Origin of the sequence: Maricaulis sp. (assembly GCF_034670125.1) — a bacterium.
Lineage (GTDB): Bacteria > Pseudomonadota > Alphaproteobacteria > Caulobacterales > Maricaulaceae > Maricaulis.
The window spans coordinates 1-55,050 of the sequence record NZ_JAXMOC010000011.1 but is presented as its reverse complement, the minus strand read 5'-3'; the positions used below and the strand labels follow the sequence as shown (position 1 = coordinate 55,050).

At 64.2% G+C, this 55,050-nt stretch carries 59 protein-coding genes and 1 pseudogene; 35 read left to right on the top strand and 25 right to left on the bottom strand.

What is annotated here, in order from left to right:
• Positions 1-3 precede the first annotated feature (3 nt).
• Positions 4-213 carry a SlyX family protein gene (locus VOI18_RS14730; protein ID WP_011643130.1) on the top strand — a complete coding sequence of 70 codons (210 nt, stop codon included), beginning with the start codon at positions 4-6 and terminating at the stop codon, positions 211-213.
• Here VOI18_RS14730 and VOI18_RS14725 read toward each other — a convergent pair.
• Positions 207-1,763 carry a LytTR family DNA-binding domain-containing protein gene (locus VOI18_RS14725; protein WP_323763177.1) on the bottom strand — a complete coding sequence of 519 codons (1,557 nt, stop codon included), beginning with the start codon at positions 1,761-1,763 and terminating at the stop codon, positions 207-209. The genes VOI18_RS14730 and VOI18_RS14725 overlap by 7 nt on opposite strands.
• Positions 1,764-1,908: 145 nt before the next feature.
• Between VOI18_RS14725 and VOI18_RS14720 the strand changes: the two genes are divergently transcribed.
• The 12 genes from VOI18_RS14720 (at position 1,909) to der (ending at position 11,486) form a co-directional block, all read left to right on the top strand.
• Positions 1,909-3,381: an alpha/beta fold hydrolase gene (locus VOI18_RS14720; protein WP_323763176.1), complete on the top strand. Its 1,473-nt coding sequence runs from the start codon at positions 1,909-1,911 to the stop codon at positions 3,379-3,381.
• 194 nt (positions 3,382-3,575) lie between these two features.
• A complete protein-coding gene (locus VOI18_RS14715) occupies positions 3,576-3,995 on the top strand; it encodes a hypothetical protein (protein ID WP_323763175.1) in 420 nt (139 codons plus the stop codon).
• Between the two features lie 8 nt (positions 3,996-4,003).
• Positions 4,004-4,543, top strand: coding sequence for an RNA polymerase sigma factor (locus tag VOI18_RS14710; protein WP_323763174.1), 540 nt, complete (start codon positions 4,004-4,006; stop codon positions 4,541-4,543).
• Positions 4,530-4,847 (top strand): hypothetical protein, encoded by a 318-nt coding sequence (locus tag VOI18_RS14705; protein ID WP_323763173.1) that lies wholly within the window; start codon positions 4,530-4,532, stop codon positions 4,845-4,847. The genes VOI18_RS14710 and VOI18_RS14705 overlap by 14 nt, the downstream gene beginning before the upstream one ends.
• Positions 4,848-4,934: 87 nt before the next feature.
• Positions 4,935-5,492 (top strand): NnrU family protein, encoded by a 558-nt coding sequence (locus tag VOI18_RS14700; protein ID WP_323763172.1) that lies wholly within the window; start codon positions 4,935-4,937, stop codon positions 5,490-5,492.
• A gap of 85 nt (positions 5,493-5,577) precedes the next feature.
• Positions 5,578-5,964, top strand: coding sequence for a DUF6249 domain-containing protein (locus VOI18_RS14695; RefSeq protein ID WP_323763171.1), 387 nt, complete (start codon positions 5,578-5,580; stop codon positions 5,962-5,964).
• Between the two features lie 13 nt (positions 5,965-5,977).
• Positions 5,978-6,520, top strand: a complete 543-nt coding sequence (locus tag VOI18_RS14690; protein ID WP_323763170.1) for an RNA polymerase sigma factor — start codon at positions 5,978-5,980, stop codon at positions 6,518-6,520.
• Complete coding sequence (locus VOI18_RS14685) at positions 6,517-6,858, top strand: hypothetical protein (protein ID WP_323763169.1); 342 nt, start codon at positions 6,517-6,519, stop codon at positions 6,856-6,858. Before VOI18_RS14690 ends, VOI18_RS14685 begins: the two co-directional genes overlap by 4 nt.
• 77 nt (positions 6,859-6,935) lie before the next feature.
• On the top strand, positions 6,936-7,775 hold the full coding sequence (gene panB / locus VOI18_RS14680) for a 3-methyl-2-oxobutanoate hydroxymethyltransferase (protein WP_323763168.1): 840 nt from the start codon (positions 6,936-6,938) through the stop codon (positions 7,773-7,775).
• A 73-nt stretch (positions 7,776-7,848) separates the two neighbouring features.
• On the top strand, positions 7,849-8,634 hold the full coding sequence (locus tag VOI18_RS14675) for a tetratricopeptide repeat protein (RefSeq protein ID WP_323763167.1): 786 nt from the start codon (positions 7,849-7,851) through the stop codon (positions 8,632-8,634).
• Positions 8,627-10,003: a PQQ-binding-like beta-propeller repeat protein gene (locus VOI18_RS14670; RefSeq protein ID WP_323763166.1), complete on the top strand. Its 1,377-nt coding sequence runs from the start codon at positions 8,627-8,629 to the stop codon at positions 10,001-10,003. The genes VOI18_RS14675 and VOI18_RS14670 overlap by 8 nt, the downstream gene beginning before the upstream one ends.
• 10 nt (positions 10,004-10,013) lie before the next feature.
• Positions 10,014-11,486, top strand: a complete 1,473-nt coding sequence (gene der / locus VOI18_RS14665) for a ribosome biogenesis GTPase Der (RefSeq protein ID WP_011643143.1) — start codon at positions 10,014-10,016, stop codon at positions 11,484-11,486.
• 6 nt (positions 11,487-11,492) lie between these two features.
• On the opposite strand, the gene VOI18_RS14660 is transcribed toward der, so the two are convergent.
• The 9 genes from VOI18_RS14660 to rpsF form a co-directional block, all read right to left on the bottom strand.
• Positions 11,493-12,209: an SDR family NAD(P)-dependent oxidoreductase gene (locus VOI18_RS14660; RefSeq protein WP_323763165.1), complete on the bottom strand. Its 717-nt coding sequence runs from the start codon at positions 12,207-12,209 to the stop codon at positions 11,493-11,495.
• Entirely contained in the window at positions 12,206-13,687 is a 1,482-nt protein-coding gene (gene purF / locus VOI18_RS14655) for an amidophosphoribosyltransferase (protein ID WP_323763164.1), read from the bottom strand. The genes VOI18_RS14660 and purF overlap by 4 nt, the downstream gene beginning before the upstream one ends.
• On the bottom strand, positions 13,684-14,328 hold the full coding sequence (locus VOI18_RS14650) for a CvpA family protein (RefSeq protein WP_323763163.1): 645 nt from the start codon (positions 14,326-14,328) through the stop codon (positions 13,684-13,686). The genes purF and VOI18_RS14650 overlap by 4 nt, the downstream gene beginning before the upstream one ends.
• Positions 14,329-14,345: 17 nt before the next feature.
• Positions 14,346-15,722: a DNA repair protein RadA gene (gene radA / locus VOI18_RS14645; RefSeq protein ID WP_323763162.1), complete on the bottom strand. Its 1,377-nt coding sequence runs from the start codon at positions 15,720-15,722 to the stop codon at positions 14,346-14,348.
• An 87-nt stretch (positions 15,723-15,809) separates the two neighbouring features.
• Positions 15,810-16,910, bottom strand: a complete 1,101-nt coding sequence (gene alr / locus VOI18_RS14640; protein WP_323763161.1) for an alanine racemase — start codon at positions 16,908-16,910, stop codon at positions 15,810-15,812.
• Entirely contained in the window at positions 16,903-18,387 is a 1,485-nt protein-coding gene (locus VOI18_RS14635; RefSeq protein WP_323763160.1) for a replicative DNA helicase, read from the bottom strand. The genes alr and VOI18_RS14635 overlap by 8 nt, the downstream gene beginning before the upstream one ends.
• Positions 18,388-18,570: 183 nt before the next feature.
• On the bottom strand, positions 18,571-19,200 hold the full coding sequence (gene rplI / locus VOI18_RS14630; RefSeq protein WP_323763159.1) for a 50S ribosomal protein L9: 630 nt from the start codon (positions 19,198-19,200) through the stop codon (positions 18,571-18,573).
• A 12-nt stretch (positions 19,201-19,212) separates the two neighbouring features.
• Positions 19,213-19,467, bottom strand: coding sequence for a 30S ribosomal protein S18 (gene rpsR, locus VOI18_RS14625; protein WP_011643151.1), 255 nt, complete (start codon positions 19,465-19,467; stop codon positions 19,213-19,215).
• Between the two features lie 11 nt (positions 19,468-19,478).
• On the bottom strand, positions 19,479-19,832 hold the full coding sequence (rpsF, locus tag VOI18_RS14620) for a 30S ribosomal protein S6 (protein ID WP_011643152.1): 354 nt from the start codon (positions 19,830-19,832) through the stop codon (positions 19,479-19,481).
• Between the two features lie 241 nt (positions 19,833-20,073).
• Here rpsF and fabD point away from each other — a divergent pair, with 241 nt between their 5' ends.
• The 8 genes from fabD to gmk all read left to right on the top strand — a co-directional run bounded on the left by fabD (position 20,074) and on the right by gmk (position 26,353).
• Positions 20,074-21,027, top strand: a complete 954-nt coding sequence (gene fabD, locus VOI18_RS14615) for an ACP S-malonyltransferase (RefSeq protein WP_323763158.1) — start codon at positions 20,074-20,076, stop codon at positions 21,025-21,027.
• Between the two features lie 3 nt (positions 21,028-21,030).
• Positions 21,031-21,315: a hypothetical protein gene (locus VOI18_RS14610; RefSeq protein WP_323763157.1), complete on the top strand. Its 285-nt coding sequence runs from the start codon at positions 21,031-21,033 to the stop codon at positions 21,313-21,315.
• A 15-nt stretch (positions 21,316-21,330) separates the two neighbouring features.
• Positions 21,331-22,068, top strand: a complete 738-nt coding sequence (gene fabG, locus VOI18_RS14605) for a 3-oxoacyl-[acyl-carrier-protein] reductase (protein ID WP_323763156.1) — start codon at positions 21,331-21,333, stop codon at positions 22,066-22,068.
• 158 nt (positions 22,069-22,226) lie between these two features.
• Positions 22,227-22,463 (top strand): acyl carrier protein, encoded by a 237-nt coding sequence (locus VOI18_RS14600; RefSeq protein ID WP_011643156.1) that lies wholly within the window; start codon positions 22,227-22,229, stop codon positions 22,461-22,463.
• A 9-nt stretch (positions 22,464-22,472) separates the two neighbouring features.
• Positions 22,473-23,756, top strand: coding sequence for a beta-ketoacyl-ACP synthase II (gene fabF, locus VOI18_RS14595; RefSeq protein ID WP_323763155.1), 1,284 nt, complete (start codon positions 22,473-22,475; stop codon positions 23,754-23,756).
• Between the two features lie 21 nt (positions 23,757-23,777).
• Positions 23,778-24,824, top strand: coding sequence for an endolytic transglycosylase MltG (gene mltG / locus VOI18_RS14590; protein WP_323763154.1), 1,047 nt, complete (start codon positions 23,778-23,780; stop codon positions 24,822-24,824).
• A 1-nt stretch (position 24,825) separates the two neighbouring features.
• Positions 24,826-25,707 carry a YicC/YloC family endoribonuclease gene (locus tag VOI18_RS14585; RefSeq protein WP_323763153.1) on the top strand — a complete coding sequence of 294 codons (882 nt, stop codon included), beginning with the start codon at positions 24,826-24,828 and terminating at the stop codon, positions 25,705-25,707.
• Positions 25,697-26,353 (top strand): guanylate kinase, encoded by a 657-nt coding sequence (gene gmk / locus VOI18_RS14580; protein WP_323763152.1) that lies wholly within the window; start codon positions 25,697-25,699, stop codon positions 26,351-26,353. The genes VOI18_RS14585 and gmk overlap by 11 nt, the downstream gene beginning before the upstream one ends.
• Positions 26,354-26,356: 3 nt before the next feature.
• Here the strand turns inward: gmk and rsmA are convergent, their stop codons facing one another.
• The 6 genes from rsmA to VOI18_RS14550 all read right to left on the bottom strand — a co-directional run bounded on the left by rsmA (position 26,357) and on the right by VOI18_RS14550 (position 34,095).
• On the bottom strand, positions 26,357-27,226 hold the full coding sequence (rsmA, locus tag VOI18_RS14575; RefSeq protein ID WP_323763151.1) for a 16S rRNA (adenine(1518)-N(6)/adenine(1519)-N(6))-dimethyltransferase RsmA: 870 nt from the start codon (positions 27,224-27,226) through the stop codon (positions 26,357-26,359).
• Positions 27,223-28,245 (bottom strand): 4-hydroxythreonine-4-phosphate dehydrogenase PdxA, encoded by a 1,023-nt coding sequence (pdxA, locus tag VOI18_RS14570; protein WP_323763150.1) that lies wholly within the window; start codon positions 28,243-28,245, stop codon positions 27,223-27,225. Before pdxA ends, rsmA begins: the two co-directional genes overlap by 4 nt.
• Positions 28,245-29,513 (bottom strand): peptidylprolyl isomerase, encoded by a 1,269-nt coding sequence (locus VOI18_RS14565; RefSeq protein ID WP_323763149.1) that lies wholly within the window; start codon positions 29,511-29,513, stop codon positions 28,245-28,247. The genes pdxA and VOI18_RS14565 overlap by 1 nt, the downstream gene beginning before the upstream one ends.
• 87 nt (positions 29,514-29,600) lie before the next feature.
• Entirely contained in the window at positions 29,601-31,796 is a 2,196-nt protein-coding gene (locus tag VOI18_RS14560) for an LPS-assembly protein LptD (RefSeq protein ID WP_323763148.1), read from the bottom strand.
• An 83-nt stretch (positions 31,797-31,879) separates the two neighbouring features.
• The gene (locus VOI18_RS14555) at positions 31,880-32,977 is read right to left on the bottom strand and encodes an LptF/LptG family permease (protein ID WP_323763147.1); all 1,098 of its coding nucleotides are present in this window, start codon (positions 32,975-32,977) and stop codon (positions 31,880-31,882) included.
• Complete coding sequence (locus VOI18_RS14550) at positions 32,974-34,095, bottom strand: LptF/LptG family permease (protein WP_323763146.1); 1,122 nt, start codon at positions 34,093-34,095, stop codon at positions 32,974-32,976. The genes VOI18_RS14555 and VOI18_RS14550 overlap by 4 nt, the downstream gene beginning before the upstream one ends.
• 142 nt (positions 34,096-34,237) lie before the next feature.
• On the opposite strand from VOI18_RS14550, the gene VOI18_RS14545 reads away from it, so the two are divergent.
• The 4 genes from VOI18_RS14545 (at position 34,238) to VOI18_RS14530 (ending at position 36,940) form a co-directional block, all read left to right on the top strand.
• Positions 34,238-35,722 (top strand): leucyl aminopeptidase, encoded by a 1,485-nt coding sequence (locus VOI18_RS14545; protein WP_323763145.1) that lies wholly within the window; start codon positions 34,238-34,240, stop codon positions 35,720-35,722.
• 63 nt (positions 35,723-35,785) lie between these two features.
• Positions 35,786-36,238 carry a DNA polymerase III subunit chi gene (locus VOI18_RS14540; RefSeq protein WP_323763144.1) on the top strand — a complete coding sequence of 151 codons (453 nt, stop codon included), beginning with the start codon at positions 35,786-35,788 and terminating at the stop codon, positions 36,236-36,238.
• Positions 36,235-36,570, top strand: coding sequence for an I78 family peptidase inhibitor (locus VOI18_RS14535; RefSeq protein WP_323763143.1), 336 nt, complete (start codon positions 36,235-36,237; stop codon positions 36,568-36,570). Before VOI18_RS14540 ends, VOI18_RS14535 begins: the two co-directional genes overlap by 4 nt.
• 13 nt (positions 36,571-36,583) lie before the next feature.
• Positions 36,584-36,940: an I78 family peptidase inhibitor gene (locus VOI18_RS14530; RefSeq protein ID WP_323763142.1), complete on the top strand. Its 357-nt coding sequence runs from the start codon at positions 36,584-36,586 to the stop codon at positions 36,938-36,940.
• Positions 36,941-36,948: 8 nt separating this feature from the next.
• On the opposite strand, the gene VOI18_RS14525 is transcribed toward VOI18_RS14530, so the two are convergent.
• From VOI18_RS14525 to VOI18_RS14515, 3 genes are all read right to left on the bottom strand, one after another.
• A complete protein-coding gene (locus VOI18_RS14525; RefSeq protein WP_323763141.1) occupies positions 36,949-37,263 on the bottom strand; it encodes a hypothetical protein in 315 nt (104 codons plus the stop codon).
• A 250-nt stretch (positions 37,264-37,513) separates the two neighbouring features.
• The gene (locus VOI18_RS14520; protein ID WP_323763140.1) at positions 37,514-39,400 is read right to left on the bottom strand and encodes an ABC-F family ATP-binding cassette domain-containing protein; all 1,887 of its coding nucleotides are present in this window, start codon (positions 39,398-39,400) and stop codon (positions 37,514-37,516) included.
• 196 nt (positions 39,401-39,596) lie between these two features.
• A complete protein-coding gene (locus VOI18_RS14515; RefSeq protein WP_323763139.1) occupies positions 39,597-41,177 on the bottom strand; it encodes a sterol desaturase family protein in 1,581 nt (526 codons plus the stop codon).
• A gap of 180 nt (positions 41,178-41,357) precedes the next feature.
• Between VOI18_RS14515 and VOI18_RS14510 the strand changes: the two genes are divergently transcribed.
• The 5 genes from VOI18_RS14510 (at position 41,358) to VOI18_RS14490 (ending at position 44,980) form a co-directional block, all read left to right on the top strand.
• On the top strand, positions 41,358-42,236 hold the full coding sequence (locus VOI18_RS14510; protein ID WP_323763138.1) for a M28 family metallopeptidase: 879 nt from the start codon (positions 41,358-41,360) through the stop codon (positions 42,234-42,236).
• The gene (locus tag VOI18_RS14505; protein WP_323763137.1) at positions 42,233-42,607 is read left to right on the top strand and encodes a hypothetical protein; all 375 of its coding nucleotides are present in this window, start codon (positions 42,233-42,235) and stop codon (positions 42,605-42,607) included. The genes VOI18_RS14510 and VOI18_RS14505 overlap by 4 nt, the downstream gene beginning before the upstream one ends.
• A gap of 105 nt (positions 42,608-42,712) precedes the next feature.
• A complete protein-coding gene (ndk, locus tag VOI18_RS14500) occupies positions 42,713-43,135 on the top strand; it encodes a nucleoside-diphosphate kinase (RefSeq protein WP_323763136.1) in 423 nt (140 codons plus the stop codon).
• A 128-nt stretch (positions 43,136-43,263) separates the two neighbouring features.
• The gene (locus VOI18_RS14495) at positions 43,264-43,890 is read left to right on the top strand and encodes a LysE family translocator (protein WP_323763135.1); all 627 of its coding nucleotides are present in this window, start codon (positions 43,264-43,266) and stop codon (positions 43,888-43,890) included.
• Positions 43,891-43,963: 73 nt separating this feature from the next.
• On the top strand, positions 43,964-44,980 hold the full coding sequence (locus VOI18_RS14490) for an adenosine deaminase (RefSeq protein ID WP_323763134.1): 1,017 nt from the start codon (positions 43,964-43,966) through the stop codon (positions 44,978-44,980).
• Here VOI18_RS14490 and arfB read toward each other — a convergent pair.
• From arfB to VOI18_RS14475, 3 genes are all read right to left on the bottom strand, one after another.
• Positions 44,977-45,396: an alternative ribosome rescue aminoacyl-tRNA hydrolase ArfB gene (gene arfB / locus VOI18_RS14485; protein WP_323763133.1), complete on the bottom strand. Its 420-nt coding sequence runs from the start codon at positions 45,394-45,396 to the stop codon at positions 44,977-44,979. The genes VOI18_RS14490 and arfB overlap by 4 nt on opposite strands.
• A gap of 67 nt (positions 45,397-45,463) precedes the next feature.
• Positions 45,464-45,940 carry a DUF1772 domain-containing protein gene (locus tag VOI18_RS14480; RefSeq protein ID WP_323763132.1) on the bottom strand — a complete coding sequence of 159 codons (477 nt, stop codon included), beginning with the start codon at positions 45,938-45,940 and terminating at the stop codon, positions 45,464-45,466.
• A complete protein-coding gene (locus VOI18_RS14475; RefSeq protein WP_323763131.1) occupies positions 45,937-46,794 on the bottom strand; it encodes an NmrA family NAD(P)-binding protein in 858 nt (285 codons plus the stop codon). Before VOI18_RS14475 ends, VOI18_RS14480 begins: the two co-directional genes overlap by 4 nt.
• A 132-nt stretch (positions 46,795-46,926) precedes the next feature.
• Between VOI18_RS14475 and VOI18_RS14470 the strand changes: the two genes are divergently transcribed.
• Positions 46,927-47,517 carry a TetR/AcrR family transcriptional regulator gene (locus VOI18_RS14470; RefSeq protein ID WP_323763130.1) on the top strand — a complete coding sequence of 197 codons (591 nt, stop codon included), beginning with the start codon at positions 46,927-46,929 and terminating at the stop codon, positions 47,515-47,517.
• 18 nt (positions 47,518-47,535) lie between these two features.
• Here VOI18_RS14470 and purN read toward each other — a convergent pair whose 3' ends face one another.
• On the bottom strand, positions 47,536-48,186 hold the full coding sequence (gene purN / locus VOI18_RS14465) for a phosphoribosylglycinamide formyltransferase (RefSeq protein WP_323763129.1): 651 nt from the start codon (positions 48,184-48,186) through the stop codon (positions 47,536-47,538).
• Positions 48,187-48,202: 16 nt separating this feature from the next.
• Positions 48,203-49,243 carry a phosphoribosylformylglycinamidine cyclo-ligase gene (purM, locus tag VOI18_RS14460; protein WP_323763128.1) on the bottom strand — a complete coding sequence of 347 codons (1,041 nt, stop codon included), beginning with the start codon at positions 49,241-49,243 and terminating at the stop codon, positions 48,203-48,205.
• 145 nt (positions 49,244-49,388) lie between these two features.
• On the opposite strand from purM, the gene VOI18_RS14455 reads away from it, so the two are divergent.
• Genes VOI18_RS14455 through VOI18_RS14440 form a run of 4 tightly spaced genes read left to right on the top strand, consistent with a single transcriptional unit; the run spans position 49,389 to position 54,906 of the window.
• Entirely contained in the window at positions 49,389-50,492 is a 1,104-nt protein-coding gene (locus VOI18_RS14455; protein WP_323763127.1) for a DUF2066 domain-containing protein, read from the top strand.
• 20 nt (positions 50,493-50,512) lie between these two features.
• Positions 50,513-51,199: a hypothetical protein gene (locus VOI18_RS14450; RefSeq protein ID WP_323763126.1), complete on the top strand. Its 687-nt coding sequence runs from the start codon at positions 50,513-50,515 to the stop codon at positions 51,197-51,199.
• Complete coding sequence (locus VOI18_RS14445) at positions 51,196-53,370, top strand: RNA degradosome polyphosphate kinase (RefSeq protein WP_323763125.1); 2,175 nt, start codon at positions 51,196-51,198, stop codon at positions 53,368-53,370. Before VOI18_RS14450 ends, VOI18_RS14445 begins: the two co-directional genes overlap by 4 nt.
• 6 nt (positions 53,371-53,376) lie before the next feature.
• Positions 53,377-54,906 (top strand): Ppx/GppA family phosphatase, encoded by a 1,530-nt coding sequence (locus VOI18_RS14440; protein ID WP_323763124.1) that lies wholly within the window; start codon positions 53,377-53,379, stop codon positions 54,904-54,906.
• 23 nt (positions 54,907-54,929) lie between these two features.
• Here the strand turns inward: VOI18_RS14440 and VOI18_RS15075 are convergent.
• A pseudogene (locus tag VOI18_RS15075) lies at positions 54,930-55,050 on the bottom strand (IS110 family transposase); the annotation flags it as partial.

The following is a 55,050-nucleotide window of genomic DNA, read 5'->3' as shown; positions in this document are numbered from 1 at the left end:
GCCATGATCGATACGCTCCAGGCCCGTCTCGATGAAGTCGAGGCCCATGCCGCCCATCAGGACAAGGCCGTCGATGATCTCAATGCCGTTATCCTGGATCAGCGCGAAGAACTCGACCGGCTGACCCGCCGGGTCAATGTCATGCTGACACGGCTCGAGGCACTCGAAGCCGCAGCCCCCGGTCCCGAGGTAACCAAGCCGCCGCACTATTGAGCCGCACCCTGTTCGGCCAGGGCGGATCGGACGGACGGCATGATTCGGCGGCTGACCGGCACCCGGCAGCCATTCGACAGCACAAGCTCACCTGTACCGCTCGCCTCGCGCTCCAGCGCCGAGACGAACAGCGTGTTGACGACATGCGAGCGATGGACCCGCAGGAAGGCGGGTGGCAGTTCGTTTTCCAGCCCGGCCAGCGTGCCGGTATACAGTGACGTGCGACCATCCTCGAAATGCAGCTCGACATAATCACCGGCGGCCTTGAGCTGGACGATCCTGTCGGTCGAGACATAGTCGACCCTGCCGGCGCTCACGAGCTGGATCTGGGCCGGAGCAGACTTCTGCCGGGCCTGGTCGAGGGCGGTTTCCAGCTTCAGGGCGCGGCGGGCTTCGAGCCGCCGCTGACGGCGCTCGGCGACCAGCGACTGGGCTTGCTGGTACATGGCGAAAGCCAGCACCCCTGCGGCAGCGTAGAAGTATCCCACGTCCAGAAAGTGTGAGCCGATATAGAACAGCGCCAGCAAGAAGACGGCGAATGCCCCCAGCAAGGCCCGTGCGCCTCGGCGTCCCTGTTTGGCCCAGGCGACCGACCACGCGAGGCCGGCCACAGCGCAGCTGGTCAGCACGCCGACTGTCTTGCCGTCGAAACCCGGCATGATGATCACCACCGGTATCAAGACCACCAGGACGATGGCAATCCGGACCAGTCTCGATCGCCAGCCCAGAGTCGTCATCCGCTCGAGCAGGTAGGCGAGGATGCAGAGGCCGAACCCGGCCGCACACAGCGTGATCAGGATCAGGCGGACGTCGTGGAAGGGGTAGGGGTAGGCGACCAGGCCGCGCGCGGTTTCGACCAGCAATTCCGTGCCGGCAAACAGGGCCGCGGCGGCCAGCAGCGACGAGGTGGACCGGTCTTCATTGCGCCAGGCCGTGACGCCGAAGAAAACCAGGCCGACCAGGAAAACGCCAAATGTGATCAGGCTGGGCCAATAGGCTGCAGTGATGATCCGGGTCGGGTCCTGATAGCGGCCGAACCAGATCGCGTGGACCGGTGACACAAGGTTCAGCCAGCCACGATGCGACGACATGCGGATATCGATGATGTTGTCCCCGGGCTGCACCAGGGTGTGGGGCACAAACAGGCTGGTATCGATCCGCCCGGCGATTTCAGAACGACGATCGTCACCGGGGCGGCCATTGGTGCCGACGGGATTGCCATTGATGAAAACCTCGCTGGACATCTTGCCCATCACCATCAGGCCGAACGGTCCGTCACCGCGCAGATTGTCCGCCGCCAGTGGAAGGCGGAATCGGGCCCAGATATGGGTGCCTTGCGGGTCGAGGTCCTGGATGGGAACGCTGCGACAGGTCGCGGCGCCATAGTCCGGTGGCGCGGTGTCGGCATTGCTGGCCGGGCAGACGCGCACATCCTCGATGGCAACATGGGTTGCTGCCTGGCCGGACGCGTCGGCTCCAAGGCCGCACAAGACCAGCAAGACGGCCACGCCTTGGGCGAAGAGGTGCAAGAGGAAGCGGTGAACGGTCATGTTGGCGAGACTAGCGGTTGTCCCGGCCACCGTCCCGCCGTTTGACGGTTCGGGACTGCCGCCGGTCGATTGTCGGGTGATCGGACCGGATTGACGGGCTTTGCTGTGAGTGTGCCGGGGGGCATGACGCAGTGGAGCATGATCGATGACAGGACTTGATTTGACCCGGGCGGGCTTGCTGGCGGGCGCGCTGCTCGCGTCGGTACCAGCCGCCGGCCTGGCGGCCCAGCCGACCCATGAGACGGGTATCGTCTTTACCGCCCAGAGCGGCGAGACCGCGGATGCCTTTCGCGGCGAATTCCAGGTGCCGGAGAACCGTGCCGACCCGGACAGCCGGATGATCACCATAAGCTATGTGCGCTTTCCGGCGACGGGTGACACGTCGGGGCCGCCCATTGTCTATCTCGCAGGCGGGCCCGGCGGCTCGGGCTCCGGTACCGCGCAGGGGCGACGCTTCCCGCTGTTCATGGCGATGCGCCAGCATGGCGACGTGATTGCCTTTGACCAGCGTGGGACCGGACAATCGCAACGCCCGCCGCGTTGCATCAGCCGCCAGGCCAGCGATGACAGCGTTCGGGTAACAGATGCCGATCTTGTGGCCAGCCAGCGAGCCGCCCTCCATGAATGTCTCGCCTTCTGGCAGGGCGAGGGTGTCGACGTGCTGGGTTATACCACGCGGGAAAGCGTTGCCGACCTGTCCGACCTTCGGGCCTACCTGGGAGCCGAACAGATGTCGCTATGGGGTATTTCCTATGGCAGCCATCTGGCCCTGGCAGCGCTGAACGACATACCTGAACAGATAGACCGGGTTATCATTGCCAGTGCCGAAGGTCTCGACCAGACGGTCAAGCTGCCGGCCCGGACCGACGCCTTTGTCGCCCGGCTGCAGGACGCGGTGAATACCCAGCCGGCGGCGGCCGCCCTCTATCCCGACATCGCTGGCCTGATGCGCCGCGTTCATGCCCAGCTGGAGGCGGAACCGATCCTGATGGAGGTGCCGCAGCAAGACGGGACGAACCTGCCCTTCCTGCTGCAACGCCATCACATGCAGCAATTTGCCTCCGGCCTGATCGCGGATCCGACCAATGCCGGCCTGATGCTGGCGCTGTACGCCGGAGTGGAGCGGGGCGACACGCAGGTCCCGATCGCATTGCTGCAGTATTTCTGGCAGCCCGGCGAAACGATCTCGATGAACGCCATGCCGACGGCGATGGACCTGGCCTCCGGAATTGACCCGGATCGGCTGGCGCTCGTTGCCCGGCAGGCGCAAACGTCCCTGTTGGGGGCCTATCTCAACTTTCCCATGCCGCAATTGGCCGGCGCGGTTCCCGGCCTGGATCTGGGTTCCGATTTCCGCCGCGGGCCGGGCGGGGATACCCCGCTGCTCCTGCTGACCGGAACGCTCGACGGGCGGACTTATCCGCAAAGCCAGCGTGAGGCCGTTGCGGGGCTCAGTGCTGTCACGCAGGTCGTTGTCGTCAACGCCGGACACAATCTCTTCATGACCACGCCGGAAGTCGGTGACGCCATGCATGCCTTCATGCGGGGTGAGCCGGTTGCCAGCGGGCAGATCGTGATCGACTTGCCGGATTTCCTGGCCAACCCGTTTGAAAGATAGGGCATAGCCGCCCCTTTTTGCGGCGCCGAGTCGTCGGATTGCCCCGGTCTGGACAGGCCGGGGCAATCCGTTTCACATCGATCCTGAAAATTTTCTTCGACCGTCGCATCCAAACCGCCTCACGGCGGCGACACAGGAGCAAAGGCCCGCTGCATGCCGGTGCATCCAGGGGCGAGGAACAGGAGAGTGATCGGATGGATGACCTTTTTCGGAGCTATTGGTGGCTGCTTTTTCCCCTGGCGTTCTTTATCGCGGCAGGCTGGGGCAGTTTCATGCGTTACAAGCGCACCCAGGCCAAGATCGACCTGTTGAAGACCTATGCGGCGGCCGGCAAGGAACCGCCAGCCGACCTGATCGCCAAACTCGATGACTCCGATGATGGGCGGCCGGACTGGTCGGATCTGGACCAAGGGTCGCGCGGTGACAGCTCGAACTATGGTACGGGCAGCAATGCCTTCCTGGTGATCCTGTTTGCCGGTTTCTCCGCAGTGTTCGCCTATGAGGGTTACAGTGGTCTGATCGGAATGGGCGAAGTTGCCTATTTTGTCGCGATGATCTTCGCCGTCCTGTCATTTGCCTTCCTTGTGTCGTCCTTTTTCAAGGGCAAGAAGTAGGCTGATCGATGAGCTCGCAACCGACGGACGCGGCGCTCGTCGCGGCGGCCCGCTCGGGCAATGATGCGGCCTTCGCGCGGATCGTCGACCGGTATCAGGGGGCGATCCGCGCCTTCCTGCGCCGGTTGAGCCCCTATGATGCGGATGCCGATGACCTGGCCCAGGAAGTATTCCTGGCTGGCTGGACCGAACTGCGAAGATTGCGCGAACCGGAGCGGCTGAAGACCTGGCTGTTCTCGATCGCCTGGCGCAAGGCCAAGGGCCAGGCGCGGACCATGGCCCGGTCCCGCCAGCGTGATCATGACTGGCAGGCCATGCGTCCCAACAGCGAGACCCCGCAAACGGAGCGCGCCATCGCCCTGCGTCAGGCACTGGCCCAGCTGCCGACCGACCAGCGAGCGGCGGTGTCGCTCTGCCTGGGCGAAGGCTGGTCGCATGGCGACGCCTCAAAAGTCTTGGAAATGCCGCTGGGGACGGTAAAATCACACGTATTGCGAGGGCGGGCCCGTCTCGCCGGGATTTTGGGAGTCGATGATGGACAAGACTGATCCGCTTGCTGACTTCTTCGCCGCCGAAACTGTGCCGGCCGGTGACCGGGCGTTTCGCACCGGCGTCATGGAGCGCGTCGCTCGCAGGCGTCTGCGTATTGAATTGGTCTTGCGCCTGGTCGCGGGCTGCCTGCTGGTGCTCGGCCTGGCCTTGGTCTCACCGGCCTTGCAAATCATTGCCGAGACGCTGGGGCAGGAGATGTCCGGTGTCTTGCAGATCATCGCGATCGGTGGCGGGATCGCCTTTCTCGGGCATGGCTGGGTGACCCGGACGATCCGGCTGCCACGCTTGCGCCTGTTCTGATGGCAGCTGCCGCGCGCGGCGTTCGGTTTTCATCCACGACATGCCGGTGAATCGCCTATAGTCGGCCGCAGCTTCGGGGAGGCGTTCATGCTGCTATTGTCTGTGGGACTGATCCTGTTTCTGGGCGTTCATTGCCTGCGTCTTGTGCCGGGTCTGCGCGACACGCTGCAGGTCCGTCTCGGGGCGGCGCCTTACAAGTTGGGTTATACGGCTATCTCGCTGATCGGCTTCGGCCTGATCATTTACGGCAAGGTCATTGCCCATCCGACCCCATCGATCTGGACAACACCGGACTGGGGCCACCAGGCCGCTCTTTTCGCCGTCCCAGTGGGAATCATCCTGCTCACCTCCGCCTATGCGCCCGGCCATATCCGCCGCTGGGTGCGCCATCCGATGCTGGCGGGTGTTGTGGTCTGGTCCGGCGCGCACCTGCTCGCCAATGCCGAGGCGTCTGCGGTTCTTCTGTTCGGCAGTTTCTTCGTCTGGTCGCTGGTCACCTTCATCGCCGCCTGCCTCCGCGAGACGCCGCCGCCTGTCGTGAAAGGCTGGGGTGGTGACTTGACCGCCATTGTGCTGGGTTTGATAGCAGCGCTTATCATTCTGAATTTACACGGTTATTTGTTCGGCATCTCGGTGGTCGGCTAAGGCTTGCATCCAATTTTGATGCTCGCCGCATCTCATGGTCAAAGCCGGTGCACGGAGCACCCGGGCCATACGCAGGAGAAAGATCATGGACCTTACGGTCATGTTGGTATCGCTGGCACCGTTCGTCATGGTGTTGGGCATTGTCTGGGTTGCGGTGAATGCCAGTACCCAGAAACGGAAATCCACGCTGAGTACAATCGAAACCGCTATACAGGCGGGCCAGACCATGGACCCGGACACGATCCGCGCTTTGGGCATGCCGCGCAAGGACAGCAATAGCGACCTCAAATCAGGACTGATCCTGATCGCTGTGGCTGCCGCCCTTGTGGTGCTGGGCTGGACCATAGGAGCGGTCGAAGGCGACGACGAAGCCATGTACATCATGCCCGCTATCGCCGCGTTCCCGGGCTTTATCGGTCTGGTTCTCGTCGGCTTCGGCCTGATGGGACGCAAGAAAGAGGGCTCCGAGTAATCGGAGCGGGCTGATGAAGGCGTCGGACGAAGAACTCACAGCCCTGGTGGTCGCCACGAAAAACCCGGCGGCCTTCGGGGAGCTGGTCCGGCGCCACCAGGGTCTGGTTCGCGGCATGCTGAATCGCATGTGCCGCAACCATGCCCTCGCTGATGATCTGGCTCAGGACGCTTTCATTCGGGCCTATGAGAAGATCGGCAGCTTCAAGGGCACGGGCAGCTTCAAATCCTGGCTGTGCTCGATCGCCTACACCCAATTCCTGATGTCGGCGCGCAAGCGCAAGGCCACAGAGCGGGTGCTGGAAAAGTTCAAGGCCGGTGTCGAAGAGAGCGAAGCCCCCCGTGACATGGGCAATGTGGTTGATCTCGATCGAGGGCTTGCCACATTGAAGGAAGACGAGCGGATCGCGGTGGTGTTGTGTTATTCATGCGGCATGTCGCATTCGGAAGCCGCAGAGGCGACCGACATGCCGCTGGGAACGGTCAAGTCGCACGTCAATCGCGGCCGGGCCAAGTTGCAGGCGTTCTTCACGGACGCGGAGGTAATGGTGTCATGACCATGGATGATGCATTCGATGCACGGCTCAAGGCCGCCTTCGCCCAGGCATCCGAGCCGCTGGAAACGGAAACCGAGGCCGAGAAGTTCTCGCAACGTGTGGTCAAGCAATTGGCCAATCCGGATCGCAAGCGGATCCTGCTGCTCGGCGGTGCCGGCTCGACCGGATCGGCGATTGCCGGGACCCAGCTTGAATCCGTCCTCGGGCAGATCCAGGTGCCGGCCGAGGGCCTGCTCGCCAATGTCGGCTTCCTGATGGGGCCGGAGGTCATGGCCGCGGCTGCGATGGCCGTCGCGGTCGGCATGGTCGCGATGGTACTGCCGCGCCGTCTGGCCTGAGGCTTTTGCAGCGCAGCATGCTGGGCTAGGGTCCGGTCGCCACATCCGGCCAGCTGTCGTTACAAAGGCCATCTGCCATGTCTGCCCAGTCAAAGGCCCCGACCAAGGGCCGCCGCATCACTGCTCCGGACATCCGTGCCCGCAAGGGCGGTGAGCCGCTTGTCTGCCTGACCGCCTATGACGCGCCGATGGCCCGCATCCTGGATCCCCATTGTGACCTCCTGCTGGTCGGCGACAGTGTCGGCATGGTGGTGCACGGGCTGGACAGCACGGTCGGTGTGACGCTGGACATGATGATCCTGCACGGACAGGCGGTGATGCGCGGCGCCAATCGGGCGCTCGTTGCCGTCGACATGCCGTTTGGCAGCTATGAGCAATCACCCGAGCAGGCCTTTGCCAATGCCGCCCGTGTGATGGCCGAGACGGGCTGTCAGGCGATCAAGATCGAGAGCGGCACCTATGCCGCCGACACGATCCGCTTCATGGCGGCCCGCTCGATCCCGGTGATCGGCCATATCGGCCTGCGTCCCCAGGCGGCGCTGGCGGATGGCGGCTTCAAGGCGAAGGGGCGGACCCAGGCCGAGCGTCAACGCGTCATCGACGAAGCGTTGGCGACAGCGCAGGCCGGTGCCTTTGCCATCGTCATTGAGGGCGTCGCCGAGGACCTGGCGCGCGAGATCACCGAAACTGTGGATGTTCCCACCATCGGCATCGGCGCTTCGGCTGCCTGTGACGGCCAGATCCTGGTCACCCAGGACATGCTGGGCGTGTTCGACTGGACCCCGAAATTCGTCAAGCGCTATGACAATATGGCCGAACGCACGGACGCTGCCGTGTCGCAATTCGCCCGTGAAGTCCGCGACCGCAGTTTTCCCTCGCAGCGCGAGGTCTACACGATGAAGCGTTCTGACGGCTGACCTCTGTTGCCGCAGGGGGGCAGTGACGCTAGGGTCCGCCGCACATTGATTGGAATTACGGAGCCGCTTCGACGTGGTCGATATTTTTGAAGAAGTCGACGAAGAACTTCGCCGGGACAAGTATCAGGATTTGTTGCGCAAGTGGGGCCCCTGGGCCTTGGGTGCAGCCTTGGCGGTGATCGCCGGATCCGTGGCCTGGCAGAGCTTCGATGCCTGGCAGACCGGAAGCCGTCAGACGGCGTCCGACGCGTTTATTGCGGCCATGACCCATTCGGAGTCCGGAGAGCTGGCCCTGGCTGCGGCCGGGCTGGAAACGCTCGCCGAGACCGGTACCCCCGGTTATGTGTCCCTAGCCTTGATCCAGCGCGGCAATATTGCGCTTGAACAGGGCGACAATGCCGCCGCGACCGGGTTTTTCGAGCAGGCTGCAGCGCGTTCGAGTGACCCCGTCTTGCGGGACATGGCCGAGATCCGCGCCGTCTGGGCGTCCTGGGACAGCCTGTCCTTCTCGGACATTGATCTGCGTCTGACCCGTCTCGTCAACGCGGACTCGCCTTATCGTCATATCGCCCGCGAGACGATCGCGGCCGCGGCCCTGCGCTCGGACAATGATGAGCGGGCGCGGACCCAGTACCAGTTCCTGGCCTTCTCCAGCGATGCGCCGGCCGGTGTCCAGCGCCGCGCCCAGGAAGCGCTGGCGCTGATTGCCCAGCGCACGGCGATGGCCGCACCGGTTGCTGATGACGCACCGGCAGACGAATCGACGGACGGGGCTGTGCCGGCAACGCCTGTAGACGGCGCGGACGATCCCGCCACCGAAGAAGAAACCACCGATGCCGGGGATGCAGGCAATGATTGATGTAAAGCGTATCCGCACTCTTCTCGGTGTGGCCCTGATTGCCCCGCTGGCGGCCTGTTCGTCCGTCCCCAACCCGCTCGACATGATACCCGGGCGTGGCAATGACAGCGACTCTGAACGGCTGAACGGGGATGCGCCGACCGATGGCCGCGTTTCCATCCTCAATTTCGAACAGGGTCTGAACCTGGACAATGATGGCGAGCCGCGGGTCGTTGACCTGCCGCCGGCCTATGTCAACACGGTCTGGCCGCAGCCGGGCGGTTATCCGACCAATGCCGTCCAGCACACCCAGGCGAGCGGCCCGCTCGCCATCGCCTGGCGCGAGGGTTTCGGCAATGGTTCCGACAATGACCGCCGTTTGAATGCCCGCCCGGTCGTGGCCGGCGACAATGTCTACGCCATTGATGCGCGCGGTGAGGTGGTCGCGATGAATGCCGACACCGGATCGGTTGTCTGGCGTCACCGCATCGAGGCCTCGCAGCGCTATGACCGAATGTCGTTCGGCGGCGGCATCGCCTTTGATGGGGGACGTCTATACGTCCACACCGGCCTGAACTTCTTCGTCGCGCTCGATGCCGCTTCTGGCAACGAGATCTGGCGTTCCTCGACGCTGGTGCCCTTCCATGGATCGCCCACCGTCGCGGACGGCCGGGTGTTCGTGTCCAGTGACGACAATGAATTGCTGGCGCTCGACACGGATAGCGGCCAGGTGCTGTGGACCTATCAGGGTATCGTCGAGTCGGCCCGTCTGCTGACCGCGCCGAGCCCGGCCGTGCTGGGCGACATCGTCGTCGCCCCCTTTGCCTCGGGCGAGCTGATCGCGCTGCGGGTCCAGAACGGCAACCCGATCTGGCAGGACAGCCTGACCCGCGCGGGTGGCCTGACCGCCATGTCCGAGATCAATGACGTCGCCGGCAGCCCGGTCGTCGTCGATAATACCGTCTATGCGATGAGTCATTCCGGTCTGCTGGCCGCGATCTCGCTGCGGACCGGCGAACGCCTGTGGAGCCAGCCGGCCGGTGGCCTGCATGCGCCCTGGGTCGCCGGTGATTTCCTGTTCATCACCACCAGCGAAGCCGAGATCGTCTGCATCAACCGCCATGACGGTCAGGTCTACTGGATCACCCAGTTGCCGCTGTTCGAGAATGCGCGCGAGCGCAAGAACCGTCTTGCCTGGACGGGTCCGCTCATGGCCGGCGGCCGTCTGGTTGTCGCCTCCAGCCGGGGTGACATGACCGTGCTGAATGCCTTCGATGGCAGCATCATGTCCGAGCGTGATCTGCCGGGCGATGTGTTCGTGCCCCCTGTCATTGCCAATGAAACCGTATATGTCGTCACCGATGATGCGCGGATGATCGCGCTACGCTAGGCGCAAACGCATGACTGCTCACTTGCCCCGCATCGCCGTCGTTGGACGGCCCAATGTGGGAAAATCGACGCTTTTCAATCGATTGGCCGGAAAACCGCTGGCCATTGTCGACGACCGGCCGGGGGTGACCCGCGACCGACGAGAGGCGCGTGGGCGCTTGGGCGATCTGCCCCTGCTGTTGATAGACACCGCCGGATACGACGATTCCGAGAAAGACGGGCTGGATGCGGAGATGCGCACCCAGACCGAAATGGCGATCCATGATGCCGATCTCTGCCTGTTGCTGATCGACGCGCGGGCCGGGGTCACGCCGCTGGATGTGGTGTTTGCGGACGTGATCCGGCGCTCCGGCAAACCGGTTCTCCTGCTCGCCAACAAGTGTGAGGGCAAGGCCGGGGAGAGTGGCCTGATCGACGCCTTCGAGCTGGGCATGGGCGAGCCGATTGCCTTTTCCGCTGCCCATGGCGCCGGGATTGGCGATCTTTATGATGCCGTCGTCCACACGCTTGGTCCGATGGCCAAGGCAGCGCGGCGCGGCAGCAAGGATGATGGCGATCCGCCCCTGCGCATTGCGGTCATCGGTCGCCCGAATGCGGGCAAGTCGACCCTGATCAACACACTGATCGGCGAGGAACGCCTGATTACCGGTCCCGAGGCGGGCATCACCCGAGACGCCATCTCGGTGGACTGGGTCTGGGACGGGCGACGTGTCCGGCTGCATGACACCGCCGGCCTGCGCAAGCGAGGCAAGGTCGCCGACCGGCTGGAGCGGATGAGCGCCGCCGACACGCTGCGCGCCGTGAAATTCGCCGAAGTGGTGTTGCTGCTGATGGATGCCGAGCATCCGCTGGAAAAACAGGACCTTCACCTGGCCGACATGGCTTACAAGGAAGGTCGTGCCGTCGCGATCGCCGTGTCCAAGATGGACCTCGTGCCCAATCGCGAAGCCTATCTCAAGGAAATCCGGCTCGAGTTCGAACGCCTTTTGCCGCAGATGACCGGTGCGCCCGTGCTGCCAATGTCGGCCCTGAAGAAAAAGGGTCTCGACGCGATCATGCCGACCCTGGCCAAGCTGCATGAGAACTGGGACGCCAAGGTCAAGACGCGTGATCTCAATGACTGGCTGCACGAGATGACCGAGCGTCATCCACCGCCCGCCGTCAATGGCCGCCGGATCAAGCCGCGCTACATGACCCAGACCAAGGGCCGTCCGCCAACCTTCGTGTTGATGTGTTCGCGCGCGTCTGACTTGCCGGAGAGCTACAAGCGCTATCTGGTCAACGGGTTGCGAGAAGCCTTCGACCTGCCGGGTGTGCCGATCCGTCTGATCGTCAAGGCCGGCAAGAATCCCTATGTCGATGGAGACCGGGGTGGCAGTGGCACCGGCGAGAAGGCCGGCAAGCCGTCGCATCCCAACCGCACCCCCGGCCGCCCCAAAGGGCAGCGGCCGTCGATCGGTCGGGCTGCCGCGCGCAAACCCTAGGGTTTGCTAGCCGTCAAACCGGACGGTTTCACCATTGCGCGTGCAATCCGGGCTTACCAGTTCGGCGATGGTCGGCCATAGGGCGGACGGCTCCGGCAGCGTGTCCGGGTTCTCGCCCGGGAAGGCCTTGGAGCGCATCTGCGTGCGCAGGGCACCCGGATAGACCGTGTTGATCCGAATCTTCGGATTGTTGACGTGTTCATTGGCCCAGCTTTCGACCAGCGCGTCGAGCGCCGCCTTGGAGGCCGCATAGGGCGCCCAGAAGGCGCGGCGTGAACTGGCGGCACCCGACGATATGAACACCGCCCGACCGGCGTCAGAGGCCAGCAGGAGCGGCTCGAAAGCCCGGATCATGCGGGCCGGGGCCATCAGGTTGACCCCGATCACATCATGCCAGGTCTTGGACTTCACCTGCGAGGCCGGCGTCAGCACGCCCAGCGATCCGGCATTGGCGAGCAGGATATCGAGTTTTTCCCACCGTTCTGTGATCACGCCGCCCAGCTTTTCGATCCCGTCCGGACTCATCAGGTCCAGCGGTACGATGGTGCAGCTACCGCCCGCTTTCACGATGTCATCATCGAGTTCTTCCAGGCCGCCCGTTGTCCGGGCCGTGGCGATGACATGGGCACCGGCCTTGGCCAGTTCGAGCGCCATGGCGCGGCCAATACCGCGTGACGCCCCGCTGACGAGAGCGAGGCGGCCGTCAAGATCTGTCTGGGTCATGCGTCCACCAGGAAGGAGAGCTGGAATTCCTTGGCCGAGAGATCACGGTCGTGATCGGCCAGGTGCGTCGGGTATTCACCCGTGAAATAGTGATCGGCCAGCTGGGGCAGCTTGTCATTGCGGGCTGCGCCGATGACGGCCTGGTAAAGCCCGTTCACGGTCAGGAAGCCGAGACTGTCGGCCTCAAGTTTCGCCGCCATGTCCTCGACGGACATGTTGGCGGCAATCAGCTCGTCGCGGCCGGCCATGTCGATGCCGTAGAAATCGGGATGCTTGATCGGCGGGCAGGCCGAGCGGAAGTGAACTTCCAGGGCTCCCGCTTCGCGCATCATCCGGACAATCTTCAGGGAGGTCGTTCCGCGCACGATCGAATCGTCGATCAGGAGGACGCGCTTGCCTTTGACGACGGCGGCGTTGGCTGCATGTTTGCGGCGAACCGACAGGTCGCGCCGGTCCTGGGTCGGCTGGATGAAGGTCCGGCCGACGAAGTGCGAGCGGATGATGCCCAGCTCGAACGGAATGCCGGACGCTTCGGAATAGCCGATCGCCGCGGGCACGCCGCTGTCGGGTACGGGAATGATGACATCGACATCGGCCGGTGTCTCCAGCGCCAGCTGGCGTCCCATCTCCTTGCGGGCCTCGTAGACGCTGCGCCCCTCGATCACCGAATCCGGACGCGCGAAATAGATGTATTCGAAGGCGCAGATCTGGGCCGGGTGAGCCGGGGCGAAACGCTCCGACCGCAAGCCGTCCTCATTGACCACCACGGCTTCACCGGGTTCGATCTCACGTTCGAACTTGGCACCGACCATGTCGAGGGCGCAGGTTTCCGAGGCGAACACATAGGCGTCACCCAAGCGTCCCATGACCAGCGGCCGGATGCCGAACGGGTCGCGGGCGACGATCAGCCGGTCATTGACGACGGCGACGAAGGCGAAAGCCCCCTGGACCTGCTTGAGCGCCGACAGCACCCGATTGGTCAGCTTGCTCTTCTTCGACAGGGCGGCCAGGTGGAGCACCACCTCGCTGTCCGAGGTCGACTGGAAGATCTGGCCATGATTGACCAATTCCTCGCGCAGGACGCGGGCATTGGTCAGATTGCCGTTGTGGGCGAGGGCGATGCCGCCGCCGCGGACGTCGGCGAACAGCGGCTGCACATTGCGCAGCACCGAGGCGCCCTGGGTGGAATAGCGGGCATGGCCGATGGCGACGCGGCCGGGCAGGCGTTGCGGCATGTCGGGCGAGGTGAAGTTCTCACCGACCAGGCCGAGATAGCGTTCAATATGAAAACGCGACCCGTCATGGGTCGCGATACCGCAAGCTTCCTGGCCTCGATGCTGGAGCGCATGGAGGCCGAGCGCGGTCAGGATAGAGGCGTCATCGGCGCCATATACGGCAAACACGCCGCATTCTTCCTGTGGGCGATCACTCTCCGGATCGTAGGTCAGTGTGGCGGGAATGGCGCTGTGGTCGCTCATCCATCGTCTTCCTGGTCATCCGTGGTCGAACCGATGAGGTCATCTAGTCGGTTTCGGTCGCGTCTGCCATAGGAGGTGTCATTATTTCTTATTGTTTCTGCAATCGGGTCGGTGCGGCCACCGGGCAGGGGCGCGGTCGAGCCGATTCGCGAACTTTCCGGCGCCAGGGTCTGCAGGGCCCGCGCCGTTGCATTGACCAGCGGATAGATGCGCGCCTGGGTGATGCTGGCCGGCGGGCGGCCATTCTCGCCGAAAGTGGCGGCCATGAAGATCACGCCCAGGCCCAGCAGAACGAGGCCGCGCATCAGGCCAAAGGCAAAGCCCAGCGTGCGGTCGACGACATTGACGTCCTCGCCCTTGGCGAGGCCCCGGGACAGTGAACTCGTCACGAAGGTGACGGCCAGATAGATGACGATGAAGACGATGGCGCCGATCGCCAGCGGGGCCAGCCAGTCCGGATCAATCATGTCGCGCGCCGGGCCGATGAAGGCGGGCAGTGCCCACAAGGTTGCCAGCGAAGCGGCGACAAAGGCTGTCACAGACAGGGCCTCGCGCACGAAACCGCGCACCAGGGCCAGAAGGCCCGAGGCCAGAAGGATGGTCAGACCGATGCCGTCAAAGGCAGTAAGCGTTGAATCCATCGCCGCGACACTCCTAACTATTCGCCCGCCATAGCCCGCAGAGTCTGCACCAATTCGAGCGCCGTGGCCACGCCATCGACCCGGATCGGGGCGGTCTCGTCGGCTGCAGCCTGGGGAGCGATGGCTCGCGTGAAGCCAAGCTTGGCCGCTTCCTTGAGCCGCGAATCACTGCGTCCGACCGGACGAACATCGCCGGAAAGACTGATTTCTCCGTAAACGACCCCGTCGGCGGGTAGGGCGACATCGAGCGCCGAGGACACGATGGCCGCGGCGACCGCCAGATCGGCAGCCGGCTCGGTGATTTTCAGGCCACCCGCCACATTGAGGAAAATGTCGCGCCCGGCGATATCGACGCCGCAGCGTGCTTCCAGCACCGCCAGCACCATGGCCAGCCGGCCGCTGTCCCAGCCGACCACCGCCCGACGCGCGGTCCCGAAAGCGGCCGGCGCGACCAACGCCTGGATTTCGGACAGCACCGGGCGGGTGCCTTCCATGCCGGCGAAGACGGCGGCACCCGGCGTGTCGCCACCGCGACCGTCGAGGAAGAGCGAGGAGGGGTTGGTCACTTCCGCCAGACCCTTGTCGCCCATTTCGAACACGCCGATCTCGTCGGTCGGGCCAAAGCGGTTCTTGACCGCGCGCAGGATGCGGAACTGGTGCGAGCGCTCGCCTTCGAAATAGAGCACGGCATCGACCATGTGCTCGACCACGCGCGGCCCGGCGATCTGGCCGTCCTTTGTGACATGGCCGACCAGGATGACCGTGCAATTGCTTTTCTTGGCGAAGCGAACCAGCTCCTGGGCACAGGCGCGAACCTGGGCGACGGTACCGGGCGCAGCGGCGAGCTGGTCCGACCACACGGTCTGGATTGAATCAATGACCACAATGTCCGGCTTTTCCGCCTTCAACCCGTCAAGAATATCGTTCAGGGCGGTCTCCGAGGCGAGCGAGACCGGGGCGTCGGCCAGACCCAGACGTCGGGCGCGTCGGCGGACCTGGTCGATGGCTTCCTCGCCGGAGACATAGATGGCCCGCGCCTCGCTGCGGGCGATCTGGGCCATCATCTGCAGCAGTAGCGTGGATTTGCCGATCCCGGGGTCGCCGCCGACCAGAATGGCGGACCCGGGTACCAGGCCGCCACCGCAGACCCGGTCGAGCTCGCTGATGCCGGATTGCAGGCGCGCGGGTTCCGGGCTCTCCGAGCCGAGGTCGACGAGGTTCAGACGGGCGGCGCGACCACGCCGCTTGCCAGCGGTCGCTTGTGTGCCCAAGGGCGCCGAAGGCGCTTCCTCGATCAGCGTGTTCCATTCGCCACAAGCGTCACAGCGCCCGGCCCATTTGGGCTGGGCACCGCCACAGGACTGGCAGACATAATTGGTTTCAGCGCGCGCCATCGATCGGGCCTCCCTTGTTGGGGGTATACCAGCTGACCGGGGTGACAGAACAAGTCATGTGGGTGTCGCCTGTCCGACCGGTTTTCATCAGCGCAGGTAACTGCGATCGAACCGGATGCCGAGGCGCACCAGGAATTCATAGGAGATCGTCGCGGCGCTACCGGCCATGTCTTCAATGTCCGCGCCCAGGAATCGCACGGGATCTCCGGGCCGTACCGGCTCGTCCACCGCATCGATATCGACGCAGATCAGGTCCATCGAAACCCGCCCGAGGATCGGCACTCTCGCATCGCCAATCCGGCCATATCCGCCATTGCCGAAGGCCCGCAACAATCCGTCCGCATAACCGGCAGCGACGGTCGCGACCCGGCGTGGCCGGTCGGCTGTCCAGCTGGCGCCATATCCGACGTTGTCACCGGGTTGCAATGTGCGGATCTGGAGTATGGGCGCGTCGATCGTCACCACCGGTTCGAACGGCGATGTCCGCCCCGGCGCCGGCATGCGGCTGAACAGGGCGAGGCCGGGGCGCAGCATGTCGAAATGATAGCCTTGACCCAGCAGGACACCGGCGGAGTTGGACAGGCTGGCGGGTATGCCCGGAAAAGCGTGACGGATCCGCTCAAAGCGCTGCCGCTGTTGCTCGTTGAGCGGGTGGTCCGGCTCGTCGGCGCAGGCGAGGTGGCTCATGATCTGGCGCACGTCGAGGGCGTCGATGCGGGCCGGGTCGGCGAGCAAAGTCTCTGTCTCCGCCGCGTCCAGGCCCAGCCGGCTCATGCCGGTGTCGAAATGGATCGCACAGGGCAGGTCCGGCGCCAGCATGCGGAGGTCGTCCAGTTGGTGCAGGTCGTTGATGACGGGGAATAGCGAGAGTTGGCGCAATTCCTCCAGATCGGACGGCCAGAAGCCGTTGAAAACAAAAATGTCGGCCGGACGCCCGGCGAGCGCCTCGCGCGCCTCGCGGGCTTCTGATGTATGGGCAACGTAAAAACATCGGCATCCTGCATCGGCGAGGGCCGGAACCACTTCAGCGGCACCGAGGCCATAGCCATTGGCCTTCACCACCGCGCCGACAGTCGCCGTCGGAGCGAGGGTCTGCAGAGCGGCGTAATTGCGCTGGATGGCGGCGAGATCGATGATCAGTCGCGGAGCCGGACGGGGCCGGCGGGGCGTCGCCGCAGTATCAGTCATAGCCTTCGTCAAAGCGTGTTTCCAGATCGGTGAATTTGGTCAGCATGCCGTCAAAGGCCAGTTTCGCGGTGCCGATCGGACCGTGACGCTGTTTGCCGATCACCACTTCAGCAACCCGCTCGATGCGCCGGAATTCCTCTTCCCAGGCCAGGTATTCCGGCGTGTCCTCGCGCGGCTTCTCGCGTTCCTTGTAGTAGGCTTCGCGATAGACGAACAAAACCACGTCGGCGTCCTGCTCGATGGAGCCCGATTCGCGCAGATCCGAGAGCTGGGGCTTCTTGTCTTCGCGGTTCTCAACCTGACGCGACAGCTGGGACAGGGCGATCACCGGGACCGCCAATTCCTTGGCCAGGGCCTTCAGGTTCTGCGTGACCTCGGAGACTTCCTCCACCCGCGAACTGCCCGAGCCGGCCTTGGTCGAGGTGATCAGCTGCAGGTAGTCGACCACGATCAGGTCGAGGCCGTGCGTGCGCTTGAGGCGGCGCGCCCGTGCGGCCAGCGCCGAGATCGGCAGGCCACCGGTATCGTCGATGAACAGCGGCAGGCTCTGGATCTCCAGAACACCGTCGCGGATTTCCTCGTACTGTGTTGCGTCGATCATGCCTTGGCGGATCATGTAGCCGGGAATGCTGGTGTGATCGGCGATCAGACGGGTCGCCAGCTGCTCGGCCGACATTTCCAGCGAGAAGAAACCGACGACGCCGCCCTTGGTGGTCTTCTTGGTGCCGTCCGGCTGCAACTCGTGCTCATAGGCCTTGGCCACGTTGAAGGCGATATTGGTGGCCAGCGAGGTTTTGCCCATCGACGGACGTCCGGCCAGGATGATCAGGTCGGACGGGTGCATGCCGCCCAGCTTGCGATCCAGCTCCATCAGGCCGGACGAGATGCCGGCCAGTCCACCATCGCGTTCAAACGCGGCGGCGGCTGAGGCCACCGACTCGGTAAGCGCTTGCTTGAAAGACACAAAGCCGCGCGAGGTCGAGCCGGCCTCAGCGAGGTTGAACAGTTTCTGCTCGATGCCCTGGATCAGGTCGCGGGCATGGACCTCGGCGTCGGCGCTGGCCGCATTGGCGAGATCGTGGCCGATGCGGATCAGCTCGCGGCGCAGGGCCAGTTCATAGATGATGCGGGCATATTCGACGGCGGCATTGCCGGTTGCGGCGCCTTCCATCAGGACAGCGAGATAGGTCGTGCCACCAATGTCCTTGAGGCCGTCATCGCGGTCGAAATGGGTCTTCAGCACGACCGCATCGGCCAGCGAGCCTCGCCCGATCAGGTCGGTCGCGGTCTCGAAGATGCGCCCATGGACCGGGTCATAGAAATGCTCCGCCTTCAGCCAGTCGGCGACACGGTGGAACATCTCGTTGTCGTAGAGCAGGGCGCCCAGGAAGGCCTGTTCGGCATCCAGATTGTGCGGCGCCGAGTCCAGCTCGGCGACGTCGGTTTCGGCTTCGTAGGGCAGGAGTGCAGTGGTCATGCCCATTGGGATACAGAAGGCGGCGCGGCGATACACCCCCCTGATACGGCCCGGGCTGTGATTGCCCACAACTGTGTGGGCAGGCTGTGGACAAGTGTGGATAACCACCGGCGGCCGCGCAAAAGAAAACGGGCCGGTCTGATGACCGGCCCGCTTCCCTCAAACGTTTGAAGTGACAGTCGCTTACGCTTCGGTCTCTTCGCTTTCGTCTGCACCGGCGTCTTCGGCAGCTTCGCGCTGGGCAGCCAGTTCCTGGCCTTCCTCGCTGGCTTCGAAGAGCTCGGCGGCCTGGGCGTCGGCGATGGCGCGATCTTCGTCAGCCTGGGCTGCGATCACGTCTTCACCAGCGGCCTGGCGTTCGGCTTCGTCTTCCGACCGGGCGATGTTGATCGTCACGGTCACCGACACGTCGGCGTGCAGCTTGATCTTCAGCTCATGCAGGCCGAGCGTCTTGATCGGCGCGTTGAGCGCGATCTGCGAGCGGACGACCTTGGTGCCGCTTTCCGACACGATCTCGGCGATGTCACGCGAGGTGACAGAACCGTAGAGCTGACCGCTTTCACCGGCCTGACGGATCATGACGAAGCTTTCGCCATCGATCGTCTTGCCGGATTCAGCCGCTTCCGCAGCCCGTTCGGCATTGCGCTTTTCGAGGAGCTCACGCTCCACTTCAAAGCGCGCCATGTTGGCTTCGGTTGCGCGCAGTGCCTTGCCTTGCGGCAGCAGGAAGTTGCGGGCGAAGCCGGGGCGCACGGACACGACGTCACCGATGACGCCGAGGTTTTCAACACGTTCCAAGAGAACCAGTTTCATCGTCAGTTCTCCTTAATCGACCACATAGGGGAGCAGGGCCAGCTGACGCGCACGCTTGATGGCACGGGCCAGTTCACGCTGCTTCTTGGCCGAGACCGCGGTGATGCGGGACGGGACGATCTTGCCACGCTCGGACATGTAGCGAAGCAGGAGCTTGGGGTCCTTGAAATCGATCGCCGGTGCATTTTCACCGGAGAACGGGCAGACCTTGCGGCGACGCATGAACGGACGGCGCGCGGGCAGGTTTGAAATATTGCCTGATGACATCGTTCGTTCTCCTAGTTCCGCTCGCGACGACCGCGGCGATCATCCTTTTTGGTGAGGATGGCCGACGGCTCTTCGGTGTGGGCTTCAACGCGCAGCGTCATGTGACGGATGACATCTTCGGACAGGCGCTGCAGGCGCTCGAGTTCGTTGATGACGTCAGCTTCCGCGTCAATGTCGATCAGGCCGTAATGACCCTTGCGCGACTTGTTGATGCGGTAGGACAGGTTGCGAAGACCCCAGTATTCGATCTTGCCGGTCTTGCCGCCCTTTTCTTCGATCAGGGCTTTGGTCTCTTCGAGAAGAGATTCCATCTGCGCCGGAGAAACGTCCGGGCGCACGATGAAGATGTGCTCGTAAAGTGCCATGAAGGCTCCCTTCGATAACGGTTGCGGCGCATGCCTGCCGAAGGGTCGGGCAGGTCTGCGGCGGCTCCTTGCTCCTGCCGGAACACCACGTTCCGACGGTCTGAAACAAGGACCGCAACCAAGCGAAGCGCGGGCATTACCGGAAACCGCCTGCATGTGCAAGCCGCATCCCCTCTTGCGCGCGGACCATGACAGGGGCTAGTCAGCCCTCAACTAAAATCTTCATGGGGGAGGGATCGCCATGAAATTCGCTTTTGTCTTTCCGGGACAGGGTAGCCAGTCGGTCGGCATGGCGCAGGAACTGGCCGGCGAGTTCGCCAGTGCGCGGGCTGTGCTTGACGAGGTCGACGCGGCGCTGGACCAGAATCTCAGCGGCCTGATGGCCGACGGCCCCATCGAAACGCTAACCCTGACAGAGAATGCGCAGCCGGCCCTGATGGCGTCCAGCCTGGCCGTGATGGCGGTCCTCAGGGCCGAATTTGACGTAGACGTCAACGCGGCGGAGTTCGTGGCCGGTCACAGTCTTGGTGAGTATTCGGCCCTGGCCGCCGCGGGTGCCCTGTCGATCACCGACGCCGCCAAGCTGCTCAAGCTGCGCGGCCTGGCGATGCAAAAGGCCGTGCCGGTCGGTGAGGGTACCATGGCGGCGCTTCTGGGCGCTGATGAAGACCTGGCCGCCGCAGCCGTTGCCGCCGGTGCCACCGCGGGCGTGTGCGCGATTGCCAATGACAATGCGCCTGGCCAGATCGTGATTTCCGGTTCCACCGCCGCCATCGACGCCGCCATCGCCAAGGCCGGCGAGCTGGGCCTGAAGAAGGCGATGAAGCTGCCGGTCTCGGCACCTTTTCATTGCCCGATGATGCAGGCCGCCGCCGACGCCATGGCCGAGGCGCTCGCTGCCGCGACCATCAACGCCCCGTCCGTGCCCGTCGTCGCCAATGTCACTGCACGCCCGACCTCGGACGTCGAAACGATCCGCAAGCAGCTGGTCGAACAGGTCACCGGCCGTGTCCGCTGGCGCGAAAGCGTGTTGTGGATGGTCGAGGAGGCCGGCATCACCACGCTGGCTGAAGCCGGTTCCGGCAAGGTGCTCTCGACCATGCTCAAGCGGACGACCAAGGATGCCACCGGCGTCCCGCTGAATGCGGCGGCGGGGCTGGAAGCCTTTGCGGCCAGCCTCAAGGCGGAGGCCTGAGGCTTGGGCGAGGGCGCGCCCAAGGACTATTCCAAGGGCGCGATCCTTGAACGTTTGCGTCAGGCGCGCCAGGGGCGGGACGGCGAGATTATCTGGTTGGGTTGGGTGCTCGATACGGCCGCGATTTTCGTCCTCATCGCCTTTGGCTGGACCCTGGGGTCAATGCTTGTTTTTGTGGGCGCACGCTTCGTCGCTCGGGTGCCGACGCTGGTCGGTTGGGGCTACCTTGCGGCACTTGTGGGTTTCATCGTCGTGCCGATGCTGTTTCTGTTCTTTAATACGCCCTGAGTGGAGGGAAATCGAATGTTCGATCTGACTGGCAAGAGTGCTCTCGTGACCGGCGCGACCGGTGGGCTGGGCAATGCGATTGCGCGCAAGCTGCATGCACAGGGTGCCACGGTCGCCCTGTCAGGCACGCGCGAACACGTGCTGCAGGAGCTGGCCGATGACCTGGGTGAGCGCGCCCATGTCCTGCCCTGCAACCTGTCTGATGCGGCCGCAGTCGACGCCTTGCCCAAGCAGGCTGCCGAGGCGATGGGGTCTTTGGACATCCTTGTCGCCAATGCCGGCATCACCAAGGACCAGCTCCTCATGCGGATGAAGGATGAGGACTGGGATACGGTCATCAAGGTCAATCTGGAAAGCTATTTCCGCCTCACCCGTGCGGCGCTTCGCGGCATGATGAAGGCGCGGTGGGGCCGCATTGTCGGCATCACCTCGGTGGTCGGCGTGACCGGCAATCCGGGCCAGACCAATTACTGCGCCTCCAAGGCCGGGATGATCGGTTTTTCCAAGTCGCTGGCGCAGGAAGTCGCGGCGCGCGGCGTCACCGTCAACTGTGTCGCGCCGGGCTTTATCGCCTCGCCGATGACCGATGTCCTCAATGAGGATCAACGCTCCACGATTCTGGCCAAAATACCGGCCGGAGACCTGGGTAGTGGCGACGATATCGCCAATGCTGTTGTCTATCTCGCCAGTGCAGAAGCCGGGTACGTCACCGGGCAGACGCTGCACGTCAATGGCGGCATGGCGATGATTTAACTGTAGAAGTCGAACCTGCGGGCAGCGTTTCCCATTCTGGTCTTGCCGGGGGAAACATGCTAACTGCCCGCGCATCTTGGGAATGGCGACTGTTTCGCCGCTTCCCGTCCTGTCCTGCACCGCTATATTGGCGCGGTGAATCACTATGAGGGTCTGAAATGTCTGACGTTCTCGAGCGCGTTTCCAAAATTGTCATTGAGCATCTTGATGTCGAGGCCGAAAAGGTCACCGACAAAGCCAGCTTCATCGACGATCTGGGCGCCGACTCCCTGGATAATGTCGAACTCGTTATGGCGTTCGAAGAAGAATTCGACATCGAAATTCCGGATGACGCCGCAGAGCACATCCAGACGGTCGGTGACGCTGTGAAGTTCATCTCCGAGAAGGTGGGCTAACACCCCCTCATGCGCCGCGTTGTCGTCACCGGTATCGGGCTCGTAACGCCGCTGGGCTGCGGGCGGGAAGTCGTTTGGAAACGTCTTCTCGCCGGCCAGTCCGGTCTGGGTTCCATCGAGCATTTCGAGACCTCGGACCTGTCCTGCCGTGTGGCCGGGCTGGTTCCACGCACAGACGGACGCGGCGGCGGACGGGCAGGCGAGGCCGGGGTTTTCGACCCCGACAGCGTCATGAGCGTCCGCGATCAGCGCCGGATCGATGATTTCATCCTGTACGGGATCGCAGCCGCCGACGAGGCGATTGCGGACTCAGGATGGGAGCCCGCCTCTGAAGAGGAGCGGCATCGTGCCGGCGTGATGATCGGATCGGGCATAGGTGGGCTTGAAACCACCTATGAAGCCTCGGTCCTGCTGCACGAGAAGGGGCCGCGACGTCTCTCTCCCTTTGTCATTCCGGGCATGCTGATCAATCTCGCCTCCGGCCAGGTATCGATCAAGCACGGCCTGAAAGGCCCCAACCACGCTGTGGTGACGGCCTGTTCGACCGGGGCCCACGCCATTGGCGATGCGGCCCGCATGGTCGCCCGCGGCGACGCAGACCTGATGGTCGCCGGCGGCGCCGAAGCGACCGTCTGCCGTCTGGGCATCGCCTCCTTCATCGCTTGCAAGGCCCTGTCGACCGGTTTCAACGAAACGCCCGAAAAGGCCTCGCGTCCCTATGACACCGACCGCGACGGTTTCGTCATGGGTGAGGGCGCCGGTGTGGTCGTGCTGGAAGACTATGAGCGAGCCAAAGCCCGCGGCGCGACGATTTATGCCGAAGTAAAGGGCTATGGCCTGTCCGGCGACGCCTATCACATCACGGCGCCCGCCGAAGACGGCGATGGCGGTTTCCGCTCGATGTCGGCGGCGCTCAAGGATGCCGGCCTCACACCGGCCGATATCGACTATGTGAATGCCCACGGTACCTCGACACCCAAGGGTGACGAGATCGAGCTGCGCGCCGTCGAACGCCTGTTCGGCGAGGCCGCCGGCGATGTCGTGATGTCCTCGACCAAGTCGGCTGTCGGCCATCTTCTGGGGGCGGCCGGGGCGGTCGAGGCGATTTTCTCGATCCTGGCGATCCGCGACGGTGTCTGCCCGCCAACACTCAATCTGGACAATCCATCGGTCGAGACCGCGATCAATCTGGCGCCGCACACCGCTGTCAGACGCCCGGTCCGGGCCGCCCTGTCGAATTCATTCGGATTCGGCGGCACCAATGCGTCCGTGGTATTCGTCGCGGCCGAGTAAAGCGTTTTCGGGGACACCATTATGAGCGACGCGCCCGCGCCCAAGGCCAAGGCCAAATCCGGCTTGGTCCGTATTGTCATCGGACTGATCATTGCCTTGGTTGTGCTCGCCCTGGCGGCCGTAGGCACGCTCTATGGCGGCTACAAGTGGATGCAGGCCGAATTTGCCGCGCCGGGCCCCGCAGCCGAAGAGACCATCATCCTGCTGCCGCGCGGTGCCGGTCTGATCTCGATTGCCAACCAGCTCGAGACTGCCGGCCTGATCAGTGATCGCCGCATCTTTCGCGCTGCCGTGACCCTGGATGGCGGTGAAGGTGTGCTGCGGGCCGGTGAGTACCGCATTCCCGCTCAAGCTTCGATGGCGCAGATCTATGAACAGCTCCGTGTCGGCCAGACGGTGCAGTATCCCGTGACTTTCGCGGAAGGTCTGACCAGCGCCATGATCGTCGAAACGCTGAACGCCGCTGAGGTGCTGACCGGTGATATTACCGAGGTCCCCGCTGAGGGAACTCTGTTGCCCGAAACCTATCTGGTCACGCGCGGCACCTCGCGCCAGGAAGTTCTCGATCGCATGGCCGCCGCCCAGTCCGAGCTGCTGGACCGCCTGTGGGAGACGCGCGCGGAAAACCTGCCGGTGACCAGCCGCGAGGAGGCCATTATCCTGGCTTCGGTGGTCGAGAAGGAGACCGGTGTCGCGTCAGAACGCCCCGAGGTCGCGGCGGTGTTCGTCAACCGCCTGCGCCGCGGCATGCGGCTGGAGAGCGACCCGACCATCATCTACGGCATCAGCCAGGGGCGCCCGTTGGGACGCGGCCTGCGTCGCTCGGAGATCGACAATACCGAGAACGCCTGGAACACCTATCAGATCCCGCGCCTGCCGCCGACGCCGATCGCCAATCCGGGTGCCGAATCGATCGCGGCCGTGCTCAATCCGGCCGAGAGCACCGCGCTCTTCTTCGTTGCCGACGGAACCGGTGGTCACGCCTTTGCCGATACCTATGCCCAACATCAGCGCAATGTTGCGGTCTGGCGCCGGGTCGAGCGCCAGCGCCGCAATGGGGGTAATTGAGATGGGTGTGCTGTCGGGCATGACCGGCTTTGCCCGCGTAGATGGCCAGTCACCGGGCTGGACCTGGACCTGGGAGGCGCGCAGCGTCAACGGCAAGGGTCTGGAAGCGCGTTTCCGCCTGCCCAACGGCTTTGAACGGCTGGAGTTGAAGGCGCGTGAACTGGCCAAGGCCCGGTTTTCCCGCGGTAATGTCAACGCCACGCTCAACCTGCGCCGGGAAAGCGAAACCGGTGCGGTGCGGATCGACATGGCGCGCCTGCGCACCCTGCTCGACCAGGCCGCCCCGCTGCTGGACAGCGGTGCGGTCGCGCGACCGACGCTGGACGGCATGCTGGCCCTGCCGGGCCTGATCGATGCCGAGCCGGGCGAGGCCGATACCGATACGCGCAATCTCGACAAGGCCCTGCTGGCCAGCCTCGGCGAAGCCCTGGACGGGCTGCGGGCAGCGCGCCGCGCAGAAGGGGCGGCCCTGGCCGACGTGCTCGCCGGGCATGTCGACGAGATCAGCCGCCTCACCGACGAGGCCGCCGGACACGCGTCGACCCGCACCGATGCGATCCGCGACCGGCTGGCGGCCAAATTCGCCGAACTCCTGCCTGAAGGCTTGCCCGAAGACCGGTTGGCGACCGAGGCGGCGATGCTGGCGATGAAAATGGATGTGCGCGAGGAGCTCGATCGCCTGCTGGCCCACATCGTCTCGGCGCGTGACCTGCTCTCGACCGGCTCGCCTGTGGGCCGCAAGCTGGACTTCCTGTCACAGGAGTTTAATCGCGAAGCGAACACTCTATGCTCGAAGTCCTCCGATTCTTCGCTGACCGCGATCGGGCTTTCGCTCAAAAACACGGTCGATCAGTTCAGGGAGCAAATCCAGAATGTCGAGTGATGGCTACCCCGCCCCGATCTTCCGTGGCCGCCGACGCGGTGTGCTGCTGGCCCTGTCCAGCCCGTCCGGCGCCGGCAAGACGACGCTGTCCAAGCGCCTGCTGAGCCAGAACCCCGACGTCGTCCTGTCGGTCTCCGCGACCACACGAAAACCGCGCCCGGGCGAGGTGGATGGCCAGGACTATCACTTCATCTCGGTCGATGAATTCAAGAAGAAGATCGAGGACGATGAGTTCTTCGAATGGGCCGAGGTCTTCGGTCGCTATTACGGCACGCCGAAAACGCCGGTGATGGAAGCCGTCGAGGACGGGCGCGACGTGGTGTTCGATATCGACTGGCAGGGTGCCCAGGCGCTGGCTGCAGCGGCGCCGGACGATGCCGTGCGTGTCTTCATCCTGCCGCCGTCCCTGGCCTTGCTGGAAGACCGGCTTCGCAAGCGTGGCCAGGATGCGCCCGAGATCATCAAGGACCGCATGGCCCGCGCCAAGGACGAGATTTCGCACTGGCACGAATATGATTATGTCATCGTCAATGATGATTTTGCGCGGGCGCTGGAGAAGCTCAACGAGATCCTCCACGCCGAACGCCTCAAGCGGCTGCGCCATCCCTGGCTGGAAGAATTCGTCGACGCGATCATGGATCAGTAGGCGTCAGGCGCGGCTGGCCTCATAGGCGGCGCGCCAGGCGCGGGCCAGCGACTGGAATCCGGCAATATCGATCACCTCGGCCCGGTCTCCGGCATTCAACCCAGCCTCGTCCAGCAGCGCGTCGGCGCTGGTACCAGCCTGTCCGGCGGCTTGGGCGAGGCTGCGGCGCAGCGTCTTGCGACGCTGGCCGAAAGCCGAGGCGGTAATCCGCTCCAGCGCGACGACATCCTTGAACTGCCGCGCGACGGGCAGCGGATCCAGCACCACCACCGCCGATTCCACCTTGGGCGGCGGGGTGAAGGCGCGGGCCGGTATTTTCAGGGCCAGATGGGCCTGACAGCGTGATTGCGAGATCACGGCGAGGCGCCCATAGGCCTTGTCACCGGGCTGGGCGACGACCCGGTCGGCGACCTCGCGCTGGAACATCAGCACGGCACGGCGCCACCAGATCGGTTCGGCCTGCAGCCATTTGATCAGCAATTGCGTCCCGACATTATAGGGCAGGTTGGACAGGATGACCTTGTCACCGGGACCGGGCAGCAACGCCGTTTCATCCACGGCGAGGGCGTCGCCCTGTTCGACCGTCAGGCGGCCGCCCGAGGCGATATTGATCTCGTCCAGAGCGCCCAGGAAGCGGGAGTCCATCTCGACCGCGAGAAGGGAGGCCGCGCCCTCGGCCAGGATGGCGCGGGTGAGACCGCCCGGGCCCGGACCGACCTCGATCGCCTGGTCGCGGCTCATGTCGCCGGCGAGGCGGGCGATCTTGGCGGTCAGGTTGAGGTCGAGCAGGAAATGCTGCCCGAAGGACTTCTTCGCCCCCAGATCATGGCTGGCGATGACATCGCGCAGGGGTGGCAGCTGGTCGAGGCTCATGCCCGGCACTCCGCAATCCGAACCGCCTGTTCCAGTGCCGCGAGCAGGCTGTCCGGGCGGGCGAGGCCCTGGCCGGCGATAGTGAAGGCGGTGCCGTGATCGGGCGAGGTTCGCACGATGGGCAGGCCCAGCGTGATGTTCACTCCGCCGTGGAAGTCGAGCGTCTTCACCGGAATCAGGCCCTGGTCATGATAGAGGCAGATGGCAGCGTCATAGCCAGCCCGGGCCTCGGCATGGAACAGGGTGTCGGGCGGCCGCGCATCGCTGATATTGATACCGTCCTGCCTGAGGCGTTCCGCCAATGGATTGAGGTGTTCGACCTCCTCAGTGCCCAGATTTCCGCCTTCTCCGGCGTGGGGATTGAGACCGGCCAGGGCCAGCCGGGGGCTGGCGATTCCGAAGTCATGCCGAAGCGCATGGTTGGTGAGCCGGGCGATTGCGTCAACGCGCTCCGGTGTGATCAGCGACAGGGCCCGGGCGAGGGGCTCGTGTATGGTGACTAGGACGACGCGCAAGCCGCCACCGGAAAGCATCATCGCCGGTCCGCTCGGTCCGTCGACGGGGGTTTCGGCACATAATTCAGCGAGAAACTCGGTGTGACCGGGAAAGGCGAAGCCGGCCTCGTACATGACGGACTTGGCGATGGGTGCGGTCACCAGGGCGCTGGCTTGACCGTCCAGGCACAGGCGCACCCCGGTTTCGATGGCGGCCTTGATGCATGCCGCGTTGGCCGGTTCGGCGCTTCCCGGCCGGACCGCCCGGGCGAGCTTGATACCCACATCGAAAACGGGCAGGCCATCCAGTGCTGTAGCGGCCTTGCGGGTCGGGATGGGGAGTGGCTGCGGTGCCGGCAGACCGAGCGCGTGGGCGGTCGCGGCAAAGGCGTCGATATCGCCCAGTGCAATCATCGGCGGAACGGCATCGCGTTGATGCCAGTCATGCCACGCTTTCAGGATGATCTCGGGGCCGATACCGGCCGGATCACCCATCGACACGGCGACGGGTGACAGAGGCGGCATCAGTCGCGAATCTCGACCGTTGAATCGCGACGCAAATCCCGCAGCCAACGTCGGGACAGCAAGGACAATTGCTGGCCGCGCAACTGGCTTTCCAGGTCGTCGCGGGTCGGGACGCCCGGGCCCGCGATCGCGCGATCACAGATGATCAGGGCCTGCAGGCCGACGCCCGATTGCAGCACGCCGGTGTTCTCGCCTTCGTCCAGGGGCTGCAGGGCATCCCGGATGGCCGGCAGCACGGCTTCCGCCGAGATGCTGCCCAGCGGTGTATAGATGGCACCCTGGATGCGGCCGGCGACCGCCTCGGCCTGGCTGCAGGTCGGGTTGGCGTCAAGCTCGCGGGCGAAATCGCCGGCGGTCGTGTCGGTCAGGGCGCTGGTCGGTACGGTGATCTGGACGAGATCATATTGCAGCGTCGTCGTGCCATCGCGGGCACCGACGAGGGCGATGATCATGAATCCACCGGGCACCTCGATCGGGTTCGACAGCGCGCCACGGCCGCCGCTCTGCTCGTACTGGACGCGCATTTGCGGCATGATCCCGGCGACTTCCGGCTGCAACTGGGATGCCGTGATCCAGCCGATATCGCCGCCGTTTGCAGCCGACGGTGCGTCCGAGAACTGGCGGGCGAGTTCCGGGAAGGTCGCGCCTTGCTGGAGCTGGTTCATCACCGTGATGACGCGCTGGATGGTCTGTTCTTCGCTACCCGGTCCCGGCACTTCGAACAGCATCTCGAAAATGCGGAACTGAGGCTGGGAGGCACTGGCAGCAAGGCGTTCCAGGGCGAGTTCGATCTGCTGCTCGGAAATCCGGATACGTGAGCCGTAGCGGCCATTGACGATGATCTGCCAGGCAATCTCGGCTTCAAGCTGGTGCTGCAGGGTGGAAATGTCGACACCGGAATTCTGCAGGTCCTGGATGATGACGTCGATAGTGGTGTTGTTGCGGTCGGCGAGATCAAGCAGGGAGTTGCTGATCTCCGCGTCGGACACCTCGATGTCGTATTCGGCGGCCGCCTGCAGCTGCAGGTGTTCGTCGACCAGTCCGCGCATGGCCTGATCCTGGATCCGGACCAGCGTGCCTTCGTCGATCTGCGACATGCCGGTCGAGGCGATGATCAGGCGCATGCGGTTGCGCACATCCACCGTCGTGATCGGCTCGTCATTGACCAGGGCGGCGACGCCTTCGGTCGTTTGCGCGTATGCGCTGGCGGCGCTCAGCGTGGCGACACAGGCAAGCAGGGAAAGGACAATTCTTTTGGCGCAGGTCATCAGCATTCGCATGTTGGTTCGGGGGCGGAACATTACTCAAACTCGGCCCCGGCGCAATCGCGGGACACTGTTCGATTGGCGCTGAACTCAATCGGGTCCGAAACTGCCCAATGTGAACAGGGTGATGCGGAACTGAATGGACTCTGACGGTCCCAGTTCCGAGATTCCAAGATCTTCGCGTTGATAGACAATATCGAACTGGGAACAGTCGTCACCATAGCGCAGGCCGATTTCCTGCCGGCGCGTGATTTCACGGTCCAGATCGCGCATCACCGCGCCGATCGCGCTCCAATTGTCGGTCAAAGCGATTACGAAATCGCCGCGCAATTCACGCTGCGCGCCGTTGCGGGTGCTGGAGTCGTCGCTGATGTCGAGATAGCGCACATTGCCGGACACCCGGTCGCCGGAATATCCGAGGGCGACATCAAGTCGATTGGTGTCGAGCGTTTCGGGGTCGACACGGGCCTGGACCTCGGCGGTGAAACCGGCGAGGTCGATCTCGCCGGCGACGACATAGTCGGAGGTGTCATCGGTCAGTCCGCTGGCGGCGTTGAAGATGGCTGTGCCGTCGAGACGTTCGCTCTGGCCGACGAACAGGCGCACCAATCCGTCCTGGCCCCACATCGCGGTCGTGCGGACACCATAGCTGACCCGTGTTCCTTCTTCCCACAGGTCGAATCCGGGTGCCCGAACGGGCTGGAACAAAAGGCTTTCATCCAGATCGATGGCGAGACTGTCTTCATTGACGATCCGGCCGGCATTGCGGTCATCACTGGCAGCGATAAAGGAGACAACCGGCTCGACAATCCAGTCCGTGTTTTCGCCGCCGCGATAGAAGGGCCAACTGACCTCGGTGCCGGCCAGTCCGAGTGTGCGGGACACCGAATCCGAGACCGGATCGGTCAGCGGATTGGTGACCGGCAGGTTGTCGAAGCCATAATGATCGGCCCGCACCAGGGCAAAAGGCTCGATCACGATGCCCGGTGAGGTGACCCAGCGCGTCCGCCAGTCGACCGCCGCAGAGGCACGCTCATAATCGGTCCCGGTTTCGCGTCGCAGGACGGCCAGGCTGGCGTCCGTATTGACGCGCCCCCAACCGGGCGGTGCGGTGAAGACATGCCGGTAGTTCATGACCGGGGCGAGCACCGGGATGATGTCATCATCAGCATTGGTGCGCAGGGACTGGTAGGACGCGGCCACGATCGACCCCGCCGAATTGCGTGTCCGGCCATCGAGATAGATCTGGCTGACCAATTGCCGACTCAGCGAATTGAGCGGGGCGCCGCGATCCTTGTCGGCTTCCGAGAAGTCGTACCGACGCAGGTGCAGGTCGTCGGAAGTGCGCTGGACACCGAAGCCCCAGCGCCAGTCCGGATTGATCGCCCACTCACCGCCGCCAAACACGTGCCAGCGACTATCGCGCGTGCCATAGCGTTCGCCGTCACTGTCGATTTCGAACTCGTCGGTATAACTGCCCTCCAGCTCCATGGATCCGGACCAGAAACGCTTGCGATACTCACCATAAAGCAGCGGGTTCACATTGGTCATCAGGCGCGGGGCAATGACGAGGTCCTGGGATGGCGAGATCGCCCAGTAGTAGGGCTGCTGGTAGACAAAACCGAGGCGCGACGAGACTCCGACCTTGGGGAAGAGAAATCCGGAATGACGTTCGGCCGACGGGTCGGCATGGGCGAAGACCGGCGCGTACAAGACCGGGACGCCGCCAATCTCCAGGCGGGCGTCGCGATAGTAGATCATCTCGTCGTCAGCATCCTGCACCACCTCGCGGGCGCGCAGGCGCCAGGTGGGCTCGCCCTCGCCATCGGCGCAGAGTTCACAGGCGGTATAGTAGGCATCATTGAGCTGGAGCGAGCCGTTATCGCTGCGAATCGCGGCAGCGGCGGCCATCCGTCCATTGTTTTCGAGCATGGAGGCAAAGCCGATTGCCACACCTGCCGCCAGCTGGCTGTCGAGTTCGACCTCGTCCGCATATTGCGGGAAAGGGCCCTGGCCGAGAATGATGACATTGCCCCGGGCGATGACGCGGTTTTCGTCGGGGTGATATTCGATTTCGTCAGCGAGCAATGTGCGCGGATCCTGGCGGACACGGACATTGCCCCGGGCGATATAGCCCGAACCACCCGCGATATCCTCGACCTGATCCGCTTCCAAATAGATCGGGGCCTCGTCGACCCGGGCGTCCTGGGCGAATGCCGGTGCCGTGAAGACGAGTGCCGAAGTGCTCAGCAACAAAGCCGCGAAGCGGCAAAACTGCGACGCCATGCGCGTCACTCCCTCTGGTCTCCCGGCCCCCGCAGGCGGGTCATACTCATGACTAGCCGATGCCGGGGGCATCGTCCACGCCATCAACCGTCTTCGGTCGAAGCGATATAGATCAGTGCCAGCAACGCGGTCAGGGCCGGGGCCGACCAGGCCGCTGTCGCGGGTGGCAGCGCGCCGGAGACCCCGAAGGAGCTCAGCATCTCCTGGAAGAAGAACATGACAAAGCCTGCAATCCCGCCGGCCATGGCGAAGGCGGCGGCGCCGCCCAGCCGGTGCAGGCGCAGGGTCGCGGCGGCCGCGATAAGGGTCGAGGCCAGCAGCGTCAGGGGCAGGGCCAGCAGGGCGTGCAGGCGCAATTCATAGCGTTGTGTGGCAAGGCCGGCTTCGCGGGCGGACGCGATCAGGCGCGGCAGGTCCCAGAAGGCGACACCCTCGGCCGAGCGGGCCCGTTCGAACAGGGCCTGTCGATTGATCGATGTCGGCATGCTGATCGCACCAAGGTCGAGGCGGGACGGCGTCGGTGTGCGTTCAATGGCACCCGTGATCTCCCAGAAGCCGGCCCGCAATTCTGCCGATTGCGCGTCGATGCGCCGTTCCAGCCGGGGTGTTCCGGATTCATCTTCGGCGAACTGCAGGAAGACCGGGTTTCGCAATACCTGTCGGGCTTCCTCGAGCTGGGTGGCCGCGATGACCGTGAAGCCATCGATATTGGTCTCGCGCAGCCAAACCGATTGTTCGGCGCCTTGAACCTGGCGGACATTCATCAGGCTGTCGCGACGCGCCTCGAACTCGGCATTCAGTGTGGCGGCGAGCGGGTTCAACCCGACAGCCCCAATGATCCCGATCGCGACCGCCAGCACCATGGGTGCCGTCAGGATCCGCCAGGCCGAAATGCCTGAGGCCCGCATCACGATCAGCTCGCTCGACCGGTTCAGCCGGAACAGGGAGGTGAGCGTGCCAAACAGGAAGACAAATGGCAGCGTGCTCTCAAGTAGGGCGGGAGCGCGTAGCAATGTCAGGCCGAGCAGGTCGAGGGTCGAGACGTCGACCCGGGTGCCAACGGCGCGCGACTGCTCGACGAAGTCCACCAGGATGATCACCGTCGCGATGGTCAGGAAGGCGAGTAGCAAACCCCCGGCCGTCTGGCTGGCCATGTAGCGATTGAGGCGACCGGCGATCATGCGCGGGCCTCCGTCGGGGCATTTTGGCCGGGACGGCTGCGGGCCGGCCAGTAGATCACTGCCAGCCCTCCGACCATGCCGATCACCGGTACAAGGTACTGGGCCGCATTCATGGCAGCATCATCAGCGCTCGCCGACTGCATCGCGAAACCGACCAGGCGCAGCGTCAGTCCGGCGCCGACGGCCATCATGACCCGCCGGCCATAGCCCATCCGGGAATGGTCGCCAGCCAGGAAGCAGGCGGCGGCGATAATGGCGAAAGCGAGATTGTAGAGCGGGCCGGACAGGCGGTAGTGGGCCTCCGCCCAGGCGCGCTCGGGACCCCCGGTCCGGGCCACTTCGGCGGCGGACGGCCAGAGGAGTTCGTGCAGGTAGCGGTCCGATTCCTTGAAGAACATCGCATCGGCCGGTCCGACAAACTCTCCCAGATCGAACTCGTAGCGGTCGAAATTCGCGTAGTAGAGTTCTCCGGCGGAATCGATCTGTTGCAGATTGCCGTCAATCAGCACCATGGCCGAGCGTTCGCCGGAGCGCACCACCACACCTTCGCGGGCGGAATAGGTCGACGCGCCGTCGGTGCCGCGGCTGTCATGGATCAGGATGTCCTGCATGCGACCGTCGCGGCTCCGCTCGCGGGCATAGATGGTGACACCCTGCCCGAGTTGGGAAAAGGCCCCCGGTGTCACCAGGCTGGCGGCGACGTCCGAGCGCAGCGTGTGCAGCGAGCGGCGCATCTCGCGATAGGCGACCGGTTGCAGCAGCAGGTTCACGGCCAGGTTGGCGATAAGCACGTAGACGCCCAGCCGGATGATCGGCGACAGCAGTCCGAATCGACTCACGCCGGCGGCGGATGCAATCACCAACTCACTATCGCCGGTCAGTCGGTTAAGGCTGGACAGCACGGCAACAAACAGCGCGATCGGAACGAGCAGGGCGGTCAGGTGCGGCAGGGCGAGCGCGGTCACCTTGATGAAGGTCAGCGCGGTCTCCGAATAGCCGGACACGAGGTCGACATTCGACAGGCTCTGCGTCAGCAGGGCCAGGCCGGCAAAGGCTGCAATCGCCGTCATGAACGGCCAGAGCAACTGGTTGAAGAAATACCGCTGAACGAGAATCATGAAGCCGGCTTGTGCTGCGCGTTCAGCCTTCTATCTCACGTCGTGATCGGATACCACTTCCGCGACACAAGTTTTCGGCGCCGGGTGCAGACCTTTGGCGCACCGAACAATCACCAAACGCGACTGGATGAGAGGGAATACCATGAAAATCGAATTCGCTGCCGCTCCGAGTGCTGCCGGCGCGATTGCCGTGCCGGTCTACGCAGACGCGGTTCTGTCGCCGGCCGCCGAAGCGATCGACGCGTCCTCGGGCGGGGCGGTCAAACGCGCCATTGCCGCTTCACGCTTTGCCGGCAAGCCGTCACAGACGCTGGAAATCATGGCCCCGTCGGGCAGCTCGGCCAGCCGCGTCGTGCTGTTCGGTCTGGGTGACAAGGACAAGCGAACCGGCTCGACCCTCGAGAAGGCCGCCGCGGCTGTGGTTGCCAAGCTGCTGATCAGCGGCGAGACCCGCCTGTCGATCCAGTTTGACGGCGAGACCGATGGCGACGGCGCTGCGCGTGCCGGTCTCGGTGCCCGTCTGGCTTCGTACCGCTACGATCAGTTCCGCACCAAGCTGAAGGACGAGCAAAAGCCGTCCCTGACCGAACTCGTCATCGCTGTCGCCGACGTCGAAGGCGCCAAGGCGGCCTGGGCTGGCTGGGGCGCTGTGGCCGACGGTGTCGACCTGGCCCGCGAAGTCACCAATCTGCCGCCGAACATCCTCAACCCGGAAACCTATGCCAAGAAGATCGAGGGCATGGCCGAGTGCGGGCTGGAGATCGAGATCCTCGACGAAGTGCAGATGACCGAGCTGGGCATGGGCGCGCTTCTGGGTGTTGGCCAGGCGTCGGAATTCGAAAGCAAGATCGCGATCATGAAATGGTCCGGCGGCAAGGAAGGCGAAAAGCCGCTCCTGTTCGTCGGCAAGGGCCTGACCTTTGACAGTGGCGGCATCTCGCTGAAGCCGGGTGCCGGCATGGACGAGATGCGCGGCGACATGGGTGGCTCGGCTGCCGTGGTTGGCCTGATGCGTGCGCTCGCCGGACGCAAGGCCAATGTCAATGCGATCGGCATTGTCGGCCTGGTCGAGAATATGCCGGACGGCAATGCCCAGCGTCCGGGTGACATTGTCACCGCGATGTCCGGCACCACGATCGAGATCCTCAACACCGACGCCGAAGGCCGCCTCGTGCTGGCCGATGTGTTGTGGTACGCGCAGGACCGTTTCGATCCCAAGCTGATCATCGACCTGGCGACCCTCACCGGCGCCATCCTGATCGGTCTTGGCAATACCCGCGCCGGTATCTTCACCAATTCCGACGAGATCGCGGCCCAGCTGTCCTCGGCCGGTGATGCTTCCGACGAGCCGGTCTGGCGCATGCCGCTCGGCCCGGACTATGAAAAGCACATCGAGACCAAGAATGCCGACATCAAGAATGTCGGCGAGGGCCGTCTCGCCGGTTCGATCTCGGCGGCGGAATTCCTGAAATGCTTCGTCAATGACAAGCCCTGGTGCCATATCGACATTGCCGGCACGGCGATGGGCGGCATGGGCGGCAAGGATGATCCGCGCCAGCCGAGCTGGGGCACGGGCTGGGGTGTGCGCATCCTCGACCGTTTCGTGCGCGACAATTACGAGGGCTGAGCCCTTCGCTGATCAGGGCGGCCCGCGCGGCCGCCCTTTTCGTATCGGCTGTCGGAGAGGACGATGAGCGGCGATCTCTGGTTCTACCATCTCGAACGGTCCTCGCTGGACGAGGTCCTGCCGGAGTTGCTGGAAAAAACGCTGGCCCGTGGCTGGCGGGCGCTGGTGCGCTCGCCCGATGCCAAGCGCCGCGAGGCGATCGACCAGCTCTTGTGGACCTGGCGCGACGACTCATTCCTGCCCCATGGTCAGGTCGAGGCGGGTTCGCCCGAGCGCCAACCGGTTCTCATTGCCGAAGACGAAGCCAATCCCAACGGCGCCCATTGCCTCTTCCTGCTCGATGGCGCCGAACCCGAAAAACCGTCATCCTTTGACCGCATGATTGTCATGTTTGACGGGCAGGACGAGATGGCCGTGACCGATGCCCGCGCGTTGTGGAAGAAGGCATCGGGTGAGGGATGCACGGTATCCTACTGGCGCCAATCGCCGGAAGGTCGATGGGAGAAGAAGGCATGACACGTTATTTGCTGATTGCGCTGGCCGGGCTGTCCGTCGCCGCCTGCACCACCGGTGGCAGTGCCATTGATGGCGGTGATTCCGTCATGCCGGCGCCGGACTTTGCGGACGACTCGGTGGGCGATAACAGCGTCGACCCGAACGCCTGGTGCGGCGCCAGCGCGATGGGCTATCTGGTCGGCCAGCGGATCGAAGAGGTCGATCTGGAAACCCTGCACGGCAATATCCGGGTCATCCATCCGGGCATGCCGATCACCCGCGACTATCGCCGCGAACGGCTCAATCTTGACCTCGACGAGGCGGGTGTCATCCTGCGGCCCTGGTGTGGTTGAGCGAGTGGTGCCGATGAGAGCCGTTTTGATTGTGCTGGCCTGTTCGCTGGTTGGTGCGGGCCTGACCGGCTGCGGTCTGACCGGACGCGGCCAAGTCGCACCGCCGCAGGCCGTCGCTGAGCTGCCGCCGCTGGGCGCTGCCGAAGACGTGCAGGACAGCGAGGTCCGCGCACCGATCACCGGCACATGTGGCATGGAAAACCTGCAGCATTATGTCGGCCAGCCGCGCGTCGCGGTCTCGCATGCGGCGATGCCGGAGACCTACAGGGTCGTCGGTCCCAACTCGGTCGTGACCATGGACTACCGCCCAGACCGGCTGACCATCCGCGTCAATGAACATGATGTCGTGGAAAGCATGGCCTGCGGCTGAAGCTGGCCTCAACCGGCGAACAGATGCTGCAGCCGGGCAACGTGATGGCCGGTCAGGGACAGCGCATCACGCGCCAGCCAGCTACCCACAGCTTCGGCGGTCGATAGCGCATCCTCGCGGCTCAACAGGCTTTCATCGTCTTCTGCGTCCAGCGACGCATCATCATGCGAATCCGCGTCGGTGGGCATGACGACATCGACCCGGATCTCGTCAGGACTGTGAAAGCTGTGATCCGGCCGCGAGGCGGCCGGGCCCGGCTTCAGGGGGCTGGACTGTTTGCGAAAACCGGCGGGGCGGGGCGGCAGCGATCCTTCGACCTTCATGACCCGCTCCCGTCCGGCCGCGCAGGTAGGCCCGCAAACTTGCCGGCTCCGGGACGCAAGGCACGGGGCATGTCGTTCGGGTTATGGGCCACCGGGCCATCAAACCAGTGGTGAATGACGCCCGGCAGCGCGCCGTCGGATCCCATAGATCCATCCACCTCATTCCTGTGAGCTCATATTATATGAGAGCAGGTACGAATGGTTTCTTAATGGGACGAATGGGGTTCGAAGTCCCTGAAAACAAGGGAATTCAGACCTCGCCCGCCTGCGCCGCTTCCAGCTTTTCTTCCGCCTCCAGCCAGCTCAACTCCGCCGCATCCAGCAGATCGACGGCTTTGGCGCGCTTGATCTGGAGGTCGGTCGCAGTCTTGGGGTCTTTTTGATAGAGACCGGGGGCGGCGAGGCCCTTGTCGATGACGGCGATGATGCCGCGCAGGCGGTCGGCCTCCTTGTCCCAGCGGGCGATCTCGTCGCGCAGGGGTTTGAGCGCCTTGCGCTGGTCGGCGGCGGAGCGGCGGGCGACGCTCTTTTCGTCGGTGGCGGCGGTCTTCTTCTTGGGGCCGTCCTTGGGCGCGCGGCCGAGCAGGGACTGGCGATAGGTCTCGATATCCTCGTCATAGGGTTTGACCGTGCCATCGCCGATCACCCAGAGCCGGTCGACACAGCTCTCGATCAGATGCCGGTCGTGCGAGATCAGGACTACGGCGCCTTCATACTCATTGATCGCCTGGATCAGGGCGGCGCGGCTGTCCATGTCGAGATGGTTGGTCGGCTCGTCGAGGATGAGGAGGTGCGGGCCCTCAAAGGTGATCAGGTTGAACAGGAGGCGCGCCTTCTCGCCGCCCGACAGCGTGTCGGCCGGGGTTTCCTGACGGTCGCCGGGCAGGCCGAACGTCGCCAGCCGGGCCCGGCGCTGGGCCTCGGTGGCGTCGGGCATCAGCTCGATGATGTGCTGATAGGCCGACATCTCCGGTGACAGGCTGTCGATCTGGTGCTGGGCGAAATAGGCGATCTGCATCTTCTTGTGCTTGCGCAGATGCCCGTCCAGCGGCGCCAGCCGGTCGCACAGGAGTTTCGCCATGGTCGACTTGCCGGCGCCATTGCGGCCGAGAATGCCGATCCGGTCCTCGGTGTCGATATTGAGATTGACGTCGCGCAGCACCGGCTTGCCCGGCGCATAGCCGGCCTGGAGATTGACCATGCGGACGATCGGCGGCGCCATGCGGCGCTGCGGGCTGGGGAAGTTGAAGGGCGCCACCGGGTCTTCGACCTGGGTCGCCACGATCTGCATTTTCTCCAGCCGCTTGACCCGCGATTGGGCCTGTTTGGCCTTTGAGGCCTTGGCCTTGAAACGGTCGACGAAGGATTGCAGGTGGCGTCGTTCGACCTCCTGCTTCTCGACCATCTTCATCTGCAGGCGTTGTCGCTCCGCCAGCGCCTTTTCGAAATCATCATAGCCGCCATCCCAGACGGTCAGCTTGCCCTGTTTGAGATGGGCGATCTTCTGCATGGCGCCGTTCAGCAGGTCGCGGTCGTGCGAGATCACCAGGGCGGCGCCGGGGAAGGTCTTGAGATAGGCCTGCAGCCACATCACCCCTTCCAGGTCGAGATAGTTGGTCGGCTCGTCGAGCAGCAACAGGTCGGGCCGGGCGAACAGGGTCGCCGCCAGGGCCACGCGCATCCGCCAGCCACCTGAGAACTCCCGGCACGGCCGGCGCTGCTCCTCACCGGTAAAGCCCAGCCCGGCGAGAATGGAGCCGGCGCGGGCTTCGGCGGTGTGACTGTCGATATCGGCCAGCCGGGTCTGGATCTCGGCGATGCGATTGGGTTCGGTCGCGGTCTCGGCTTCGGCCAGCAGGGCGGCGCGCTCGGTATCGGCGGCCATCACCACATCGATCAGGCTGTCATCGCCGCCCGGTGCTTCCTGGGCCACCGAACCGACACGGGCCCCCTTTTGCACGCTGGTATCGCCGCCCTCCGAGCCGATCTCGCCACGGATCAGGCGGAACAGGGTCGATTTGCCCGTCCCGTTGCGCCCCACCAGACCCATCTTGGTCCTGGCCGGCAGGAAGAGCGTCGCCTGATCAAAGAGCATCCGCCCTTCAATGCGATAGGTGAGATCATTGATGTGCAACATGGTGCATGGCGGTTAGCGCGGGTTTTGGCCCGGTGCAACAGATTCGCGCTGAGCCCGGGGCGGCGGCGGGTACGGCCTGCTGGCTGACAAACGAATTATGGATCACTCCGCGACGGGTCGCGATGTCAGCCCTTTCGTTCGTCCAATCGAGACCCCTCCCGCGTCAAGCCAGACAAGCTCTCTGCCTACCCCCCTGTCAGCCGGCCTCGATGACCAGGATTTCCATCGGAATATCGCCATCCGGGCCGAACTCCGCCTCGAAGCGTCGGGTCAGCGCCGCGATCGCAGCCTCGACATCGCCGTCATTGCGGCGGATCTGTCCGGCGACGGGATTGCCCAGGATCAGGCCGTGCGCGAAGGCCTCGAGATCGGCCTTGCTGTGGACCCGGGACAGGGTGTCGATCCGGATATCGGTGAAACCGGCGGCCCGCAGATCGGTCTCAATCGTCCCGGCATCGTGATAGCTGTAGGGAACCGCATAGAAGCTGGGCTCGTCCTTGTCGATCAATGGCGCAATGACGCCATCCGCGATTTCGGCAAACGGGTTGGTCGCCCAACTGCCCCAGACATTGAACACATAGCGACCGCCCGGTTTGAGCACGCGTCGGGCCTCGCGAAAGGCGGCGACCTTGTCCGGGAAGAACATCACGCCGAACTGGCAGGTGATCGCGTCAAATTCCGCGTCGGGGTAATCAAGCGCGCTGGCATCGGCGGTGTTGAATGTCACAGCATCCGGATCGCCGGTACGCTGGCGGGCGATGGTCAGCATGTCGCCATTCAGGTCCGTCGCTTCCAGCCTTGCACCGTCGGGCAGGCGGGCGAGGAGCTTCTCTGTGAGGATGCCTGTTCCGGCGGCCAGTTCCAGCAAATGACCGCTGGCCGAGACCGGGACGCGACCTGCGAGGTCGCCCGCGTGGTGATCGAACAGGACCGGGCCGAGATAGCGGTCATAGGCGGCCGGGATATCGCCCTCGAAGCGCGCGGTCACCGCCGTTGCGTCAGACTTGGCCGGCTTGCTGTCATCGGTGGGCGGTTCACTGATGTCACGAAACAGGAGCATCGAACCGATCCGCGACGAGGCGCCGTCCCAATAGCCGTTCTCGGCGGCGAATTCCTTCGGGTTCTTGAAGGTCCCGAAGATGATGTCGAAGAGAGGCAGGTCTGAGAAGTTCTTGTCGTGAACGCCGCGCTCATGATGGTGGCTGTGGCTTTCGGGGCGTTGCAGGAAATAGCCGAGCCAGCGCGGTGTGCGGATATTGGTGTGCTGGAACAGGGCGAGGAAGGTCGTCGCCAGCAGGGTGACCGTGATGGCCTGTGGCTCGATCCCGACCAGAAGGGTGAGACCCAGGCTGCCGACAAAGGCGAAACCAATGGAATCAAGCGGGCTGAAATAGAATGCCCCGAACGTGTCGACCCGCTCGGCACTGTGGTGAAGCTGGTGAAATCCCAGCCACAGGAAACGATTGCCGTGCATGGCGCGGTGCCAGACATAGACCCCGAATTCAAAGACAAGAATGCCGACCGCGCTGCCGCCCAAAAGGCCCAACCCGCTCAGATTGAACAGCTGATAGGGGGCCAGCAGCGGGTCCCAGATCATGGGCAGGTAGGCGGACAGGAAGAAATAGGCGGTGAAGATGATCAGCGCACGAAACCGCCAACCTTTGACGACGGGCAGTTTGCGCGCCGGAAAAGCCGCTTCGATCGCGATCATCAGTGCGAAAATTCCGAGTATCGCCAGCGATACCGGATCCAGTATAATCTCAAGTGGTGTCGGCATATTGCCCCCCGTTTTGCGGGCAATTTACACGGATCGCGCGGCTTGAACAGTCCGGGTTTCCTCCCGGTGACAAGGGGCTGGGCGGCCCTGACCGCTCATGTGTGGACGCACGCAGGGCAAGCATGTCGTACTCTTGCCATAAACACCGATGAACGTCGCGACAACGAGGAGGGGAGAGTGATGTTTTTGCGTGTCGCCATCTGGGTCGGCGCATTGGTTCTCGTGACCGGGGCGGGCCAGGCTCAAACGCCTTTTTCCCAGACGCAGCGCGACTTCCTGACTCGCCTGCAGAACGCCACGGCGCCGGCCCGCAGTTCTGCGAGTGAACGAGACATTGCCGCCGATTTTCTGGTCGCCGAGCTGGAACGCCGTGGCCTGGCGGGTGAACGGCGCACCTATCACGCCCCCAATGTGCATCCCTTGCTCGACCTGATCATGCCACCCTTCACGGGGGTCAATGTCACGGCGACCATTCCTGCAACACGCGCCAGCGCCCCGGTGATTGTCCTGGGCGCCCATTATGACAGCGAAGCCGGCAGCCCTGGCGCAGATGACAATGGCAGCGGTGTTGCTGCCGTGCTGACCATCGCTGAAAACCTGGCCGCGGAGCCACGCCGTGATTTCGCCGTGATACTTGTATTGTTCGATCAGGAAGAGGAAGGAAAGGTCGGCAGCGCCGCCTATGCCCGTCAGTTATTGAACGCAGGCGTCGACATTCATTCCATGCATTCGATCGACATGGCCGGGTGGGACAGTGATGGTGACGGGGCGATCGAAATTGACGCGCCGGACACGTGGTACCCGCGCTATGACCGGGCGGCCCGGTCGATGGGCATTCCAATCGTCCGTGTGACGTATGATTCCAGCGACCACGTCTCATTCCGAAATCACGGCATTGATGCCATCTGTCTGGGCGAAGCATTCCGTTTGCGGGACGCATCGCCGCACCGGCACCGCCCAACGGACACGGCAGACACGCTCAATCATGATTATCTGGCACGCAATACCCGGCTCATGCTGACTGTACTGCTGGACCTGATCCGCGGTGATACACCATGAGGCTGCCTCTGAAGATTGTCGTCCTGGCGCTGAGCCTGGCCGCCTTTGCGGTCCGGGGCGTGATTTACGGTCTGCTGGGGTCGGTCTTGCCGCTGGCCTTCATTCTTGGCGTTCTAGGGCTAATGGTCGCGGCACGTCTGACGGGGCGTGGGGCCGGGCGGCTTGCTGTGCGATGCTGGGGCGTCTGTCTTGTGATCTATGGGCTGTTGCGGCTGGGCCTGGCCGGTCTGCTGGCATTTGCACCGGTTGGCTCCCCACACGCGATTGCCAATACGGGGTGGGTTTTTATGCTCGTGTCGGCGCTTTACCTCGCCGCGGGCGCATACCTTGTCATGGCTTGGCGGGCACGGTCTGGCCCGGTCGTCGTCTGATCGCACCCTGCCGCTTTTCAAGCGGTCAGCAGACGGCTATAAGCCCGCGCGAAACCTAACGTCCGGGTCCACAGCCGGGCTTTCCCCAATTCAAGGACATCCCTCATGGCGATCCAACGCACCTTCTCCATCATCAAGCCCGACGCCACTGCCCGTAACCTGACCGGCGCCATCAACGCCAAGATCGAAGCCGCCGGCCTGCGCATCATCGCGCAAAAGCGCATCCGTCTGTCGCGCGAGCAGGCGGAAGGTTTTTACGGCGTCCACAAGGAGCGTCCCTTCTTCAACGACCTCGTGACCTTCATGATCTCCGGCCCGGTCGTGGTCCAGGTCCTGGAAGGTGATGACGCCATCGCCAAATACCGCACCGTGATGGGCGCGACGAACCCGGAGCAGGCTGATGCCGGCACCATCCGCAAGGACTTTGCCGAGTCGATCGAAGCCAACTCGGTGCACGGTTCCGACGCCCCGGAAACCGCAGCAGAAGAAATTCCCTTCTTCTTCTCGGACGACGAAATCGTCGGCTGATCCGAGCCGCAAAATCAGACAAGAAAGGCCCGGTATCCTGCCGGGCCTTTCTTTTTTGTGCCGGACGCGTTGCGTGCGTGGGCGGTGCTTCCTAACTGGGTCCGCAGAGTGGTGTGAGGGAATGCGCGATGGACATGGCCCTGCTTGCCAGCCTGGTGACCTTCGTCGTGATCATGTCCGTCACGCCCGGCCCCAACAATATCATGATGATGACGTCGAGCGCCCTGTTCGGCGTGCGGGCCACGCTGCCGCACTGGCTCGGGGTCAATTTCGGCTTCAACCTGTTGCTGGTCGCCTCGGTATTGGGGCTGGGTGAATTGATCGACCGCTTTCCCGCCATGCTGGATATTGTCCGCATCGGCGGGTCGGCCTGGCTCGGCTGGATGGCGTGGAAATTCGCCCATGCCGGTTGGGCGATCGGACGCGCCGGCAGCCGCGCAGCAACCCCGAAGGCGGACCGCTCACGACCCTTCCGGTCCTGGGAGGCGGCGCTGTTCCAGGCCATCAATCCCAAGGCGGTCCTGATGGCGGTCTCGACCGCCGGCGCCTATGTGGCGCTGGCCGACACCCCGGTCGAGCGGATCGGGATTTTCGTGATGGCATTCGTCATGTTCGGCGCCCCGTGCGGCCTGTTGTGGATCTTTGTCGGCGGCGGGCTGAAGCGTCTCCTGGCCGAGGGTGGTTCGGCGCGCTGGTTGAATTATGCCATCGCTGGTGTCCTCGTCCTGACCATAGGTTTGATCCTGTCCGCCTGAGCCGCAGGCGGCCCCTTGCGTGGAAAGGTAACGCAGCAGACCATGGCGCTCCCCCAAGCGCCGGAGAGCAGCCATGACCGATATCGCCCGTCTCGTCCAAGCCCTGCCCAAGGCGGAGCTTCATCTTCATATTGAAGGCTCGCTCGAGCCGGAGCTGATGTTCGAACTGGCCCGTCGCAACGGGATCGAGATTCCCTTCAAGTCGGTCGAGGAAATCCGCGCCGCCTACGACTTCTCCAACCTGCAGGATTTTCTCGACGTCTATTATGTCGGCATGAATGTGCTGATCACCGAGGCGGATTTCTTTGATCTGACCTGGGCCTACCTGCAGCGCGTCCACGCCGAGAATGTCCGCCATGTCGAGATCTTCTTCGACCCGCAGGGCCATACCGATCGCGGGATCGCCTTTGCCACGGTCGTCGACGGCATCACTCGCGCCCTCGATCAGGCAAAGTCCGAACTCGGCATCACCTCCAAGCTCATCCTGTGTTTCCTGCGCCACCTCTCCGAGGAAGCGGCTTTTGAGACCCTGGAAATGGCCAAGCCGCACCTGGAGCGGATCGATGGCGTCGGTCTGGACAGTTCCGAACTCGGCCACCCGCCGTCAAAATTCCAGCGTGTTTTCGAGGCGGCTGGCGAGCTGGGCCTGCTGCGGGTCGCCCATGCCGGCGAGGAGGGGCCGCCGGAATATATCCATGAAGCACTGGACCTGCTGAAGGTCGACCGTCTTGATCACGGCAATCGCGCCCTGGAAGACGGCACCCTGGTCGCCCGGCTTGGCCGCGAACAGATGACGCTGACGGTCTGTCCGCTCTCCAACCTGCGCCTGTGCGGCATCAAACGGCTCGAGGACCACCCCCTGAAGCGCATGTTGGCGCTGGGCCTGCGGGCCACGGTGAATTCCGACGACCCGGCCTATTTCGGCGGCTATGTGAATGACAACTACATCCGTACTGCGGATGCCATCGGCCTGACGGCCGACGAGATCATCGAGTTGGCACGGAATTCTTTCCGGGGGGCTTTTCTGCCGGAGGCGGAGATCGAGCGGCATCTGGCGGAGATCGATGCGGTGGTCGAGGCCGTGGCCTAATCCTCCGACCCCGGCTTTCGTCGAAGCGACTTTGTTTGTGATTTTTGCGCCTTCGCGGCCTTGGCCCGTTTGATCGACGCCAGGGACGGCCGCGCCTTCTTGCGCGGTTTCGGGGCGATCAGCGCGTGTTCGATCAGCTTGCGCAGGCGGTCACGGGCCTCGGCCCGATTGCGTTCGCGTTCGCGGTGGCTGTCGGCTTTCAGGATCAGGCTGCCATCCTTGGTCATGCGCGAGCCGGCCAGACGTACCAGGCGGCGCTTGGCCGCGTCGGGCAGGGTGGTGTTGGCGGCGAGGTCGAAGCGCAGCTGGACGGCGCTCTCGGTCTTGTTGACATGCTGGCCGCCGGGACCGGAGGCGCGGATGAAACGCTCCTCGATCTCGGTCTCGTCGATCAGGATGGTCTGGGCAATCAGCATGACAGCCTCCGCAAGCACGCCCCTTCTTGCCGTGCTTGCGGGTCTGTTCGCAAGCGAGCTTGCCCGGTCATGCGATGGCGGCGAGCAGGAAGCAGACACAGGTGAGGACGGCCCCGACCGTACGGACATGGTTCCAGCCGCTCCACCGCTCGACATATTTCGGCCAGTAGGCCGATGTACCGTCGCGGTCGCCGGCGAGGGACAGCAAGCGGTTGTTCATGGGGATATTGCGCAGCCCGGTGACCAGCAGGACCGGCCCGACATGGCTGGCCATGCCCAGTCCCAGCCAGGTTGCCATGCCAGGCCGCCCGAACAGGAGGGCTGCTACGGCCAGGACGAGGGCGAGTGGCACCAGGGCTTTCAACAGCAGCAGGAAAATTGACCTGTAGACCGTCCGGTTGAGGCCGCGCATGGCATCGGCGCCGCCGCCCGGCCCGGCCTCATCGAGACCGGCCATGACGAAGTCGGAGAAGGCGAGGAAGATGCCGGCGATGAGGCCGGCACCCAGACCCAGTAATTGGGCGAGTAGGGTCAGGGCGATCATGACGCCAGCCCGGCAGCGGCTGTGGCGGCCCAGGCACTGGCCGGAACCGAGGCGGCATAGTCGGCAAAGCTGCGCGGCGGCCGGCCCAGGGCCCGTTCGACACCGTCCATGACCCAGGCATTGCGACCGTCCAGCACCGTCGAGAACAGATAGTCGAGCAACCAGACATGATCCTGCGGCAGGCCGGCGGCGCGGGCGCCGTCGATGAAAGCCTGGTGCGGAATGTCGACATGGCGGACCGGACGCCCGGCCCGCTCGGAAATCAGGGCCGCAATATCGGCAAAGCTCAGCAACTGGCCACCGGTCACTTCATAGAGCTGGCCGTCATGCTCCGTGCCGGTCAGCGCCGCGACCGCGATATCGGCAATGTCGCGGATATCGATGAAGGGTTCCGCGGTCTTTCCGACCGGCAGGGCGAGTTCACCGGCCGCGACCATGGGCTGGAAGGCGCCCTGGTCGAAATTCTGGAAGAACCAGCTCGAGCGGATCACCGTCCAGCGCAGCCCGCTCTGGCGAATTATGGTCTCGCTGGCTTCCGCCTCGGGCTCACCGCGCCCGGACAGCAGGACGAGTTGCTCCACGCCGGCTTTGCGGGCGCGTTGGGTGAAGGCGGCGATGTCGGCCGGAGCGCCGGGCACGGCGAGATCCGGCGCGTAGGCGATGTAGACCGAGCGCACACCCTGCAGGGCGTGGTCCCAGCCTTCACGGTCCTGCCAGCTGAAGGGGCGTTCGGCGTCGCGCGAGCCAGGGCGGACAGGAAGGTTGAGCGCTTGCAGGGCATTGACGATGAGGCGGCCGGTCTTGCCGGTGGCGCCGAGCACGAGGATGTTGGCGGATGGGTCGCGGGCGGTCATGGCGATTTCCTTTGGCTTGACACTGTGTAAACTTTACGCAGTGTCAAGTGGCATCGACTTGACGTCGTGTCAAGTGCAATCAATCCTGTGCCCGCGTACGTCAAAGGGACGGCAGAGGGAAAGGCCAGCACCATGCCGGATGATGGAGTGTCGACGCGCGAGCGGATCTTGCGGGCGTGCTGGGCCTTGCTCGAGCAGGGGCAGGGCGCGAAGACCCGCATGAGCGATATCGCCAAGGCCTCCGGGGTCAGCCGGCAGGCGGTCTATCTGCATTTCAGCACCCGCGCCGAGCTGTTGATCGCGGTGACCCGGTTTGTTGACGCCGAGAGCGATATCGATGCCCGGCTGGCCGCCAGTCGGGCCGCGACGTCAGGTTTGGAGCGGCTGGATGCCTTCCTAGACGCCTGGGGCAATTACATCCCGGTCGTGCATCCGGTCTGTCGCGCGCTACTGGACATGGCGCCCGACGATGACGCCGCGAAGCTGGCCTGGGATGACCGGATGGCGGCCCTGCGGGAAGGCTGCGTCGCCGCCGTCTTAGCCTTGAAGGCTGACGGAAATTTGCGCGACGACCACGATGAGGCCGCCGCGGCTGATCTGTTGTGGACGCTGTTGTCGGTCAGCAATTGGGAAAGCCTGGTGGAAGACTGCCACTGGTCGCAGGCCCGCTATATCGAGGAGATGAAGCGGCTCGCGAGGCAGGCCTTGATGCCGACCGGTTGAGCCTTTTGCGACCGCCCGTCAGTCGTGCGGGTTCATCAGCAATTCAGCGCCGAACTCACGCACTTGCAGCCGCACCCGTTCGCCGGCCACACGCGCCTTGCCGGAGCAGGCGAGGGCGACACACTGGGCGTAGAGCGCGTGTTCGGCATGCAGCACGCGTTCGCCAAGGGTGTCCGGTGTGTCACCATGCAGGACAGGCACAGCGGCCTGGCCGATGATCGGACCGTCATCCATTTCCGGCCGGACATAGTGGACGGTGCAGCCATGGATGCGCACCCCGGCCTCCAGCGCCCGCTCATGCGTGTGCAGCCCTTTGAAGGCCGGCAGCAATGAGGGGTGGATATTGATCAGCAGGTCGCGCCAGCGCTCTGTGAACCAGGGTGTCAGGATGCGCATGAAGCCGGCGAGACAGACAATCCGGGCTCCGTAGAGCTTGATCGTCGAGTCGAGCGCTTCCTCGAACGCTTCGCGGTCGTCAAACTCGCGGTGATCGATCACCTCGGTCTCGATCCCGGCCGCCCGGGCGATCTCGAGTCCGGCTGCGTCAGGATTGTTGGAGGCGACCAGCACGATCTCGGCCGGGAAATCCTCGTCCCTGGCGGCCTCGATGAGGGCCTGCATGTTGGATCCGCGCCCGGAGATGAGCACGGCGATCTTGGTTTTCGCCATTGGTGTGCCCCTCGCGTCAGGCCGGTTTGAGTTCGCCGATGATCATGGCGGTCTCGCCGGTCAGCGCAAGCGCCTCCATTGTCGCATCGACCTTGTCCGGTGAAACCGCCAGCAACATGCCGACGCCGCAATTGAAGGTGCGGTGCATTTCGTGGGCGGAAATGCCGCCCGCCTCGGCCAGCCACTGGAAGACCGGCGGAAGGGTGAAGGCGCTGTAGTCGATATGGGCGATGAGATGGTCCGGCAGCATGCGCGGCGGGTTCTCGACGAGGCCACCGCCGGTGATGTGCGCCAGACCGGTCACGAGGCCGGACTTGATCAGCGGCAGGCAGGCTTTCACATAAAGCCGTGTCGGCTCGAGGAAGGCTTCGCCCAGTGTCTGGCCGGGTGCGAAAGGCGCCTTATCCGACCAGTCGAGACCGGACAGTTCGACCACTTTGCGGACCAGCGAGAAACCGTTCGAATGGACGCCGGAGGAGGCGAGACCGACCAGCACGTCGCCAGCCGCCATCTTGTCGTGATCCGGCAGCAGGCGACCGCGCTCGGCGGCGCCGACGACAAAACCGGCGAGATCGAAATCCTCGCCCTCATACATGCCCGGCATTTCCGCCGTCTCGCCGCCGATCAGCGCGCAGCCACTGTCCTTGCAGCCGGCCGCTATGCCCGAGACGATCGCTTCGCCACGGGCCGGGTCAAGCTTCGAGCAGGCGAGATAGTCGAGGAAAAACAAAGGCTCGGCGCCCTGGGCAAGCACATCATTGACGCACATGGCGACGAGATCGATGCCGACCGTGTCGACCTTGCCGGTGGCGATGGCCAGTTTCAGCTTGGTGCCGACGCCGTCGGTGCCGGAAATCAGGATCGGATCGGAATAGCCGGCCGCCTTGAGGTCGAAGGCACCGCCGAACCCGCCCAGGTCCGCGGCCGCACCGGCCCGGCGCGTCATCGCGGCCAGCGGCTTGATGCGATCAACCAGGGCGTCGCCAGCATCGATGGAGACGCCGCTGTCGGCATAGGTCAGCCCGTTCGGGCGATCTTGGTTTCCGGTTCCGGACATGCCGTTTCCTTACCTCTGCAAAAACAGGTCTGTAAAAACAGGCGCGGTGTATGTCGAAACACGCCCCGGACGCAAGCCGCGGGCTTCACGCCCGGCAGGGTGTGGTTATAGTGCGGGCACAGTCCAAGTAACAGGAGTCGCCACCGTGCGTTTCATCATAGCCGCGCTCAGCCTGAGCCTCGCCTGCCTGCCGGCAGCCCTGGCCGACGACCCCTACACCATCTCCGGCGTCGAGATTGATGCCACTGCGGACAATGCGCTGCAGGCCCAGACTGCAGCCATGGGCCAGGGGCAGGCTGCGGCCGCGCGGCGCCTGATCGAACGTCTGACCTTGGCGGAGGACCGGGTCGGGACGGCACTGGAGCTGGATTCCCGCCTGTCGCCGGAAGGCGAGATGGAAACGGGCCTGACGCTGGATCCGGTCATCATCGCCGAGATGATCGCAGGCCTGCAAATTTCCAATGAGCAGCGCAGTGCGACACGCTACCTGGCCGAGCTGGAAGTGACTTTCGATCCGCGCACGGTGCGGCGGGTAATGGAAGCCTATGGGGTGCCGTTCGTGGAGTCGCAGGCACGGCCGCTGCTGGTTCTGCCCGTTCATGAGGGCGAGGGCGGATTCAGTCTGTGGGATGACAATCCCTGGCGGACGGCCTGGACAGAGCAAACGTTCGACAATGCGCTGACGCCGGTGCTGGTACCCGACCGGCCCGCCAGCTCGGTTCGTCTGCCCATCACTCCGCGCCAGGCCTTGCAGCTCGACGAGGCTGCGCTCGTGAATACGGCGTCCATGTACGGCATCAACCGTATAGCGATCCTGCGGGCCGGAGAGCGCGACGGTGTGCGACGTTTCGGCGGCTATCTTGTCACGGTTGAACCGACCGGTGAGATCATCACCGACACCTGGGGCCCGCAGGTGGTCTATGGCGGCTGGAGCGATGCTGCCCGGGCGTTCGTGACTGACCGCGAAGACGACTGGAAACGGCGGTCCGTGGTCCGTGATCTCGAGACGACCTCGCTGCGGGTGACTGTGTTGTATGGCGGTCTTGAGGAATGGAACCGGCTGCAGGAAGCGCTCAGCCGTGCCTCCCTTGTTCAAGGTGCGCAGCTGGACGCGCTGTCGCGCGATGGCGCGCGCATGACGGTGGATTTCCGCGGCGCCTTCGAGCAGCTGGTCTCCGAACTTGCCGAGCGTGGCGCCACGCTTGAAGAACATCCCGGACTGGGCTGGGTCGTGCTGTCGGCCCGCTGATCCGCACGACGGCGATAATGATGTCGATGACACCGCAAATGGCGCTGGATCTACCGGCGCGACAGGACTTCAGCGCGACCGCTTTCATTGCCGGGCCGTCCAATGCGGCTGCGCGTGACGTGCTGGAGCGTCCGGAAGACTGGCCGCGCAATGTCATGGCCTTGATCGGCCCGGAAGGGGCTGGGAAATCACACCTCGCCGCGATCTGGGCCGGGCGCCAGCAGGCGCTGGTGCTGCCAGCCTCGACGCTGGGCGACCGTCTGGCCGCGCTGGAGCCCGATTGCGCCATGGTTGTCGAGGATGTCGACCGGGGCGTTGACGATGATGCGCTCTTCCATCTCTTCAACCGCGCCGCAAAGGGCGATATTCCGGCCTTGTTGCTGACGGCGCGCATGCGCCCGGCCCACTGGACGGCCAGCGTGCCTGATCTGGTGTCGCGCCTGCGGGCGCTGGTCCATGTCGACTTGTACGAGGCCGATGATGTCCTGCTGACACGGGTGCTTGAGAAACAATTGGCCGACCGGGGCGCGCCCGTGCGTCCGGGCGTGATAGACTATCTCCTGCCGCGCATGGAGCGCTCGGTCGCGGCGGTGCGCATCCTGGCGGAGCGCATGGACAAGCTGGCGCTGGTCAAGAAGACACCGATCACCCGCGCCATCGCGCGCGAAATCCTGGGTAGCTGGACCGAGACTGGAGACGCGGCATGAACGCTCCCGTGGGAGACCTCGTCGAAACCGAGACACTGATGGGCTCACCCAAGCGCTTCCTCAATCGGGAAATGTCCTGGGTGCGCTTCAATCTGCGTGTGCTGGATGAGGCCGCCAATCCGGACCACCCGGTCTTCGAGCGCCTGCGCTTTTTGTCGATCTCGGCCAGCAATCTGGACGAATTCTACATGGTGCGGGTCGCCGGCCTGCGGGCCCAGGTCCACAACGGCGTTTCGGCGACCAGTATCGACGGACTGACCCCGGCCGAACAGCTGGAGAAAATTCACGCCCTGGCCGGCGAGTTGATGCTGAAGCAGCAGACGCTATGGCGCACCCTGAGGACGGAGATCGGCAAGGCTGGCATCAAGGTGCTCGAGGCGAAACAGGTCTCCAAGGGCGACGAGGCCTGGTTGCGCGAGGAATTCCTCAAGCACACCCTGCCGGTTATCACACCGTTGGCGATCGACCCGGCCCATCCCTTTCCCTTCATCCCCAATCTCGGCTTCGCGCTGGCCCTGCAGCTGCGCAAGAAGGGGACCGGCAAGTTGATGAATGCCCTGATCCCGCTGCCCAGCGGCGTCAAGCGCTTCGTCGAACTGCCCACCCGTCCTCGCAATGACGGCGGGCGTCCGGACCGCCGCTTCATGACGCTGGAAAGCGTGCTGACGATGTTCGTCGACACGCTCTTCCCCGGCCATGAAGTGGTCGGCAAGGGCAGTTTCCGGGTCATCCGCGACAGCGATATCGAGGTCGAGGAAGAGTCCGAAGACCTGATGCTGGAGTTTGAGAACCTGCTCAAACAGCGCCGCCGGGGCGTGGTGGTGCGGCTGACCATTGATGAGGGCATGTCACCGGCGCTGCGGGATCTGATCGTGATGCACATGCACGCCGGTCCGCAGGACATCGTCCCGGTCGACGGGCTGCTCGGTCTGGCGCAGGTCGGCCAGCTTATTCCGGATGATCGCAGCGATCTCAGCTTCAAGCCCTATGAGCCGCGCTATCCGGAGCGGATCCGCGATCATGGCGGCAATTGTTTCTCGGCCATCCGCGAGAAGGACATCATCGTCCACCATCCCTATGAGAGTTTCGACGTGGTGGTGGAATTCCTGCGTCAGGCGGCGGCTGATCCCGATGTCGTGGCGATCAAGCAGACCCTCTACCGCACCTCCAAGGACAGCCCCATTGTCGCGGCCCTGATCGAGGCCGCCGAGAGCGGCAAGAATGTCACCGCTTTGGTCGAACTGAAGGCGCGCTTCGACGAGGAAGCCAATCTGAAATGGGCCCGCGACCTGGAACGCGCCGGGGTGCAGGTCGTCTACGGCTTCATCGAATACAAGACCCACGCCAAGATCTCGCTGGTGGTCCGCCGCGAAGGCTCCGACCTGCGCACCTATGCCCATTTCGGCACCGGCAACTACCATCCGATCACGGCGCGCATTTATACCGACCTGTCGCTGTTCACCGCCGACCCGGCCTTTGGCCGCGATGCGGGTCGGGTGTTCAACTATGTCACCGGCTATGCCCGGCCCGACAATCTGGAACGACTGGAAGTCTCGCCGATCGGGATGAAGGAATCGATCCTCGCCCATATCGAGCAGGAGATCGCCAATGCCGGCGAGGGCAAGCCGGCGGCGGTCTGGGCCAAGCTCAACTCGCTGGTCCATTCGGAAATCATCGATGCGCTCTACCGCGCCAGCCAGGCGGGTGTGAAGGTCGAGCTGGTGGTGCGTGGCATCTGCTGTCTGCGACCGGGGATTCCCGGCCTGTCCGACAATATCCGGGTCAAATCCATTGTCGGCCGTTTCCTCGAGCATTCACGCATCGTCTGCTTTGCCAATGGCAAGGCGATGCCGTCACCGGCGGCGAAGGTCTACATTTCCTCGGCCGACTGGATGCCGCGCAATCTGGACCGACGGGTCGAGCATCTCTGCCCGATCCAGAACCCGACCGTGCATCGTCAGGTGCTCGACCAGATCATGGTCGCCAATCTCAATGACACCGACCAGTCCTGGTATATGGACGGGGAGGGCGATTACCGCCGGGTCGACACCGCCAATGTCGACAAGCGCTTCAGTGCCCACGCCTATTTCATGACCAACCCGTCCCTGTCCGGTCGGGGTCATGCGCTGAAGAATGATCAACCGCCCGTGCTTGTCGACAGCAATGGCTGAGCCCGTTTGACCCAGCCCATCCCGCCTTCCGATTTCATGGCCGAGCAGGCCATCCACCGCGATATCGCGGTCATCGATGTCGGCTCCAACTCGGTGAGGCTGGTCCATTTCCGGGTCGAGGGGAGCTCGCTCTGGCCGATTTTCAACGAAAAGGTCATGGCCGGCCTTGGTCGCGGTGTGAAGGAAAGCGGCAAGCTGCATCCTGAAGGCCGCGACATCGCCCTGCGGGCGCTCAAGCGCTTCCAGCGCCTGCTCGATGCCAAGGGCGTTGGCGACCGTCATGTCGTCGCCACGGCTGCCGTCCGCAATGCCAAGGATGGACCCGACTTCATCGCCGAAGTGGCGGAGCGGACCGGCTTTATGGTTCGGGTGTTGTCCGGCGAGGACGAGGCCCGTCTGTCGGCCATGGGGGTCGGTGCCGGCATTCCGGACGCCCAGGGCCTGATGGGCGATCTTGGCGGCTCCAGCCTCGAGCTGACAGCCATGCATGACGGCCTGCCCGGACGTGGGGTGACAACCGCGCTGGGCCCACAGGAAATGCTCGATGACGGCCCGATGGACGAGGTCGCCACCATTGCCTCGATCGATGCGCAGCTTTTGGCGACCGGTCAGCTGACCGGGCAGGGCGGTGCCTTTTATGCCGTCGGCGGTGCCTGGCGGGCGCTGGGCCAGCTGGCCTTTGCCCGTTTTGGCTATCCGCTCAATGTGGTCCATGAATTTGCCTTGACGGCCAAGCGGGCCGACGAGCTGATGCGCCTCGCGACCCGGCTCAGCCCGGCCTCCTTGCGCGGAACACCCGGGGTCTCCTCACGCCGCGTGGCGACCTTGCCTTATGCGGCCTTGCTGTTGAGCCGGATCATGAAGCATGGCGGTTTTGAGCGCCTGGTCTTTTCCGCCTTCGGTGTGCGCGAAGGCGTGCTGGCATCCGGCCTGCCGCCGGCGCTTTTGGCCCAGGATCCGTTGATCGCCGGCGCCGAGGCGATGGCGCGGCCCAATGCGCCCACCCCCGATTTCGGCCGCGCCCTGGCGCGCTGGCTGGTGCCGGCCTTCGGTGCGCTTGAAACTGCCTTCGGCGATGTCCGCGACCAGATCCTGCACGAGACCGCCACCCGGCTCACCGATCTGGGCGCCCGCCAGCACCCGGACCATCGCGCTGACCTCGCCCGCAACATCGTGCTCTACGCCCCCTTCGCCGGTGTCAGCCATGCCGAGCGGGTCTTCCTCGCCGCCGCCATCCATTATCGCTATGCCGGCAAGCGGTCCGTGCTGGAAGATGATCCGATCTTCCACCTGATCACCGAGGACCAGCACAATCTGGCCCAGATGCTGGGCCTGTCCCTGCGCCTCGGCGCCAAGCTGTCCGGGCGATCACCGGCGCTGCTGGATCGCTATTCCCTCACCGTCGGTCCGGACGTGATCCGCCTGGAAGTCGATGAAAGCGTCCGCGACCTCTACGTCGAACGCTCGGTCGCCCTGCTCGACCAGCTCGCGGCTGCTGTGGGGCGGACAGGTGAGGTGGTTTATATCGGGGGTTAGGAGTGGGGCGTTCGCCCTTGTCATCAAGTCAGTTGTGACGTTTGTCGATTCGCGTCTCTGACGCGTGCGTTTGCGATGACGAGGATTTTTCTGGCGAGGGCTGTGAGGGCGACGCGCTTGGGTTTTCCTGCGTCGACGAGGCGG

Coding starts and splice junctions, on each gene's coding strand:
- VOI18_RS14560 (WP_323763148.1), bottom strand. CDS start 31,796: ATGGCGTCGCAGTTTTGCCGCTTCGCGGCTTTGTTGCTGAGCACTTCG.
- VOI18_RS14565 (WP_323763149.1), bottom strand. CDS start 29,513: ATGACCTGCGCCAAAAGAATTGTCCTTTCCCTGCTTGCCTGTGTCGCC.
- VOI18_RS14585 (WP_323763153.1), top strand. CDS start 24,826: ATGGGTGTGCTGTCGGGCATGACCGGCTTTGCCCGCGTAGATGGCCAG.
- VOI18_RS14715 (WP_323763175.1), top strand. CDS start 3,576: ATGGATGACCTTTTTCGGAGCTATTGGTGGCTGCTTTTTCCCCTGGCG.
- VOI18_RS14525 (WP_323763141.1), bottom strand. CDS start 37,263: ATGAAGGTCGAAGGATCGCTGCCGCCCCGCCCCGCCGGTTTTCGCAAA.
- rsmA (WP_323763151.1), bottom strand. CDS start 27,226: ATGAGCCTCGACCAGCTGCCACCCCTGCGCGATGTCATCGCCAGCCAT.
- fabG (WP_323763156.1), top strand. CDS start 21,331: ATGTTCGATCTGACTGGCAAGAGTGCTCTCGTGACCGGCGCGACCGGT.
- VOI18_RS14470 (WP_323763130.1), top strand. CDS start 46,927: ATGCCGGATGATGGAGTGTCGACGCGCGAGCGGATCTTGCGGGCGTGC.
- VOI18_RS14670 (WP_323763166.1), top strand. CDS start 8,627: ATGATTGATGTAAAGCGTATCCGCACTCTTCTCGGTGTGGCCCTGATT.
- VOI18_RS14495 (WP_323763135.1), top strand. CDS start 43,264: ATGGACATGGCCCTGCTTGCCAGCCTGGTGACCTTCGTCGTGATCATG.
- fabF (WP_323763155.1), top strand. CDS start 22,473: ATGCGCCGCGTTGTCGTCACCGGTATCGGGCTCGTAACGCCGCTGGGC.
- VOI18_RS14635 (WP_323763160.1), bottom strand. CDS start 18,387: ATGACCACTGCACTCCTGCCCTACGAAGCCGAAACCGACGTCGCCGAG.
- arfB (WP_323763133.1), bottom strand. CDS start 45,396: ATGCTGATTGCCCAGACCATCCTGATCGACGAGACCGAGATCGAGGAG.
- VOI18_RS14445 (WP_323763125.1), top strand. CDS start 51,196: ATGAACGCTCCCGTGGGAGACCTCGTCGAAACCGAGACACTGATGGGC.
- alr (WP_323763161.1), bottom strand. CDS start 16,910: ATGACTGATACTGCGGCGACGCCCCGCCGGCCCCGTCCGGCTCCGCGA.
- VOI18_RS14600 (WP_011643156.1), top strand. CDS start 22,227: ATGTCTGACGTTCTCGAGCGCGTTTCCAAAATTGTCATTGAGCATCTT.
- VOI18_RS14710 (WP_323763174.1), top strand. CDS start 4,004: ATGAGCTCGCAACCGACGGACGCGGCGCTCGTCGCGGCGGCCCGCTCG.
- VOI18_RS14730 (WP_011643130.1), top strand. CDS start 4: ATGATCGATACGCTCCAGGCCCGTCTCGATGAAGTCGAGGCCCATGCC.
- radA (WP_323763162.1), bottom strand. CDS start 15,722: ATGGCGCGCGCTGAAACCAATTATGTCTGCCAGTCCTGTGGCGGTGCC.
- pdxA (WP_323763150.1), bottom strand. CDS start 28,245: ATGCCGCCTCTGTCACCCGTCGCCGTGTCGATGGGTGATCCGGCCGGT.
- VOI18_RS14725 (WP_323763177.1), bottom strand. CDS start 1,763: ATGACCGTTCACCGCTTCCTCTTGCACCTCTTCGCCCAAGGCGTGGCC.
- VOI18_RS14535 (WP_323763143.1), top strand. CDS start 36,235: ATGACACGTTATTTGCTGATTGCGCTGGCCGGGCTGTCCGTCGCCGCC.
- purN (WP_323763129.1), bottom strand. CDS start 48,186: ATGGCGAAAACCAAGATCGCCGTGCTCATCTCCGGGCGCGGATCCAAC.
- VOI18_RS14510 (WP_323763138.1), top strand. CDS start 41,358: ATGTTTTTGCGTGTCGCCATCTGGGTCGGCGCATTGGTTCTCGTGACC.
- der (WP_011643143.1), top strand. CDS start 10,014: ATGACTGCTCACTTGCCCCGCATCGCCGTCGTTGGACGGCCCAATGTG.
- VOI18_RS14490 (WP_323763134.1), top strand. CDS start 43,964: ATGACCGATATCGCCCGTCTCGTCCAAGCCCTGCCCAAGGCGGAGCTT.
- VOI18_RS14475 (WP_323763131.1), bottom strand. CDS start 46,794: ATGACCGCCCGCGACCCATCCGCCAACATCCTCGTGCTCGGCGCCACC.
- VOI18_RS14545 (WP_323763145.1), top strand. CDS start 34,238: ATGAAAATCGAATTCGCTGCCGCTCCGAGTGCTGCCGGCGCGATTGCC.
- rpsR (WP_011643151.1), bottom strand. CDS start 19,467: ATGTCATCAGGCAATATTTCAAACCTGCCCGCGCGCCGTCCGTTCATG.
- VOI18_RS14720 (WP_323763176.1), top strand. CDS start 1,909: ATGACAGGACTTGATTTGACCCGGGCGGGCTTGCTGGCGGGCGCGCTG.
- purM (WP_323763128.1), bottom strand. CDS start 49,243: ATGTCCGGAACCGGAAACCAAGATCGCCCGAACGGGCTGACCTATGCC.
- mltG (WP_323763154.1), top strand. CDS start 23,778: ATGAGCGACGCGCCCGCGCCCAAGGCCAAGGCCAAATCCGGCTTGGTC.
- VOI18_RS14555 (WP_323763147.1), bottom strand. CDS start 32,977: ATGATCGCCGGTCGCCTCAATCGCTACATGGCCAGCCAGACGGCCGGG.
- VOI18_RS14480 (WP_323763132.1), bottom strand. CDS start 45,940: ATGATCGCCCTGACCCTACTCGCCCAATTACTGGGTCTGGGTGCCGGC.
- VOI18_RS14695 (WP_323763171.1), top strand. CDS start 5,578: ATGGACCTTACGGTCATGTTGGTATCGCTGGCACCGTTCGTCATGGTG.
- VOI18_RS14550 (WP_323763146.1), bottom strand. CDS start 34,095: ATGATTCTCGTTCAGCGGTATTTCTTCAACCAGTTGCTCTGGCCGTTC.
- VOI18_RS14505 (WP_323763137.1), top strand. CDS start 42,233: ATGAGGCTGCCTCTGAAGATTGTCGTCCTGGCGCTGAGCCTGGCCGCC.
- gmk (WP_323763152.1), top strand. CDS start 25,697: ATGTCGAGTGATGGCTACCCCGCCCCGATCTTCCGTGGCCGCCGACGC.
- VOI18_RS14520 (WP_323763140.1), bottom strand. CDS start 39,400: ATGTTGCACATCAATGATCTCACCTATCGCATTGAAGGGCGGATGCTC.
- ndk (WP_323763136.1), top strand. CDS start 42,713: ATGGCGATCCAACGCACCTTCTCCATCATCAAGCCCGACGCCACTGCC.
- VOI18_RS14685 (WP_323763169.1), top strand. CDS start 6,517: ATGACCATGGATGATGCATTCGATGCACGGCTCAAGGCCGCCTTCGCC.
- VOI18_RS14650 (WP_323763163.1), bottom strand. CDS start 14,328: ATGGATTCAACGCTTACTGCCTTTGACGGCATCGGTCTGACCATCCTT.
- VOI18_RS14705 (WP_323763173.1), top strand. CDS start 4,530: ATGGACAAGACTGATCCGCTTGCTGACTTCTTCGCCGCCGAAACTGTG.
- rplI (WP_323763159.1), bottom strand. CDS start 19,200: ATGAAACTGGTTCTCTTGGAACGTGTTGAAAACCTCGGCGTCATCGGT.
- VOI18_RS14515 (WP_323763139.1), bottom strand. CDS start 41,177: ATGCCGACACCACTTGAGATTATACTGGATCCGGTATCGCTGGCGATA.
- VOI18_RS14540 (WP_323763144.1), top strand. CDS start 35,786: ATGAGCGGCGATCTCTGGTTCTACCATCTCGAACGGTCCTCGCTGGAC.
- VOI18_RS14660 (WP_323763165.1), bottom strand. CDS start 12,209: ATGACCCAGACAGATCTTGACGGCCGCCTCGCTCTCGTCAGCGGGGCG.
- rpsF (WP_011643152.1), bottom strand. CDS start 19,832: ATGGCACTTTACGAGCACATCTTCATCGTGCGCCCGGACGTTTCTCCG.
- VOI18_RS14700 (WP_323763172.1), top strand. CDS start 4,935: ATGCTGCTATTGTCTGTGGGACTGATCCTGTTTCTGGGCGTTCATTGC.
- VOI18_RS14450 (WP_323763126.1), top strand. CDS start 50,513: ATGTCGATGACACCGCAAATGGCGCTGGATCTACCGGCGCGACAGGAC.
- VOI18_RS14690 (WP_323763170.1), top strand. CDS start 5,978: ATGAAGGCGTCGGACGAAGAACTCACAGCCCTGGTGGTCGCCACGAAA.
- fabD (WP_323763158.1), top strand. CDS start 20,074: ATGAAATTCGCTTTTGTCTTTCCGGGACAGGGTAGCCAGTCGGTCGGC.
- purF (WP_323763164.1), bottom strand. CDS start 13,687: ATGAGCGACCACAGCGCCATTCCCGCCACACTGACCTACGATCCGGAG.
- VOI18_RS14530 (WP_323763142.1), top strand. CDS start 36,584: ATGAGAGCCGTTTTGATTGTGCTGGCCTGTTCGCTGGTTGGTGCGGGC.
- panB (WP_323763168.1), top strand. CDS start 6,936: ATGTCTGCCCAGTCAAAGGCCCCGACCAAGGGCCGCCGCATCACTGCT.